The 57,671-nt window shown below is 43.9% G+C and carries 56 protein-coding genes (2 of these 56 cut by a window edge); 46 read left to right on the plus strand and 10 right to left on the minus strand.

Annotation, left to right across the window (positions count from 1 at the left end):
* The 8 genes in view from MHI14_RS07290 to MHI14_RS07325 are tightly spaced (at most 38 nt apart) and all read left to right on the plus strand, a layout consistent with a single transcriptional unit that may run on beyond the window.
* Positions 1 to 78: the 3' end of a DUF6896 domain-containing protein gene (locus MHI14_RS07290; RefSeq protein WP_253502684.1), read on the plus strand. It extends 384 nt beyond the left edge of the window; the window shows 78 of its 462 coding nt (coding positions 385-462); the start codon falls outside the window, past its left edge; its stop codon occupies positions 76 to 78.
* A 38-nt stretch (positions 79 to 116) separates the two neighbouring features.
* Entirely contained in the window at positions 117 to 1,061 is a 945-nt protein-coding gene (locus MHI14_RS07295; RefSeq protein WP_289390137.1) for a GNAT family N-acetyltransferase, read from the plus strand.
* A complete protein-coding gene (locus MHI14_RS07300) occupies positions 1,058 to 1,423 on the plus strand; it encodes a metallophosphoesterase family protein (protein ID WP_341130083.1) in 366 nt (121 codons plus the stop codon). Before MHI14_RS07295 ends, MHI14_RS07300 begins: the two co-directional genes overlap by 4 nt.
* A gap of 11 nt (positions 1,424 to 1,434) precedes the next feature.
* Positions 1,435 to 1,806 carry a metallophosphoesterase family protein gene (locus MHI14_RS07305; protein ID WP_341130084.1) on the plus strand — a complete coding sequence of 124 codons (372 nt, stop codon included), beginning with the start codon at positions 1,435 to 1,437 and terminating at the stop codon, positions 1,804 to 1,806.
* Between the two features lie 34 nt (positions 1,807 to 1,840).
* Positions 1,841 to 1,990 (plus strand): hypothetical protein, encoded by a 150-nt coding sequence (locus MHI14_RS07310; RefSeq protein WP_165980251.1) that lies wholly within the window; start codon positions 1,841 to 1,843, stop codon positions 1,988 to 1,990.
* Between the two features lie 17 nt (positions 1,991 to 2,007).
* Positions 2,008 to 2,466 carry an NUDIX hydrolase gene (locus MHI14_RS07315; protein WP_340913560.1) on the plus strand — a complete coding sequence of 153 codons (459 nt, stop codon included), beginning with the start codon at positions 2,008 to 2,010 and terminating at the stop codon, positions 2,464 to 2,466.
* A 28-nt stretch (positions 2,467 to 2,494) separates the two neighbouring features.
* Complete coding sequence (locus MHI14_RS07320) at positions 2,495 to 3,022, plus strand: DinB family protein (RefSeq protein ID WP_091027836.1); 528 nt, start codon at positions 2,495 to 2,497, stop codon at positions 3,020 to 3,022.
* A 28-nt stretch (positions 3,023 to 3,050) separates the two neighbouring features.
* The gene (locus MHI14_RS07325; RefSeq protein ID WP_256332194.1) at positions 3,051 to 3,470 is read left to right on the plus strand and encodes an NUDIX hydrolase; all 420 of its coding nucleotides are present in this window, start codon (positions 3,051 to 3,053) and stop codon (positions 3,468 to 3,470) included.
* Positions 3,471 to 3,479: 9 nt separating this feature from the next.
* On the opposite strand, the gene MHI14_RS07330 is transcribed toward MHI14_RS07325, so the two are convergent.
* Positions 3,480 to 4,382 carry an ArsR/SmtB family transcription factor gene (locus MHI14_RS07330; protein WP_341130085.1) on the minus strand — a complete coding sequence of 301 codons (903 nt, stop codon included), beginning with the start codon at positions 4,380 to 4,382 and terminating at the stop codon, positions 3,480 to 3,482.
* A 177-nt stretch (positions 4,383 to 4,559) separates the two neighbouring features.
* Here MHI14_RS07330 and MHI14_RS07335 point away from each other — a divergent pair, with 177 nt between their 5' ends.
* The 13 genes from MHI14_RS07335 (at position 4,560) to MHI14_RS07395 (ending at position 14,275) form a co-directional block, all read left to right on the plus strand.
* Entirely contained in the window at positions 4,560 to 6,050 is a 1,491-nt protein-coding gene (locus MHI14_RS07335) for a glycoside hydrolase family 43 protein (RefSeq protein WP_341130086.1), read from the plus strand.
* Positions 6,051 to 6,122: 72 nt separating this feature from the next.
* Positions 6,123 to 6,599, plus strand: a complete 477-nt coding sequence (locus MHI14_RS07340) for a hypothetical protein (protein WP_341130087.1) — start codon at positions 6,123 to 6,125, stop codon at positions 6,597 to 6,599.
* 99 nt (positions 6,600 to 6,698) lie between these two features.
* The gene (locus MHI14_RS07345) at positions 6,699 to 7,244 is read left to right on the plus strand and encodes a GrpB family protein (protein ID WP_341130088.1); all 546 of its coding nucleotides are present in this window, start codon (positions 6,699 to 6,701) and stop codon (positions 7,242 to 7,244) included.
* Positions 7,245 to 7,286: 42 nt separating this feature from the next.
* Positions 7,287 to 7,709 carry a hypothetical protein gene (locus tag MHI14_RS07350; protein WP_341130089.1) on the plus strand — a complete coding sequence of 141 codons (423 nt, stop codon included), beginning with the start codon at positions 7,287 to 7,289 and terminating at the stop codon, positions 7,707 to 7,709.
* Between the two features lie 30 nt (positions 7,710 to 7,739).
* Positions 7,740 to 8,261, plus strand: a complete 522-nt coding sequence (locus MHI14_RS07355) for a cysteine hydrolase family protein (protein ID WP_133385813.1) — start codon at positions 7,740 to 7,742, stop codon at positions 8,259 to 8,261.
* A 47-nt stretch (positions 8,262 to 8,308) separates the two neighbouring features.
* Positions 8,309 to 8,743, plus strand: coding sequence for a hypothetical protein (locus MHI14_RS07360; RefSeq protein WP_341130090.1), 435 nt, complete (start codon positions 8,309 to 8,311; stop codon positions 8,741 to 8,743).
* Between the two features lie 500 nt (positions 8,744 to 9,243).
* Positions 9,244 to 9,780, plus strand: a complete 537-nt coding sequence (locus MHI14_RS07365) for a GNAT family N-acetyltransferase (protein ID WP_341130091.1) — start codon at positions 9,244 to 9,246, stop codon at positions 9,778 to 9,780.
* Between the two features lie 30 nt (positions 9,781 to 9,810).
* Positions 9,811 to 10,290, plus strand: coding sequence for a DinB family protein (locus MHI14_RS07370; protein WP_339310389.1), 480 nt, complete (start codon positions 9,811 to 9,813; stop codon positions 10,288 to 10,290).
* A gap of 36 nt (positions 10,291 to 10,326) precedes the next feature.
* Entirely contained in the window at positions 10,327 to 11,199 is an 873-nt protein-coding gene (locus MHI14_RS07375) for an aminoglycoside phosphotransferase family protein (protein ID WP_341130092.1), read from the plus strand.
* A 133-nt stretch (positions 11,200 to 11,332) separates the two neighbouring features.
* Positions 11,333 to 11,680, plus strand: coding sequence for a hypothetical protein (locus tag MHI14_RS07380; RefSeq protein WP_339310386.1), 348 nt, complete (start codon positions 11,333 to 11,335; stop codon positions 11,678 to 11,680).
* Positions 11,681 to 11,920: 240 nt separating this feature from the next.
* Entirely contained in the window at positions 11,921 to 12,922 is a 1,002-nt protein-coding gene (locus MHI14_RS07385) for an endo-1,4-beta-xylanase (protein ID WP_339310384.1), read from the plus strand.
* 198 nt (positions 12,923 to 13,120) lie between these two features.
* Positions 13,121 to 13,291, plus strand: coding sequence for a hypothetical protein (locus MHI14_RS07390; RefSeq protein ID WP_341130093.1), 171 nt, complete (start codon positions 13,121 to 13,123; stop codon positions 13,289 to 13,291).
* A gap of 165 nt (positions 13,292 to 13,456) precedes the next feature.
* On the plus strand, positions 13,457 to 14,275 hold the full coding sequence (locus tag MHI14_RS07395) for a purine-nucleoside phosphorylase (RefSeq protein ID WP_289390113.1): 819 nt from the start codon (positions 13,457 to 13,459) through the stop codon (positions 14,273 to 14,275).
* Between the two features lie 118 nt (positions 14,276 to 14,393).
* Here the strand turns inward: MHI14_RS07395 and MHI14_RS07400 are convergent, their stop codons facing one another.
* Positions 14,394 to 15,470 carry a LacI family DNA-binding transcriptional regulator gene (locus tag MHI14_RS07400; protein ID WP_124115715.1) on the minus strand — a complete coding sequence of 359 codons (1,077 nt, stop codon included), beginning with the start codon at positions 15,468 to 15,470 and terminating at the stop codon, positions 14,394 to 14,396.
* Between the two features lie 540 nt (positions 15,471 to 16,010).
* Here MHI14_RS07400 and MHI14_RS07405 point away from each other — a divergent pair.
* The 6 genes from MHI14_RS07405 (at position 16,011) to MHI14_RS07430 (ending at position 22,550) form a co-directional block, all read left to right on the plus strand.
* A complete protein-coding gene (locus tag MHI14_RS07405) occupies positions 16,011 to 16,871 on the plus strand; it encodes an ABC transporter permease (RefSeq protein WP_223200008.1) in 861 nt (286 codons plus the stop codon).
* Between the two features lie 16 nt (positions 16,872 to 16,887).
* Entirely contained in the window at positions 16,888 to 17,769 is an 882-nt protein-coding gene (locus MHI14_RS07410; protein ID WP_036617174.1) for a carbohydrate ABC transporter permease, read from the plus strand.
* A gap of 55 nt (positions 17,770 to 17,824) precedes the next feature.
* Positions 17,825 to 19,432: an ABC transporter substrate-binding protein gene (locus tag MHI14_RS07415; RefSeq protein WP_339310377.1), complete on the plus strand. Its 1,608-nt coding sequence runs from the start codon at positions 17,825 to 17,827 to the stop codon at positions 19,430 to 19,432.
* A 25-nt stretch (positions 19,433 to 19,457) separates the two neighbouring features.
* On the plus strand, positions 19,458 to 20,930 hold the full coding sequence (locus MHI14_RS07420; RefSeq protein WP_341130094.1) for a glycoside hydrolase family 32 protein: 1,473 nt from the start codon (positions 19,458 to 19,460) through the stop codon (positions 20,928 to 20,930).
* Positions 20,931 to 20,958: 28 nt separating this feature from the next.
* A complete protein-coding gene (locus tag MHI14_RS07425) occupies positions 20,959 to 21,858 on the plus strand; it encodes an ROK family protein (RefSeq protein WP_339310373.1) in 900 nt (299 codons plus the stop codon).
* A gap of 248 nt (positions 21,859 to 22,106) precedes the next feature.
* Entirely contained in the window at positions 22,107 to 22,550 is a 444-nt protein-coding gene (locus tag MHI14_RS07430) for a GNAT family N-acetyltransferase (protein ID WP_341130095.1), read from the plus strand.
* A gap of 245 nt (positions 22,551 to 22,795) precedes the next feature.
* Here the strand turns inward: MHI14_RS07430 and MHI14_RS07435 are convergent, their stop codons facing one another.
* Positions 22,796 to 24,046 carry an MFS transporter gene (locus MHI14_RS07435; protein WP_091027879.1) on the minus strand — a complete coding sequence of 417 codons (1,251 nt, stop codon included), beginning with the start codon at positions 24,044 to 24,046 and terminating at the stop codon, positions 22,796 to 22,798.
* Positions 24,047 to 24,102: 56 nt separating this feature from the next.
* A complete protein-coding gene (locus tag MHI14_RS07440; protein WP_176872525.1) occupies positions 24,103 to 24,942 on the minus strand; it encodes an ArsR/SmtB family transcription factor in 840 nt (279 codons plus the stop codon).
* 439 nt (positions 24,943 to 25,381) lie between these two features.
* Here MHI14_RS07440 and MHI14_RS07445 point away from each other — a divergent pair, with 439 nt between their 5' ends.
* From MHI14_RS07445 to MHI14_RS07455, 3 genes are all read left to right on the plus strand, one after another.
* Positions 25,382 to 26,614 (plus strand): MFS transporter, encoded by a 1,233-nt coding sequence (locus MHI14_RS07445; RefSeq protein WP_091034755.1) that lies wholly within the window; start codon positions 25,382 to 25,384, stop codon positions 26,612 to 26,614.
* Between the two features lie 71 nt (positions 26,615 to 26,685).
* Positions 26,686 to 28,008 carry an LLM class flavin-dependent oxidoreductase gene (locus tag MHI14_RS07450; protein ID WP_341130096.1) on the plus strand — a complete coding sequence of 441 codons (1,323 nt, stop codon included), beginning with the start codon at positions 26,686 to 26,688 and terminating at the stop codon, positions 28,006 to 28,008.
* A 147-nt stretch (positions 28,009 to 28,155) separates the two neighbouring features.
* Positions 28,156 to 28,983 carry a sugar phosphate isomerase/epimerase family protein gene (locus MHI14_RS07455; RefSeq protein WP_133385802.1) on the plus strand — a complete coding sequence of 276 codons (828 nt, stop codon included), beginning with the start codon at positions 28,156 to 28,158 and terminating at the stop codon, positions 28,981 to 28,983.
* Between the two features lie 68 nt (positions 28,984 to 29,051).
* Here MHI14_RS07455 and MHI14_RS07460 read toward each other — a convergent pair whose 3' ends face one another.
* Positions 29,052 to 29,930, minus strand: a complete 879-nt coding sequence (locus tag MHI14_RS07460) for an SDR family NAD(P)-dependent oxidoreductase (RefSeq protein ID WP_133385801.1) — start codon at positions 29,928 to 29,930, stop codon at positions 29,052 to 29,054.
* 136 nt (positions 29,931 to 30,066) lie between these two features.
* Between MHI14_RS07460 and MHI14_RS07465 the strand changes: the two genes are divergently transcribed.
* A complete protein-coding gene (locus tag MHI14_RS07465) occupies positions 30,067 to 30,528 on the plus strand; it encodes a MarR family winged helix-turn-helix transcriptional regulator (RefSeq protein ID WP_133385800.1) in 462 nt (153 codons plus the stop codon).
* Positions 30,529 to 31,015: 487 nt separating this feature from the next.
* Here the strand turns inward: MHI14_RS07465 and MHI14_RS07470 are convergent, their stop codons facing one another.
* Positions 31,016 to 31,975, minus strand: a complete 960-nt coding sequence (locus MHI14_RS07470; protein ID WP_133385799.1) for a hypothetical protein — start codon at positions 31,973 to 31,975, stop codon at positions 31,016 to 31,018.
* A 262-nt stretch (positions 31,976 to 32,237) separates the two neighbouring features.
* On the opposite strand from MHI14_RS07470, the gene MHI14_RS07475 reads away from it, so the two are divergent.
* The 8 genes from MHI14_RS07475 (at position 32,238) to MHI14_RS07510 (ending at position 40,783) form a co-directional block, all read left to right on the plus strand.
* Positions 32,238 to 33,185, plus strand: coding sequence for a helix-turn-helix transcriptional regulator (locus tag MHI14_RS07475; RefSeq protein WP_091027895.1), 948 nt, complete (start codon positions 32,238 to 32,240; stop codon positions 33,183 to 33,185).
* 67 nt (positions 33,186 to 33,252) lie between these two features.
* Positions 33,253 to 33,756 (plus strand): EVE domain-containing protein, encoded by a 504-nt coding sequence (locus tag MHI14_RS07480; protein ID WP_240768078.1) that lies wholly within the window; start codon positions 33,253 to 33,255, stop codon positions 33,754 to 33,756.
* 358 nt (positions 33,757 to 34,114) lie between these two features.
* Complete coding sequence (locus tag MHI14_RS07485) at positions 34,115 to 34,462, plus strand: hypothetical protein (RefSeq protein ID WP_091027898.1); 348 nt, start codon at positions 34,115 to 34,117, stop codon at positions 34,460 to 34,462.
* Between the two features lie 44 nt (positions 34,463 to 34,506).
* Complete coding sequence (locus MHI14_RS07490; protein WP_091027900.1) at positions 34,507 to 35,247, plus strand: hypothetical protein; 741 nt, start codon at positions 34,507 to 34,509, stop codon at positions 35,245 to 35,247.
* A 400-nt stretch (positions 35,248 to 35,647) separates the two neighbouring features.
* A complete protein-coding gene (locus MHI14_RS07495; protein WP_091027901.1) occupies positions 35,648 to 36,241 on the plus strand; it encodes a YdeI/OmpD-associated family protein in 594 nt (197 codons plus the stop codon).
* Positions 36,242 to 36,457: 216 nt separating this feature from the next.
* Entirely contained in the window at positions 36,458 to 37,297 is an 840-nt protein-coding gene (licT, locus tag MHI14_RS07500; RefSeq protein WP_091027904.1) for a BglG family transcription antiterminator LicT, read from the plus strand.
* A gap of 146 nt (positions 37,298 to 37,443) precedes the next feature.
* Positions 37,444 to 39,312, plus strand: coding sequence for a beta-glucoside-specific PTS transporter subunit IIABC (locus tag MHI14_RS07505; RefSeq protein ID WP_091027905.1), 1,869 nt, complete (start codon positions 37,444 to 37,446; stop codon positions 39,310 to 39,312).
* Positions 39,313 to 39,325: 13 nt separating this feature from the next.
* A complete protein-coding gene (locus tag MHI14_RS07510) occupies positions 39,326 to 40,783 on the plus strand; it encodes a glycoside hydrolase family 1 protein (protein ID WP_091027907.1) in 1,458 nt (485 codons plus the stop codon).
* 225 nt (positions 40,784 to 41,008) lie between these two features.
* Here MHI14_RS07510 and MHI14_RS07515 read toward each other — a convergent pair whose 3' ends face one another.
* Together MHI14_RS07515 and MHI14_RS07520 are read right to left on the minus strand one after the other, a co-directional pair.
* A complete protein-coding gene (locus MHI14_RS07515) occupies positions 41,009 to 42,331 on the minus strand; it encodes an amidohydrolase family protein (RefSeq protein ID WP_339310359.1) in 1,323 nt (440 codons plus the stop codon).
* A 384-nt stretch (positions 42,332 to 42,715) separates the two neighbouring features.
* A complete protein-coding gene (locus MHI14_RS07520) occupies positions 42,716 to 43,327 on the minus strand; it encodes a TetR/AcrR family transcriptional regulator (protein ID WP_090809647.1) in 612 nt (203 codons plus the stop codon).
* A gap of 241 nt (positions 43,328 to 43,568) precedes the next feature.
* Between MHI14_RS07520 and MHI14_RS07525 the strand changes: the two genes are divergently transcribed.
* From MHI14_RS07525 to MHI14_RS07545, 5 genes are all read left to right on the plus strand, one after another.
* Positions 43,569 to 44,522, plus strand: a complete 954-nt coding sequence (locus MHI14_RS07525) for a hypothetical protein (RefSeq protein ID WP_133385797.1) — start codon at positions 43,569 to 43,571, stop codon at positions 44,520 to 44,522.
* Between the two features lie 78 nt (positions 44,523 to 44,600).
* Entirely contained in the window at positions 44,601 to 44,870 is a 270-nt protein-coding gene (locus tag MHI14_RS07530; protein WP_133385796.1) for a hypothetical protein, read from the plus strand.
* Between the two features lie 198 nt (positions 44,871 to 45,068).
* Positions 45,069 to 46,106, plus strand: a complete 1,038-nt coding sequence (locus MHI14_RS07535) for an ROK family protein (protein ID WP_133385795.1) — start codon at positions 45,069 to 45,071, stop codon at positions 46,104 to 46,106.
* A gap of 335 nt (positions 46,107 to 46,441) precedes the next feature.
* A complete protein-coding gene (locus tag MHI14_RS07540; RefSeq protein WP_133386035.1) occupies positions 46,442 to 47,641 on the plus strand; it encodes an MFS transporter in 1,200 nt (399 codons plus the stop codon).
* 308 nt (positions 47,642 to 47,949) lie between these two features.
* Positions 47,950 to 51,738: a DUF4073 domain-containing protein gene (locus MHI14_RS07545; protein WP_339310353.1), complete on the plus strand. Its 3,789-nt coding sequence runs from the start codon at positions 47,950 to 47,952 to the stop codon at positions 51,736 to 51,738.
* Positions 51,739 to 51,918: 180 nt separating this feature from the next.
* Here MHI14_RS07545 and MHI14_RS07550 read toward each other — a convergent pair whose 3' ends face one another.
* A complete protein-coding gene (locus MHI14_RS07550; RefSeq protein WP_133385793.1) occupies positions 51,919 to 52,524 on the minus strand; it encodes a DedA family protein in 606 nt (201 codons plus the stop codon).
* Positions 52,525 to 52,813: 289 nt separating this feature from the next.
* Here MHI14_RS07550 and MHI14_RS07555 point away from each other — a divergent pair, with 289 nt between their 5' ends.
* Entirely contained in the window at positions 52,814 to 55,981 is a 3,168-nt protein-coding gene (locus MHI14_RS07555; protein WP_341130097.1) for a GNAT family N-acetyltransferase, read from the plus strand.
* A complete protein-coding gene (locus MHI14_RS07560; protein WP_341130098.1) occupies positions 55,968 to 56,846 on the plus strand; it encodes an amidohydrolase family protein in 879 nt (292 codons plus the stop codon). The genes MHI14_RS07555 and MHI14_RS07560 overlap by 14 nt, the downstream gene beginning before the upstream one ends.
* A gap of 169 nt (positions 56,847 to 57,015) precedes the next feature.
* Here MHI14_RS07560 and MHI14_RS07565 read toward each other — a convergent pair whose 3' ends face one another.
* Positions 57,016 to 57,671: the 3' portion of a phosphotransferase family protein gene (locus tag MHI14_RS07565; protein ID WP_341130099.1), read on the minus strand. It continues 295 nt past the right edge of the window; the window shows 656 of its 951 coding nt (coding positions 296-951); its start codon lies off the right edge, out of view; the stop codon is at positions 57,016 to 57,018.

A 57,671-nucleotide genomic window follows, 5' to 3' on the forward strand; every position in this document is an offset into this window, starting at 1 on the left:
TTGGATTTCTTCGAACGTATGGAGACACAGCATGTGTTAATTCATGTTCACGGGGTGGCGTATAGAAAGGTTCTTTAATTGCTGTACATGTAATTAGAATTGAGGAGGAATGACGTATGAGTTTAACGGAATGGTCTACAGATATTCTTCAATATGATCTGTCGGATGAATATTCGATTCGCAAAGCTGATTTTGCCGAATGGGGATTATATTGCACGGTTTATTATGATATGCGTTATGTCGGATTTTTCAGGGAAGAAGAGTTCAGTTCTTCCAAGATCAGTGCGTACTGGATTTACAAGGGGGAAAGCAAAATAGGTGGCGTGAGAATGGAGCCTAACCGGATGTATCATTTGTTTTTTATCCCGCCATTCCAGCAGTGCTTTGAGGTATTGAAACTTCTGAAGGATAAATTAATGCAGTGGTCCGATCGCACCAAACGCATTCTGACCTTTGAGATTCTTCCAGACCAAGTTGATCTATACGCAAGAGCTGGATTCTGGCCAGTGGAGTTCAGATGTCGCTGGATGCAGCGGCCTACAGATCATTTTGAGATCGAGTGGGACAGAAGGGTAACCGTGAAGAGTCCAGAGATTATTGAAAGTGAAACCGGCACCAGAAAATATGTGAATGAAGATGAAATTGCTCAATGTGACCTGGAGAGTTTTGCAGGAAGTCTTGAAGCTACACGAAGAAAACATACCACGCTTGCAGATTTTATTCCAAGTGATGATCCTAATTATACCAATGAAATTCTGACTCAAGCCTCCACGCTTGTATACGATAAGGAAACGGGACAGCTTATTGCAAATTGTCGCTTGTGCTTGCAAGATAATCAGGCTGCTGTATATAGCATAGGGGTTCGGCCGGCATATAGAGGAAGAGGGCTTGCTACACTGATGTTACAGAGAGCTTTGAATGCGCTTAAGGGTCAGTATCCTGTCCTACGATTGTATGTGATGCAAGGAAATGATGCCGAGTCCGTATATCTGAATCTGGGATTTATTCCGGGTGTACAGGAGATTCAGACGATGTATATTCCTGAGGAGGAGTCACAATGAAGGTTGCCATCTTAACCGATATTCATGGGAATTTCCCTGCTCTTCAAGCGGTATTAGCTGATATCGATTCCAGAGGAGATGTTGAGCATACATTTTGTTTGGGGGATATGATCGGCATCGGCCCTTACTCCAATGAAGTGATTGAGATGCTGTACAATCGTGAAAATATGATAGCGATTTCGGGGAATCACGAAGAAGCCGTATTGAGCTTACTCCAAAATAAGGGTCCATTAGAAGGACATAAAGGCATAGCTGAGCACCATGAATGGATTGGTCAACATCTAAGTGCAGAATCGATCAAGAGAATACAAGCTCTACCGAAATTCGTTGAAAAAGAGGTGGAAGGACATCGGTTCTTCTAACTCACTATCATATGAGCAACGACAAGTTGGATGTCATCGATAAAGAACCATCTGGAACCAAATTAGACGCGAAGTATCAGGGGACGGCCCATGATTTGGTTTGTTTTGGTCATCATCATATTCTTCATTATTATAGGACAGATCAAAGAGTATATCTGAATCCGGGAGCTTTAGGCTGTAACGATCTTGCCATTGCCAGATATGGGATCGTGGATCTCCAAGAGGGCAAACTGGACGTGAAATTCATTGGTGTTCCATATGACAATAGGGAGTATCTGAAATCGTATGAACGGTTGAACATTCCGGATCGGGCTTTTATTTTGAAGGCATTCCATGGGAATCAGTTGGAAAGAGAGCATATAGACGGCAGTAAACGTTCGTAGCAATGTGCTGCTACTTTGGAAAGGAGAGATGTACATGGGAATGATCATTATGTTGGTGGTGTATCTCTTCCTCGGTATTTATGTTGTGAAAGTTGGAATAGATAACTCAAAAAATAGCCAGCACACCAAAGAAATATTATCAGAGTTAAGGGAGATTAAGGAACTGTTGAAAGAGCGAAGGTAAAGAGGAGGGATGTACCTGTGTCTCGAGCACCATTTCAAATATTAGTTTTTCCTTATACCAGGTTGAAAGATTCAAATGACTATGCATATGCTATCTTTCGAAGATCAAGAGAAGGTTACTGGCAGGGCATAGCTGGGGGAGGGGAAGATGAAGAAAAACCATTAGAAGCAGCCATGAGAGAAGCATTTGAAGAGGCGGGAATCCCCTTAAATAGTCAATACAGGAGCCTTAATTCAAGCTCGACTCACTCCGTGGTAGATGTGGTTGGTTATTTTATGTGGGGACCTGATACATTTGTTATTCCTGAGTATTGCTTTGGAGTAGAACTGGATGAAATGGATCTGTCTATATCCAATGAGCACTCAGAATATAAATGGGTGGCTTATGAAGAAGCTCGTAAAATACTTAAATGGGATAGTAATAGAGTAGCAATCTGGGAATTGAATCAAAGACTGATCAGAGAGTCATCGAAATAGACATGTACTCAAGCGAGGAGGGATGACTTTGATTTACGATTTACAAGGTGAAGCCAATATGGAGCCTATTGTTGGAATGTTATTTTCCGCAGTAAGAGAGAATAGTGAGCGACTTAAATCGATTACTGAGGGGATGTCGCAAGAAGAGGTAGATTACAAAGGGGAACAGAACCAGTTTAATAGTACAGCTCAATTAATACGACATATTACGTTTGTTGATATGAATTGGGTTTATAGAATAAAGGGAGTTGTCCTTCCGCAGCCATTAATAGAGCAATATGGTCCCATGATTGATGAAAATGATAGACTTCCGCTGATTCAAGGTGTCTCACGTGACACACTTATCTCTCAATATGAGGGTGTATTAACCCTTCTGAAAGAAACCTGCACACAAGTAGCAGATGCTGACCTAGATCGAGTAGTTACTTTTGGACATCAGAACGAAAAGCAAGCTACGGTACGTTGGGGATTATGGCATATGGCTGACCATAACCGTTATCATCAAGCTCATATGAATCAGCTAAGAGAGTGGTTTCAGAAACAAAATAATTCCTAATACAAAAAAAGGGGTTGAGACTAAGCGCTTGGAAAACAAAATGGTGAATGTCGTTAAAGGACTAATCGAGAATGAAGGTAGAGTGTTGCTTGTCAAGCGCTCATTAGTGGATGAGGTGGGCGCAGGAAGTTGGGAAACCGTAGGGGGAAAAGTTCACTTTGGAGAAGAGTTGGAAGTGGCCTTGGTCCGTGAAATTAGAGAGGAAGTTGGCATTAAAGTTCAAATAGATGAATTACTGTTTGCCAATACGTTCTTTACCGATCCGCATAGACAGGTCATTCTTCTAATGTATCTGTGCAGAACCAAAGATCATCAAGTGAATCTTTCAGAAGAACATAGCGAGTACATGTGGGCAACCAGATCTGAATTATATCATTACCTACCCTTTGCGATCACTTCAGATCTGGAGAAATATAATGTTTTTGACAAAATTGAGTTAACCGATTAGATGAGAAAGTTAACCTAATACACGAATAACAATATCTTGATCATGATTACCAAAACCGGCACCATAGATCGTTAATCCCCCAACGTTGGGGCTTTCCTCGTCAACTGTGAAGCGTAGCGTCCAGAACGGTTCGATAAGCTTAATATCCGCGAGAGTAATGTCTGACATCCGCTCACCATCCATATAGGTACCGGAGGCATCAATGCGAATGGTCTTTAATAATCCATACTGATTCACATTGCGATGCCACCATTCTGGCGTATATTTGCCGCGTGCTGCTCTGCCAAAGTCGGCAGGGCTTGTCCACGTTCCAAGTGAAATGCCATTGAAGGTGAAGCGAATATCCGAAGGCCAATGATCTCGCAATCCCGGAGCTTCAGACGCCAGTTCCATCGAAATTTCAATAGCATCGGTTGTCTGGTCGGGAAGGACAAAGTTCGGTGTTTTATATTCAACATAGCCCTTCCCAAACCACAGGATAGCGGCGTGTACCCGCTCAGGATCAAGGAAGTAACGCGGATCATCCCATACGCCGATTTCTTTCTCAAGTGTTCCTAGCCCACAGGTAGGGTGGATATCAAAAGCAGTATAGTGTCCTACGGATATTGTCTGCTCTCTGGTTCGTGAAGTTTGGCTTGCGGATGGCAGCTCGATCTCAATCTGATTTTGCTTGAGGTAACATAATTTGTGCGTTCCTCCGTTAATCCGCACTCGTCTGCTCCCAATTAGACCCGCATCCTCCAGTTTGCGAATATGCATCGTGACAATGGAGGGGCTAAGCTCTAATACTGCCGCAAGATCCTTCACATTCATTTCGCGATCTGCAATCATATCCATGATTCTCCATCTGACTTCGCTTGCCAGCGCCTCATATAAAGGAAGGAACTGGGGCTCCCCATTTGCTTTGATCATCTGTACAACTCCCTACCCTCAATCTTCTAAAATCACATATATATTAATTCAGTAAAATTAGTTCCAAGATACAATCCAGATTCATTGCAAGTTTATAGCCAATGGTGTTTAATTTTTTTAGTTGTTACAAAGTTGAATTCTTATATTTATGAATTTTAGCATAAGAGGTGGAGTATAGTGAAATACAATAATCCTGTTGTTAAAGGTTTCTATCCAGATCCTAGTGTAATCAAAGTCAACGATACGTACTATATGGTGTGTAGTTCTTTTCAGTACTTTCCGGGCGTACCGCTCTTTGAGAGCAAGGATTTGCTGAATTGGAAGCAGATTGGTCACTGCCTCACTCGTAAAAGTCAGATTCAGCTGGAGACCGTGAGCAGTTCCGGGGGCGTATTTGCCCCAACGATCAGACACAATAACGGACGTTTTTACATGGTGACAACGAATGATACAACACATCAGAATTTCTATGTTTGGACGGACGATATCTACGGAGAATGGTCTGAGCCTATCTATGTGGATCAAGGCGGGATTGATCCCGATTTGTATTTTGAAGATGGGAAGACCTTGTTTATGAGTAATGGCGTGGATGATGAAGGCGTTGGCGGAATTGTCCAGTGTGAGATTGAGATTGAAACGGGCCGCAAACTTAGCCCAAGTCGGTCGATATGGAATGGGACAGGTGGAAGATATCTGGAAAGCCCGCATCTCTATAAAATGAACGGTTTTTATTACCTGCTTGCAGCTGAGGGTGGTACGGAGTATGGTCACATGGTTACGTATGCTCGGGGCACTTCTTCTTCAGGTCCGTTCGAAGCCTATGAGCACAATCCGGTTCTAACCAATCGCAATCTGGGCGGTTATGAGCTCCAGGGTGTGGGGCATGGTGATCTGGTTCAGGATGATCGGGGAAACTGGTGGCTCTTTCACCTGGGATTCCGTCAGATTGGCAGATGGGCTACGTACCATCATCTGGGCCGAGAAGTATTTCTGACTCCGATTACGTTTGATGAAGACGGTTGGTTTACAGCCGGACATGAAGGCACAACGCTGACGAGTTTTGAGACTAATCGTATCCCGGACACGGTGATCCAGCAGGACAAGAAGCATTATACGTTTGAAAATACAGACTGGAACCTCGACTGGTGTTACCTTCGTCATCCAAATACAGAACACTATCAGCTTGAATCAGACAAGCTTACGCTAACAGGAACTGATGTAACGCTGGACGTTCCAGCATCCCCAACGTTCATTGGGTTACGTCAAAAAGACTTTAATGCCACAATTTCAGTCGATGTCAGTGTGACGAGTGGAGAAGCTGGGATCACGATCTACATGGATGAGAATCATCATTATGAAGTGGCTATTCGTGGGCAGCAGGACGGTTATAAGGTGATCGAGCGTCTAAATATTGGTGATGTCAAATCGATAGAACATGAAGTGAATCTGGGAAATCAACAGCATGCAACCCTGGTCATCCGCTCAAGCCAGGAACGCTACAGCTTCCTGTTTCAAGCAGATGGTGAAGAGATTCTGCTAGGCACGGCACAGACGAGATACCTTTCTTCGGAGGTGGCAGGAGGTTTTACAGGCGTACTCATTGGTTTATACGCGAGCGGGCAAGATGCTTCGGCTGAGTTTACAAATTTCAAGTGTGATTATCATTAAGAAGTTAAGGGGAGGGCCTAAGGGGCCTTCTCTTTTTTATGTAAACAACATGATGCGACCCTTCATGACTATATGGGGGTTTATATTAGTTTTAACAATGATGATGATAGATACTATTGTACGCCAGATGATGCCATCATATTTGGAAGAACAGGGGCAGATGGTGACCATTTTGCTTTTTTCACGTTTAACAGATCCATTAGTGATTTGGAAGAAGCTCCGGTTATCTTTATCCAACCTACGGCGTTTGGTAATCAAGTAACTTTAGTGGCCAGAAACCTTAAGGATTTTGTAGCATTATTTGTTAATCTTAAGGAAGTATATGTTTTGGAGAGATTTCGATTTTATAACAACAAATTAGATTTTATAAACGACTATAACGATAACTATTTGAAAGATATAAGGATGAGAGAGAGTGATTATAATTTAATTATCGATCTGCTAAAAGAGAATATTACAGGCATAGCAGAAATTGATGATGTATACGAATACATGATCGAATCCAGAAAACAAATAGATCTTGGAATAAACAATGAAGATTTTGCATGATCTCTATATGGCGTCACTAAATAATCTACATGTAACAAAAGGTTAAAATAACGTGTTATTTAATTATATAGCTTGATTGAATAACCAAGGAGGAGTTGTATGGAGGATCAATGGAGAATTGCAAAGTATGATCCGGCATGGCGTGATTTGTTTCTCGAAACGGGTTCGAAATTAAGAGAAGCGTTAGGAGAAAAGGCTCTGCGGATCGATCATGTTGGGTCCACTTCAATTGTTGGAATAGATGCCAAACCCATAATAGATATACAAATATCTGTTTCTAATTATGAAAATTTGTTGGACTACAAACATGAGATCGAAACAGTCGGATTTGTATTCAGAGCAGAAAATCCGGATAAAACTAAACGTTACTTTCGTGAAGAGCCCGGAAGCAGAAGGATACATATACACGTTAGACAGGCAGGCAGTTTCTCTGAGCAGATGACCTTGCTGTTCAGAGACTATTTAAGGGAGCATCCAGAAGATTGTTTGAACTATGCGGAAGAAAAGCACAGACTCATGTCATTGTATAAAGATGAGCGTCCCAAATATGTTGAAGGAAAAGGACCGATGGTGTGGAGCATATTACAGAAAGCACATCGTTGGTCTCAAGAAATCGGATGGCAACCGGCAAAATCTGATGCATGAGCACATCCAATGAATAAGAGATAACTGTATTGGAGTGATGAGATGAACATGGGAAGAAAGCTGATGACAACCGTTCTAACCATCATTTGTTTTACTTTGGCTGCAAGTCTCATATCGATGAATGAATCCTACAGTTTTGATTTTTACATTCTTATTTATCCGATATACGCGACTCCCTTGATCCTGTTGATCGGGCTACCTTTATCGATATTGCTGGACTATCTGCTCAGCCAAATACAATTCGTTAATCATGTTTTGTATCTAAGTACGAGGATATTGAGTTATGCCTGTGCTGGAGTTTTGGGCATGTATATTTATTATCTGGTCATGGGCGCAGGAGAAGCAATCTTGGATTTCAAAGAGACGTTAGTTCTGACCTTATTTGGTGTTCTTGCTGCTATTTTATTTGTATTGATTGATATGGTATTGGAAGTTTTGTTAAAGATACGAAGAAGAAAGATTTGAATTAAATTGATTTGTCAGGAGGAAAGCAAAATGACAACACATTGTGCACTTCTAATCATTGACGTACAGGTAGCGATGTTTGATGAAGCAGATCCCGTATATCAGGGGGAACGATTGCTTCAGAAGATCCAGGTGTTAATTGCCAGGGCCCGTGAAGCAGGGCATGCCATCATATATATCCAGCACAGCGAAGGGGCAGGCAGTCCACTGGAACGAGGAACTCCGGGGTGGGCCATTCATCCGTCCATTGCACCTATAGCTGGTGACCTCGTTATTGAAAAGGAGACACCGGATTCGTTTCACAAAACCGATCTACATCTGAAATTGCAAGATAATGGCGTGAAGGAGTTAGTCCTTACAGGAATGCAGACCGAGGTATGTGTAGACACGACTTGCCGCAGAGCGTACAGTCTGGGATACACGGTCAATCTGGTTCAAGATGCACACAGCACATGGAATTCAAAGACGCTTCAAGCAGAGCAGATTATTGCACATCACAATACGGTACTGAGACTGTTTGCCAACGTGGTGGATACGGAGAATGCGCTGTAATGCTAGGAAAACGTAGGCGATTCTGGTTTTTCATAGGTGCGGCAATCATGTTTCTGTATTTTCTAATCACGAGTAACCCTGATCCAAATAAGCCGATTTCGAGAAATCAAGTGATAAGCACAGAGATGAGCATAGTCGTGTACACCAGGACAGGCGACGGTGGAGCACACACTAGGATTGACAATGTTACGTTAAGTAAAGAAGACATTAGCCGTATAGTCGGCTGGCTGAATGGCGCCCCGGAATCAGCCAAAATACCAGTAGATGATGTCACAGGAAGCATTAGTGCAGGAATTGCTTTGAGATTAAAGCATAACGCTGAAATTAAAATTCAATACAATCGGAAACAGATTATTGTATCCACAAAAAGCAGATTTAATAGAGATTCGAAATATATACTTGATCAAAAGGACTTAAGAGACTTTATGGATCAAAAGTTGGAAGGGACGTATTTTGGTGAAGATACCGTTAGTGTTGAATAAGGGGGAGATGTATTGACGATAAACAAAAGAATAATGAATCTATCAGCCTGGCTTGCTGTATTAGCCATCCTATGTATTCCTGGAACTTTACATACTGAAGATGGACCGCTCCGAACAGAGTATGGTTTCCCGCTCCGATTCTTTACGGATTATCATTATGCTAATTCTGAGGGAACAATCTGGTTTATATCTGGCATCTATTTAAATGTACTTCTATATTTGTTCAATGTCCTGTTTATTTATGCAGGTATTCATGTAATCTTATATATAAAAAAGAAATTAACTAAATAAATTTGAACTGAATAGTTGCACGAAACGGAGAGGACAGAAAGGACCTGAAGAAGCGGAGCGTTCGCCTTTATCCCCGGAGTTTCCCATTATAAAATGAATCAAAAAACTCTGGGGATAACAGCGATCGGAAGGTTGTTCTGTCATCGTAGTGGCCAGTGTAAATATTCAATAGTTTAACTTATATAGAATATAAAGATGGAGTGATTACGATGAAACAACTTCCAGTAGAATGGAAGTCAGACAGGCTCATTATTTCGGACGTGAAGGAGTCCGATATTCCTGAACTCGAGTCCATATATGAGACCAGTCGGTACTTGCATCAATGGGATGGACAAGAGCATGATCGGAACTATGTGAAAGAATGTTTTGAAGAAGGCCATCTTCCGCCGGGAGGCAGGCTGGAGAATTATCGAATTCAATCCATTCGCACGAATGAGGATGACCGCTATATTGGTTTGTTAAGTGTATACCATGGGTATCCCTCCGAGGATTCGATCTATCTCGAATTTCTATATATCCAGAGCGAGATCCAGAAGCAGGGTTATGGACAAGAATTAATTCAGGCATTGACTCTGCACTGTTCCGAGCTTGGTTACAAGGAAATTCGAATTAACGTAGCGCTCAAAAATTGGCCTGCATTACGTTTCTGGATCAAATCCGGATTCAATCAGATTAGCGGAATTTATGGTGATCTTGAACATTCGGAGGATACCTTTGCCAATACAGAATTGATCAAATCTCTCTGAAAAATATAGCCGATAAAGGGGAATATACCAATGGAAACATTCTTTCGTTATAACTGGATGGTGCGTGAGCAATGGTATGTGTGGTGTGAAGATGTACCGCTTGAAGAATTGCTTCGGCCTCGCACGGGCGGAGTAGGCAACATATTACAAACGTTATTTCATATCATTGATGTAGAGTGGAGCTGGCTTCAGTTGCTTCAGGGCAAACCGGATGATGCGGAAGATTTTGCAAACTACCAGAATCTTGAGGCGGTAAGGCAATTGGATCGCAAGTTACGTCCTGATGTGGAGGCATTTGTTACAGCCTGGGATTCGAGTATGGAAAAAAGAGCTTTTATCGATCATCGCTCAGCTGGCAAGGCCAGTACAGATTCATGGGGAGAAGTTATGCGACATGTGATCGCCCATGAAATTCACCATATGGGACAGCTGTCGGTATGGGGCAGAGAATTGGGCAAGCAGCCAGTATCCGCCAATGTGATTGGCAAAGGCCTGATTATACCTGAATAACAGGGGAGGCGGTCATAACATGGAAGGAGGAGAACGATGACGATTCAACTTAGCCAGATGAGTTGGATAGAACTGGATGAGCGTGTTCAGCAGATGATTGAACAGCAGTATCAGATCACTCCCTTGTCACCTGGACTGGAAGCGAGTGTGATGAGAATCGAAATGGGTGATCAGCGGTACGTATTGAAAGTCTGGGACAAGGATTCCAAACCGGATATCGCCAAACAATATCGATTATTGTCCAAGCTTTATCAAAGTGGAATTCGTGTTTCCAAACCCTACGGTTGGGGATTAGACGAGCAAGAGAATCAATTGCTGTTAACGAGCTATGATGGGAAGCCGGTTACCCAATTAACACAAACCAAACTGACACATTTGGCTGAGCGATTAATGGAGGTCCATCGTTATTCGGTGAATGAAGTGGGGACTGGAGAAGATGAAGAATACATATTCAGGTACGATTTTGTTCAATACTTTTTTCCTCAAATTGAATTACATGACGATATAAATGATCTTCTGGCAAACTTGATCCAGCAGGTTCAGATCAGACAGGACCGCTTGATTCATGGCGATTATAATCTGGGAAACATTCTTGAGATGGACGACCATTACACCATCATCGATTGGACTAATGGGCAGTACGGTGATCCAAGGTACGATATGGCATGGTCTGTGTTTCTGATCACCATCTATAATGGGGAAAGTTACGGCGAGATGTATCACGCTCAATTTGCACGTTCTGCAAGTTATACGTACACGCTGGAAGAGGAGCAGGTTTTTGGAGCAATAGCTTGCCTGCGCTGGATTCTGTTAAGGCGCGTTGGGGATGTACCCATGGGGCCAGATGTAATGGAAAGGGTTCACAGCATGGTTTTCCATAATCCATATTTGAATGAACACCTGCTGTAATCATAATACGGGGATATAAAATGACGTCAGTATACGATTAAGTAATAGAAAGACCACTTTTTAAATAAAATAAACAGCCAGTCCTAAACTAGCGATCCTCGCATACCTATGATAGTAGAGGAGCGTGATCGATATGGAGCAGAAAGTGCAAACTTACTTTGACCTGAAGCAGCAGCAAAAAAATATTGAGCAGCAGTTGTCTGTACTACGAGATGAGATTGTTGCGTATTGTGCAGAACAAGGGGTGTATGAGACGCAGGTTGGTGGTTACACCGTGAAAACAGTGCTTCAGAACCGGAAGGAATACGATGATCAGAAGCTGTATGCTTCTCTTCCAGACCCGGACATCTGGCGATTGTTGTCCAAGGTAGACAGCCATAAGCTGAAAAGCCTGATTAAGCTAAACATTCTGTCCGAGGAGCAAATTAACCCGGCATGCACCGTGAAACAGGTGACGTTGTTACAGGTGGACAAGCTGTAACGCTTCATATCCTCTTCGTATATGAGTTGAATTAAACGGAACATCGCGATCACATAACACCTTCCAAGAAATCGTTCTGTTGCGATGAGCAGTGGAACAAACGTGGAGGTGTTTTTGTTTTGCGCACAGGGCCCAGGATCATAATTAGTTAAATATGAGGGGGAAGAAGTATAATTTGTTCATTGTAAGCGTATTCAACAAACGATATGATGAATAAAAATGGGCAGGGAGGAATTGTAAATGCCAATAGAAATTCCATCACTACATGCTGCGTACGCTAATACGTTTAAAATAGGTGCTGCTGTACATACCAGAATGTTGCAGTCCGAAGGGGAATTTATCGCCAAACACTTCAATAGCATCACGGCTGAAAATCAGATGAAATTCGAAGAAATTCACCCGGAAGAGGATCGTTATACATTTGAGGCGGCGGATCAAATTGTTGATTTTGCCGTTGCCCAAGGAATTGCGGTTCGCGGACATACTTTGGTCTGGCATAATCAAACATCGAAATGGGTTTTTGAAGATACCTCAGGTGCTCCTGCTTCCAGAGAGCTGTTATTATCTCGCTTGAAGCAACATATCGATACGGTAGTAGGTCGGTATAAGGGGCAAATATATGCATGGGATGTCGTCAATGAAGCTATTGAAGATAAGACCGACCTGTTCATGCGGGACACGAAGTGGTTAGAACTGGTGGGGGAAGATTATTTGCTGCAAGCGTTCAGTATGGCTCATGAAGCTGATCCAAATGCGCTTCTTTTCTATAATGACTACAATGAGACGGATCCGGTCAAACGGGAAAAGATCTACAATCTGGTTCGGTCTTTGCTGGACAAGGGAGCGCCTGTACACGGGATTGGGTTGCAGGGGCATTGGAATATTCATGGTCCTTCGATTGAGGAGATCCGAATGGCTATTGAGCGTTATGCTTCACTGGATGTACAGTTGCATGTTACCGAGCTGGATATGTCCGTGTTTCGTTATGAGGATCGTCGAACGGACCTCATCGCGCCAACTTCGGAGATGGCTGAGCTACAGGAGCGTCGATATGAAGAAATCTTCAATTTGTTCCGTGAGTATAAATCGTCCATTACCTCTGTGACGTTCTGGGGAGTAGCGGACAATTACACCTGGCTGGACCATTTCCCGGTTCGTGGGCGCAAAAATTGGCCCTTTGTTTTTGATCAGCAGTTGCAGCCTAAGGAATCATTTTGGCGTATCATTAACCCTATGTCCTGAACATCAGGGAAGTGGAGAGAATCGGTCACAATGTGGCCGATTTTTTGCTGTAGTCAATATAGATTATACAGTACGTCTATCTCGTGCATGATTGAGGCGTTGATTGGTGTGGATGATAAAAATATGGTATTAAATGGAATTTTGTGATAGGCTTGAAGAAATGGCGAACCAAATTCTTTCCTGAAAAGAGATGAGAAGATGGATTACATCCGAAACTATTTAATTACTTTTGCCGGAAATTTTGCATTTAGTTATTATATCTTTGAAGAAGGTACTTTTGCCAAACCGCTGATGTTTGCTACATTCATGTTGTTGCTGATCATGACAATCGATTACTTGAAAAGTAGAAACAAATATTCATTGGATTAGGGTATGTCCATGTTTTTAAACGATTCTGGAGCATAGGGTCGTTTTTTTATTGTATATAGAACAGCTTCCATTTACATCAAGACCATTGTTCATTACACTTGATGAGTAGCACCTCATTACCTCAGTTTTTGTTAACTCAATTCAGATCATCAGGAGGATATCATTATGCATCAATCCGCACATATTCAGGAAGCAAGAGATTACATATTAAACCGAATCCATACCAAACCAGCCGTAGGCATGATTCTGGGTTCGGGACTGGGAGCGCTCGCGGACGAGATTGAAAATGCGACCGTTATCCCGTATACAGATATTCCGTATTTCGCGCAATCGGAGGCTATCGGTCATGCCAATGAATTGGTTATTGGTGAACTGATGGGCAAAACGGTTGTAGCGATGAAAGGCCGTCTTCATTATTATGAAGGTTTTACATTGGACGAAGTGACTTTCCCCGTTCGGATCATGAAAGCACTGGGTGTCGAGCAATTGCTTATCACCAATGCCTGCGGAGCCATAAACACAAGCTTTGAGCCGGGTCAACTGATGCTCATTACAGATCATATTAACCTGGTAGCCAATAATCCGTTGATGGGGCCGAATAACGCCGAACTGGGGGTTCGTTTCCCAGACGTATCACAGGTATACAACCGCGAACTGCGCAGTATTGCCCTTAAGGTTGCAGAAGAGCAGAATGTTGGCTTGCAGCAAGGTGTCTATGCATGGTGGAGTGGCCCGGCATATGAGACACCAGCGGAGATTCGCATGATTCGTACGATGGGTGCGGATGCAGTGGGGATGTCCACGGTACCTGAAGCCATTGTTGCCATTCATGGCGGTATGAAGGTACTAGGCATTTCCTGTCTGACCAACATGGCCTGTGGTATTCTGGATCAGCCATTAAGTCATGATGAAGTTATTGAAGTGGCTGCGCAAGTGAAAACAACCTTTATTGGTTTGGTAAAAGGCATCTTGAAAGAGATCTAATCGCGAGATGATTTCTATCTAGGCCGCGATGGATAGGATAGAGCTTTCATCCAACCAAATCGAAACCACAAAAAACCGTATGCTTCACGAGTTGTTACTCGTGAGACATACGGTTATTTTATTTTGCAGAACTATGAACCATCTGAGAATGATCGGCCATGATTGCTGGTGTGGACTCCCTGATGATGGGTTTGGTCACAATGTGTGAGACCTGATACGGCTGTGTTGGGCTATTAATCCGGGATAACAGCATCTCCGCAGTCTTAATGCCCATCTCATTGCTATAAATATGAACCGTTGTTAATGCAGGCTCAATAATTCGAGATTGGGGTGCATTATCGAATCCGCATATCGCAATATCCTGTGGAACAGCGACATTTCTATCTTTTAACGCCCTGATCAGATCAACTGCTATAAAGTCATTAGCGCATACGTAAGCGGAAGGTAGGGATGCCAGCTCTGCCACTCGCTGGTTCAACCACCCTGGCTTGGAGAAACACAGGCGATCATTATCTAGGATGCAATGGGACAGGTCGACTTGCAACCCCGCTTCCAGCATAGCACGGTGATATCCAACCCATCGTTCATTAAAGCTCTTGCAGTGATTGTAATCTCCGACGAATCCAATACTTGTGTAGCCGCTCTCAATTAATTTTGTGGTTAACTGATAGATGCTATGTTCATTCTCCATGAGTAGCAAATCTGCTTGGAATTCGGGATAACATATGTTGGAAGCGCAATCGATAAAGATGGTGGGAATGCCCAGATCGGTAATCAGCTTTGTATATTCCAGATCAAATAATTCAATGCAAATAATGCCGTCTACTTTGGCTATATCAAAATTGTTGGGAAGTGTAAGTGTATCTTGATCGTCTTCACGCACGATATGGATCGAGAGATTGTATCCCTCCGCACTGATTCTTTTCTCCAAACCGCTGATTAACAATGAACCAAAGTGAGATGTATTAGGCAGGTTTTCAGTTAACAGGGCGATATTGCCCGGAGGCTTGGTTAGAACATGCTCATTGTCCATATAGGCAAACTGTTTATATTTAAGTTCAATTGCTTTTTTAATTACACGATTTCGGGTCTCATCCGGGATGTTTCCGCTATCATTTAATGCTTTGGAAGCCGTATTCCTGGAGATCCCCAAAGCATCAGCGATGTCTTGTATCGTGACTTTTTCCTTTGCCATCTAATGCTTCACCTCTAATCATCAATAGTCATCCATATTCTTCTCTAAGTCAAATGTATAATAGAACGGGACAAATAGCAATCTCTGTTTTACAAATGCACAATTGTGTTTACATTTAGATGAGCGAATTCTATTTTCATAATTGTTCCAGAAGTTTCGTTAATTAGTGTAACAATGATGATCTATTACAGTAATAGTATAGAAATATCTATGCTGGTATTAACGATTCAGTGCTATATATATGCAAATTTAATCCTCTTTAGTTACATTGATGCAAAGATAAAATGATCAAATGCACAAATGTTTTTTTACAAAACGTATTGACTAAATCCGTTGAAACCTGATAAATTGTAAATTATTAAATAGGCAATTGTAAATATTGAAAGCCCTTACTGAAAACAATTGTCAACTTTTAGAATGAACGGGGGTATCGTGTTGGATAACATAGCTGACAGCAAAAAGGGCGAGGGAAGGGTACTGAAAGTGAGGACGACAAGCAGTCATAGGTTGCAGCAGCTCAAAAAAAATTACTTTTTATATATGTTGCTTGCACCAGCCTTAATTTTGACTCTTATCTTCAAGTACATTCCGATGTACGGAGCCATCATTGCGTTTAAGGATTTCAGTCCGATCAAAGGTATCATGGGTAGTGATTGGGTAGGACTGAAGCATTTCGAGAAATTTATAGCTTCACCCAATTTCGATATCATTTTAATGAATACGCTTAAACTCAGCTTTTTGGGATTGATATTCAGTTTCCCGGTGCCCATTTTACTGGCACTCATGCTGAATCAGGTACGCAAAGCTGGCATCAAGAAAAATATTCAATTGTTTCTGTACGCACCCAATTTCATCTCGGTTGTTGTGGTTGTGGGTATGCTGTTCATCTTCCTCTCACCGACAGGGCCAATTAATCAATTAGCCACATGGATTACAGGTCAGCCGATCATGTTCATGTCTGAACCGGAATATTTCCGCTGGATCTACATTTTGTCCGATATCTGGACCGGAGCCGGCTGGGCTTCCATCATATACGTTGCGGCTTTGGCCAATGTTGATCCGGAGCTTCATAATGCGGCTAATCTGGATGGAGCCAATCTCCTTCAGCGTATTCGCCACATTGACCTTCCAACGATTCGTCCGATTATGGCCATCGTCTTTATCCTTGCAGCTGGCGGGATTATGTCCATTGGATTTGAGAAGGCCTATCTGATGCAGACGTCCATGAACCTGCCGTCCTCCGAGATTATTGCCACATATGTCTACAAGGTGGGGTTACAGTCTGGAGATTACGCTTATTCTGCGGCAGTTGGATTGTTCAACTCGGTGATCAATGTGATTTTGCTGGTGACGGTGAATCTGATTGTGAAGAAATTGAATGAAGGCGAAGGCCTCTATTAGGAAAGGAGTATTATCCATGGTTGTTAAACACACGGGAATGGATCGATTGATCCTCACACTCAATGCCATCTTTCTCACTTGTGCTGTACTGGTTGTGGTTGTTCCCCTGATTTATATTGTTATCGCCTCATTCATGGACCCCACGGTGCTACTGAATCGTGGACTGTCCTTTAATGTATCGGACTGGAGTCTGGACGGTTATCAGATGATTTTGTCCAATCCAGCCATGATTCGGGGGTTTGCAAATGCGGTACTGTACTCGGTTTCCTTTGCGCTGATCACCGTGACCGTATCCATATTTGCAGGTTATGCATTGTCGGATGATAGGCTCGCGGGACGTGGATTTTTCATGATTATCTTTATCATTACAATGTTCTTCGGCGGGGGATTGATCCCTACCTATCTACTCATACGTAATCTCGGCATGCTCGATACGGTGTGGGCAATCATCATCCCTGGAGCCGTTAACGTCTGGAACATCATTCTCTCCAGAACCTTTTTCAAAGGAGTCCCTCGAGAACTGAAAGAAGCTGCAAACGTGGATGGCGCCTCTGAGATGAAGATTTTCTTCCAGATCGTCATTCCGTTGTCGAAACCGATCATTTTTGTACTTGCACTTTATGCGTTCGTTGGGCAATGGAATTCCTATTTTGATGCAATGATCTATCTCGATAATCCGAACCTGCATCCGTTACAGCTCGTTCTGCGTTCCATTCTGATTCAGAATCAGGCTGCACCGGGCATGATCAGTGATCAGCTTGCGATGGCAGAACTGAAACGGCTCTCCGAGATGATTAAATACTCAGCGATTGTCATTTCGAGTCTGCCACTCATCATCATGTACCCGTTCTTCCAGAAGTATTTCGAAAAAGGTGTCATGGTCGGTTCCCTCAAATAGTGAACAGCCTGCGATACAGTAAGTTGATCCAATCCAACTCATGGAGGTCATTATTATGAAAAAAGTGAACAAGTCCAGAAAAGCCGTTACAACGGCATCCATTTCCATGTTATCTGCAATGCTCTTTCTAACCGCCTGTGGCGGGGGTGGAGGCGGCGCGGCTAGTGAGGCGCAATCCCCTGATGGCAAGGTGACATTGAATTTTATAACACAGAGCTCTCCGCTGGCTCCCGCTGATCCAAACGACAAGCTGATTAACAAGCGACTCGAAGAGAAAACCAATGTGCATATCAACTGGAAGAACTATACGAGTGATGTGTTTGCAGAAAAAAGAAATCTGGCGGTGGCCAGCGGTGATTTGCCGGATGCCATTTTTGATGCAGGTTACGGGGACTATGATCTCCTGAAACTGGCGAAGGACGGGGCAATCATTCCACTTGAGGACATGATTGAACAATATATGCCCAATCTGCAAAAGGTGCTGGAGGAAGCTCCCGAATACAAGAGCATGATCACGGCTCCAGACGGACATATCTATTCATTCCCATGGATTGAAGAACTCGGAAGTGGCAAACAACGGATTCAGGCAGTGGATAACTTGCCCTGGATTAATGTGGAATGGTTGAACAAGCTTGGACTGAAGATGCCAACAACAACCGAAGAACTGAAAGAAGTATTGATCGCCTTCAAAACCCAAGATCCTAACGGCAACGGTAAGGCAGACGAAATTCCGTTATCTTTCATTAACAAACCGGGCGGAGAAGATCTGACATTTCTCTTTGCGGCATTTGGACTCGGAGAGAACTGGGATCATACCGTGGTAACCAATGATGGGAAAGTGGTCTTCACGGCAGCTGATGAAGGTTACAAGGAAGCGGTTAAATACATTCATGAGTTGGTTCAGGAAGGTCTCGTGGATGTTGAATCGTACCAGCAGGATTGGAACACGTATCTTGCGAAAGGCAAGGACAACAAGTACGGCATGTACTTCACTTGGGATAAGGCTAACATTACAGGCATGAATGATACGTATGATGTTCTGCCTCCGGTTGCCGGCCCTAACGGAGAGGTCAATGTTACAAGAACAAACGGAATAGGGCTTGATCGTGGTCGCATGGTCATTACCAGCAGCAATAAAAACCTGGAATCCACAGCGAAGTGGGTAGACCAATTGTACGATCCGCTCCAATCCGTGCAGAACAACTGGGGTACCTATGGAGATGAGAGTCAGCAAAATATTTTTGAATTCGATGAAGCCAAAGGGATGCTGAAGCATCTTCCGCTGGAAGGCTCTGCACCTGTGGAGCTCAGACAAAAAACCAGTATCGCAGGACCATTGGCCATTCTCGACAGTTATTATGACAAATACACAACCAAACCGGAAGATGCGGCTTGGCGGATGGAACTTCTTGACAAGGTTATGGTTCCGCATATGAAAGCGGAGAACGTATATCCAAGTGTGTTCTTCTCCATTGATGAACTGGATCGATTGTCCACGATCGAGACCGATCTCTTCGCCTACGTGTTACGTCTGCGTACAGAATGGTATCAGAACGGGAAAATAGATCAGGAATGGGATGCTTACTTGAAAGAGCTGGATCGCCTTGGATTGCAAGAATGGCTACAGATTAAACAAGCGGGATATGACCGTAATAACAAATAAAGAAAAGTACGGAGGAGAAACCATAATGTCGACAATTCTTAAACAAGATTACAGAAATGAATACCACTTTTCACCGAAAGAGAAGTGGATGAACGACCCAAACGGCATGGTGTTTTTCAATGGGGAGTATCACTTGTTTTACCAGTATCATCCATTTGGTACTACATGGGGGCCGATGCATTGGGGTCACGCGGTAACCCGAGATCTCGTCACTTGGGAGGAACTTCCTGTAGCTCTGGCACCGGATGAACATGGCATGATTTTCTCCGGCAGTGCGGTGGTGGACTGGAACAATACTTCTGGATTTTTCGAAGATGAGCCGGGGTTGGTAGCCATTTTTACACATCATCTGGAAGTACCAAATGATCATCCTGTTCAGCGTCAGAGTCTGGCGTATAGCAAAGACAACGGCAGAACCTGGACTAAATACGAGGGCAATCCGGTATTAAAGCATGAGTCCTTTGTTGATTTCCGTGACCCCAAAGTGTTCTGGCATGAGCAGACCAAGGAATGGATTATGATTATCGCTTGTGGTCAAACGGTATGTCTGTACCGATCTCCCAATCTGAAGGATTGGACGCTAGGAAGTGAATTTGGCGAAGGGATCGGTTCACACGATGGCGTGTGGGAATGCCCGGACTTGTTCCCGCTTGCAGTGGATGGAGATTCAGGGCAGGTGAAATGGGTGATGCTCGTTAGCATCGGTGCAGATCCTGCTTTTAAAGAAGGATCCAGAACACAATATTTTACCGGAGATTTTGATGGAAGAACATTTGTCCCAGATGAGGCATCCCATACGATTCGCTGGATTGATCATGGCCGGGATAACTATGCGGGAGTTAGTTGGTCTGACATTCCGGCTGAAGATGGCAGACGCCTGTTTATGGGGTGGATGAGCAACTGGATGTATGCCAATCAGACGCCAACCAATGATTATCGTGGAGCAATGACCATTGCACGGGAGCTGTCTCTGGAGACAAGAGCCGGAGAAGTAATACTGATTCAACGTCCTGCACGTGAACTTAAGCAAGCCCGTACGCCATTATTGTCCCTACAGGATGCTTCGATTCAGCAAGTGAGTGAGCAGTTGAACGCTTTGCAACTAGTGAACTATGAGATCCATGCAGAGTGGACTCCAAATCAGTCGTTCCATTTTGCCTTAAGAAGCGGAGCTGACAACGAAACTCTCGTTGGCGTAGACGCCAACCGAGGGGAAGTGTATATCGATCGTAGTGGATCGGGTATCGGCGATTTTCATGAACATTTCCTGAGCCGTCATACAGCTGAGTTAAAGGCACCGAGTGCGAATCAAAGTTTGCGTATCTTTGTAGATCATTCATCTGTGGAGGTATTTGCAAATGATGGTCAGGCGGTTATTACGGATCTGATCTATCCGGATGTGGATTCCAAGGGCATCTCTGCTCATGCCGAAAATACTGATCTGGTCTTCTCTTCACTTCATATCTATGAGATATCACCAACCAAGGCTAAAGGTTAATTGTAATGAAGGAAAGGAGTCCAGAACGATGCGTATTGGAGCCATAGAAGCGGGTGGAACAAAGTTTGTATGTGGTGTAGGTAATGAGCATGGACAGATTGAAGATCGGATCAGCTTTCCAACAGAACATCCGGAGACCACTCTTGCCAAGGTGATCGACTATTTCAGGGATAAAGATGTGGAAGCAATGGGGGTTGGCTCCTTTGGTCCGATTGATCTGCAACCGGATAGTCCCACCTATGGTTATATTACGACCACACCTAAGCCTGGGTGGGGAAACTGTAATGTGATTGGAACCTTGAAGCATGAATTTCCGGTTCCTTTTGGATGGGATACGGATGTGAATGCTGCCGCGCTCGGTGAAGTGACGTGGGGAGCGGCGCAAGGGCTGGACAACTGTGTATATTACACGATTGGTACAGGCGTTGGTGTTGGACTTGTGGCAGGGGGCCAACGAGTCCATGGATTGTTACATCCCGAGGGTGGACATATTCGCACAAGACGCCATCCAGACGATCACTTTGCCGGATTATGCCCGTATCATGGCGATTGTCTGGAGGGTATGGCTGCAGGACCAGCCATTGAAGCCCGTTGGCAGATCCCTGGCAGTGAATTGCCGGCAGATCATCCGGCGTGGGAGATCGAATCCTTTTACATTGCGGAGTCGATTACAACGGCCATCCTGCTTCATTCGCCGCAGAAAATTATCTTGGGCGGTGGTGTGATGCAGCAAGATCATCTGTTTCCTATGATCCGGGAGCAGGTTGTACGGAATCTGAATGGTTATGTGAATGCTGCCCCAATCACGCAACATATCGACCAATATATTGTCCAGCCTGGATTGGGCCAGCATGCAGGTCTGTGTGGTGCGCTCGCATTGGGTCTGGAAGCATTGCAGCATGCAGCACAAGCGTCACATGCTTCGTAGTTTTCTTAAATAATCTTCATCCCAGAAGGGACGGTTGCGGATTCGCTTATTTGTATAAGCAAGACTGCACCGTCCTTTTTGGGCTTTTTTATTTTTTGCGGAGATAAATAGTTTGGAAAATATATTACGTTCTAAAATCCGCTGTTGCTCATGTGAGCTGCCAAAGGTATGATTTTTAGTGTCCTATCCCTATCGTGGGATAAGACATTCAAAAACTAACGTGTCTCCACTGGAAAGGAATTCAACAAATGAACCCAATAACAATGCGTCAAGCTGTACAGGCAGACCAAGAGCAACTCGCTGATTTGCGAGCGTTGGTACTCTACGATGATCTAACCAGACTGGGAAGGTACGATGATGTGAAAGTACGTGAACGTTTCCGGAATACATTCAATCCTGTCCAGACACAGATTATTGAAGTGGAGGGTTCAATGGTAGGTTGTGTAGCGTTGAAGCCCAAGTCTGAGGCATATCTATTGGAACATTTCTACATACATCCCGATTATCAGGGCCAGAGAATAGGAACTCAGATATTGAACATGCTGCTGGAACAGGATGAAGTTCAGGGGAAAAGGGTTATTTTAAATGTTTTGCAGGGAAGTCCTGCTCGGCGATTGTATGAACGATTTGGATTTATATTGGACAGTGAAGATGAGGTCGATGTATTTATGTCGGTCCAATTGAAGGAATAGTATGATCGCGATATGTAATCAAGTTCACTTCATATTTACACGATAATGGAGAGTATAGAAAAAAATCTTAAGAAGCGAAGAGTTGGCTTTTATCTCACAATTACCACCTATGTCGGGATACCAGTCCCGCATGTTTGGGAAGTGGGGGACAGATGTGGTATCATGGCATGTTTGAGGTAAACTGCTATCGTTGTCACACGTCAAAAGCGTCGTTCCAATAAAAAGGGACGGCGCTTTTAGTGTTGTTAACTGCTTGTAATACGAACTTTATTGGATGGCTTATGTAGTAGAGTATCGAGATCGCCATTCAAATTTTTCAGGTTCGGGAGAAATAAAGCAGCTATCGAACAGATGAAAGGAAGAAGACCTAAAGACAGAAATAGGAAGGGAAGGCCATAGACTTCTGCAACCGCTGCACCTGCAAAAGCACCTACGGGCTGTAATCCTCCACCAATCAGGAATCGGATCGAATTAACCCGGCCTTGTAGACAACTGGGCACAAGCGTACCATGTAACGAAGAGCTTAGAGAACCGAAGAAAGGTCCGGCTGCTCCTGCAGCACATAAGGCAATAAGTGCAAATGGGTAACTCGGAAATAGTCCCAATAAAGCGTTGAAAAGCCCAATCACAGCTAAGCTGCACAGCATGACCGTGCGTCTTCTCTTGATTTCACCCATCCACGAGATAATAGTTAGTCCTGCTAGTGTGCCAAATGCCGAAGCCGTGGTCAGAGTGCCCATGGCGGCGGCATCCCGGTGCAGCACTTCGCGGACAAAAGGAATCATCATGGTCCAGATGGCTACAGAGGACATATTGCTGATCGAAACCATTACCATAATCGATAGCATGGCTGGGAATCGCCGATAAAAAGTGAAGCCCTCTCCAATATCTTGGATATAAGCTTTAAGAGAAAAAGATGTTTGTGCTACTGGTTTCTGCATTGTGGGCAGATAGAGCAGTGCCGTGATGGCTGCAATGTAGCAAATAGCGTTGATGCCTAATGTTGGTAACGCTCCAGCTGCAGCCGTTAGAGCTCCGGCAAAGGCTGGTCCCAGCAAAGCAGCGGCATTTCGACAACCATCAATCACTGCGAATGCCCGCAGCAGTTTGTGTTTGCCAGCTACGCCCGGTACAACAGCCATGGCCGTTGGCATGAAGAGGGCGGAGCAGGCCCCGCTGAGTGCTGCGGCGAGAAATAGGTGCCAAAGTTGTAATTGGCCCGCGATACCCATACTTAGCGGCAACAAAAGAGCCAACAGTCGTACTGTAGCCAGTCCGGCCATGAACCGTCCACGATGCAGTCGGTCGGACAGCGGTGATCCAAGTAGCCGGAAGGCTACCTCGGGAATGCTGAAACTTAGTGCCATAGCACCCATGGCTAACTTAGAGGCAGTTAATTCATAAACAAGCCATTCCATGGCCAAAAGACCAAACACATCACCGAGAGAGCTAAGAGTAACAGTAGCCAATAAACCGTAATAACTTCGCTTCAGCATTAAGGTTCCTCCGTATGATAGAATAGTGCAATTTGTGGAGATGGAGATGCTTGAACTCAACCTTCAATGTAAGCTCCAATCTGCCGTGGAAGGTTGTTTAGAGCTTCCAAGCGCAGGCTATATTCGGTGTTTTTGTAATCATAATGCACGATAATCAGCCCGGCTGCTCGCAAGGCTATTAGATGGTAATGCACCGTGCTCTTGGACAGTCCAACCTCACGGACAATTTCAGTGAAGGTCATCTGTTTACCAGCCAGTAGTCTTAAGATGAACAGTCTGGTTTCATCGGACAGTGCCCGGGTTAGACGCAGTAACCCAGGGTCTGGTCGTCCCGGTTCTGTTGGAAGAATATCGCAAGAATAATTAGTGAAGATCATCTCGTCAAAGATCACTGAGGTGACAAATGGACGTGCATGATATTGAGGGATGAGGATTATTTTTTTTAGCGTATGGTTGGGATATATCCTCATGCCCTGTGTAGCTTGTTCATAGACTTCTTGGTCATTCGTCCCGTTCAGACTGGAACGTCTCGATTCAGCTTCCAAAAAGAGTCCCTCAATAATTGCCGGATCGATGTGCCCAAAATACTGAGTATCCCATTCTCGTAGCACTTCGGATGTCCGATTGCGCAATTCGGGCAGATTGGAGGGGACAGATAACTTAAAGCGAGCGGCGATGTCATACAATTGTCCTGAGGACAACTCTTCAAGCCAATTCAAAAAGCCATTCACCGAACGTTCCCCTGAACAGCTCCATATATATGGCGCAAGGCTGAAATTGTCTGTGGCTTTCATCGTATCTCGCATTTGTTGAAGTTTGGCTGGTGAGAATCGATCCTGTACATCACGAACCCATCGTTTCCCGGCATCCAGGTTAGTATGATTTTGTTTACTCATAAAAGCGCTCAGGGTGCTTACACATTCATAAATTGGCGCAAAATCAACTTCTACTGTGTAGTTCATAAGAGTTTAGTTCCTTTCTGGATTAGTTCTATATTTATAAAACAAGTAATTAATTTTATATTATACGAACTTATTTGTTGTTTCAACATAAATTTTCCATGTTCGTACCAAACATCCTGATTCCACAAAAAATGTTTCACCAGAAGGAAAGCGAAAAACGTACCACTTATACAAGAGGATTTTTGTCTACACCGATGATGTGAAAATGCGTGAGTGTAAACGAAAACCCATACGAAATAAAGGTATAGACCCATTCATTTAATTCTTGAATGGGTCTATTGAACTTTTCTATTATACTTTCCGATGACGTTACCCTAATATGGATAATAACCTACTTTTTATATAGGAATTATATAGTATGGAGAATGCCAAGATGCCACAATGGAAGAGAAATCTGTATATTCTGTGGTTCGGCCTGTTTTTCAATCATATGGCGTACTCGCTATCCGTTCCGTTCTTTCCTATATTCCTGCAAAATGATCTCGGTATCCAGAGTGGCTTGGAAGCTTGGTCGGGTATCTCCATCTCCATCAGCTTTCTGATCAGCGGATTATGCGCACCCTTCTGGGGATCACTGGCTGATAAATATGGCAGCAAACTGATGCTGGTCCGTTCCGGAGTGGGGCTAGGCATTGCACATCTGGCTAACTTCTTTGTGTATGATCCGTATACGTTTATCGCGGTGAGGGTCTTTCAGGGACTCATGGCTGGTTTTCATCCCGCCTCGATTACACTGATCGGCACCAATACTCCGGAGAAACAGGTGGGTTATGCACTTGGCGTGATCTCTACGGCCAGCGCTGCGGGCGGAATTCTTGGTCCTCTTGCCGGTGGTGTATTGAGTCACTGGATCGGACTGCGGGGATGTTTCATTGCATCCGCTGTAATTACATTGCTCGCGGCTCTGATGGTCCTCGGTGTTAAGGAGTCACGACAAACTCGTACGATCGTTCCAACGAAGATCATAGGGGATTTGAAAAGAGCGGCTTCCACGCCGGGTTTGATGCGAATCTACGGTTTGATTCTCTTAGTCTCGACCTCCGTGCTCATCATCGAACCGGTGCTGACGCTCTATGTGGTCCAGATTGGCGGAGATATTGGCAGTGCAACACTCAGTGCAGGAATTGTCTTCTCGGCGATTGGTGTGGCAACCGTCATTATGGGGCCGCGATGGGGGAAGATTGGTGGAAGGATCGGATACGAGAAAACCCTGTTTATCGGTCTGATCGGCGGTGGGATTGGCAGTCTGCTGCAAATGACAGCAACGAATCTGATTTATTTTGGCAGCCTGCGATTTGTTTATGGTTTGTTCTTTGCGGCAGTCTATCCGGCGCTTAATGCCCTGATCATCAAATATGCTGATCACGATTTTCGTGGGAGGGCTGTCAGTCTGAGTCAGACGGCGAGTCAGTTCGGTATTGTGCTTGGACCGTTAATTGGTGGTTTTCTCGGTGGATGGATCGGCATTCCGTTTATTTTTCTATTTACAGGGATTGTATTGCTTGGAGCGGCTTGGGCAGTCCGGGTAAGTGATGTGAAACAGGCGGATAAACCGGGATTAGGCATGGCAACAGCAGAAGTTAGCGGAAACAGCATAAAGAAATGATGAAACGACTCTCAGAGATAAAAGGATACTCGAACTGAATGGTCATCACCACAACATAGGGAGGAATATATATGTCGCAACGACAATTGAAGTTGGGAGCCAAACTGAACGGAGTGGGTAACAGCATTTCCTTTTGGCGTCACCCGGATATTCCAATTAACGCGAGCGTTAGTCTGGAATTCTACAAGAAGCAGGTGCGTATCGCGGAAAAAGGGAAGTTTGATCTGCTCTTTATTGCAGATGGCCTCTTCATTAACGAGAAGTCCAATCCACATTTTCTCAATCGCTTCGAACCTCTCACGCTTCTGTCCGCACTCGCTGGGGCAACTTCCCATATCGGGCTGGTTGCTACATTGTCTACTTCCTATAGTGAGCCCTTCACGGTTGCGCGGCAATTTGCCTCGTTAGATCAATTAAGCGGTGGGAGAGCCGGATGGAATGTGGTTACTTCACCTCTTGAAGGATCGGCACTTAATTTTGGCAAAGGCGAACATCCGAACCATGCGCTGCGCTACGAGATTGCGGAAGAACATCTGAATGTGGTCAAAGGACTTTGGGATTCCTGGGAGGACGATGCCTTTATCGGAGACAAGGAACAGGGCGTATTTTTCGATCCTGCTAAGCTACATACGCTAAATCACAAGGGAGCGCACTTCTCGGTACAGGGTCCGCTTAATGTGGGGCGTTCGAAGCAGGGGCATCCGGTGATTTTTCAGGCGGGCTCATCTGAATCTGGTAAAGATCTGGCCGCCCGATCGGCAGATGCCGTCTACACGGGACATGAGACGTTGGAGGAAGCAAAGGAGTTCTACCGCGATGTGAAAGCAAGAGCGGTGGCTTATGGACGCAAGGCAGAGGATATCCTGATCTTCCCGGGCATCGGCCCCATTGTGGGTAGAACAGCGGAAGAGGCTGAGCAGAAATATCAGGAAATTGCCGAACTGGTGAGTATTGATCAGGCGTTGAACTATCTGGGTAGGTACTTCGATCATTATGACTTCTCCCAGTACGCACTGGACGAACCTTTCCCCGAGATTGGGGAGATTGGCAGCAACAGCTTCCGCAGTACAACAGACAAGATCAAGCAGCAGGCACGAGAACAAGGGCTGACTCTGCGCCAAGTAGCATTGCTGGCATCTACCCCACGTACATCGTTCATTGGTACACCAGATCAGATCGCAGATCGGATTCAGGAATGGTTTGAAGGCGAAGCGGCAGACGGATTCAATGTTCGTACCGTGGTACCAAATGGCTTGGAAGATTTCGTGGAGCTGGTTGTTCCGGTTCTGCAAGAACGAGGGCTGTTCCGTACGGAGTATGAACATGAGACGCTAAGGGAGAATCTGGGTCTTGAAATTCCGCGTAACCGGTATACGTTAGAGAGTGTAAGATAGAAAAGATAGAGCGGTAATGACGTTAATATAACGTTGTTGCGGCTCTTTTTTAATGGTTTCTTTTTCGGAGAGTACTGCTATTATAAAATGATAAAAGAAAATGATATACAAGCTGCAATTCCAGACGAGTCACAGGAGGAGATTGGGATGATTAGAGGGTTAACGAATGCGGGACTGGGCAACATCGAGTCTGATGAACAATATATCACAGATGCGGCCAAGCACGGATTCGGATCTGTAGATTTGAATCCGCTCTCATTGATTGAAACGTATGGCAAGGAACGGGCGCAACATCTGCTGGAAAGCAATCAGGTGATCATCGGTTCATCGGGTCTGACGGTAGAGTGGCGGACGACAGATGAACAATTTCGTGAGGGGTTGCAATCTTTGGTCGCTATGGCAGAAGCTTCTGCTTCACTGAATTGTTACAGCTGCTGCACGTATATTTTACCCTCGACGGATCAGCCAGCAGCGCAATTTATGGCGGCAGCTACGAAACGCTTGAGACTCTGCGCAGATATCTTGGATGCTTACGGGATTAAGTTAGGGCTGGAGTTTGTTGGCTGCCATCATTTGCGGACGCAATGGAAGAATCCGTTTATCTGGCGTGTGGAAGATACGCTGGACTGGATCGAGACGATCCATGCGTCTAACGTAGGTTTACTGGTGGATTCCTATCACTGGCATACGAATGGTCTACCGATGGAAGATCTGTTGAAGTTGAAGAAAGAGCAGATTGTTCATGTGCATATCAACGATGCTTATGATTTGCCGATCGAGGAATTACTGGATTATGAGCGTTTGTACCCCGGCGAAGGGGTCATTGATCTGGGCGGATTTCTGAGAAATCTGCAGGCGATTGGCTACAATGGTGTGGTGGCTCAGGAAGTACTGGCCCCGGCATCGAATCTTGGTTCAAGTGAGTTGTTCGCCAAGTCAAAAGCTGGATTCGATAAGGTGTTTGCGACAATATAAGCTACTGAAAAAAGGAGGACTGTTCCAGCCATGTTAAGGGCTATGGAACAGCCCTTTTCTGCTTTCTATTAATCCAACAAACCACGTTCTTTCAGTAATTGTGTCGTAACCACCCACAGTCTGTTTTGCATGGCCTCATCTCCGCCAGGATGTATAGGAACAATAGATGCTCCAGTTCCCACATTGAAATATCCTCCTGATACCTCGCCATACTTCGAATCCACAGCCAACCGAGTTATGATATCCGCACCCCGGCGCGGGTCGCCAATGTGCAAAAAGGTTAAAATGCGTTCAAGCACACTTGCAAACCATAGCTCTCGTCCAAGACCCGTAACATTAAAGCCAGGATTCAAGGCATTTACACAAATCCCGGTTCCGCGCCATTGTCTGGCAAGTTCGCCAGTAAACATGATATTGAGCAGTTTGGTTTTGCCATAGATTGGAGAGGAACCGCGTGCAGTAAAAGGAGTGATATCCGTTAAGTCATCTGGCAATACCAATGTGCCGTGATTCCGCGAAGCTTCAGATGCAACATTGACGACACGGGCATGCCCCGACTGAATCAGGGAAGATTGCAAGGTGTGCGTTAACAGCCAAGGTGCCAAATAGTTGACGGCAATCATCTCGGCATATCCTTCGGACGTGACTCGCTGTTCAAAAGCATGAAGTCCGGCATTATTCAAAAGTACGTCTATACGCGGATAAGCGGCTGCAATCTCAAGCCCCACACGTTTTACATCACTTAGTAAGGACAAGTCTCCATAGAAAAATTCGATTTTGGCAGAAGGCATGATCTCCTTGATTTTGTACCTGGTAGCCTCGGCACGTTCCTTGCTTCGGGCTGTGAGTATAAGATGTGCCCCACGTTTGGCGAGTTCCATGGCTGCAAGCTGCCCTAAACCGCTTGTTGCTCCGGTAATGACAATAATGGGATGTTTAGTTTTCATAAGAAGATCTCCTTTTGACACGAATAGATTCGGAATTATATAATGGACATAAATCAACTATAAATATTAATTGATATTTGTCAACTATATTTCGAGAAGTCTACTTTCATGTATCTGGGAGAGGGAGTTAACAATAATGAGTAAAAATCCAGTCAAAACCAAAGATAGAACAGCCCTGGAGCTAGCGCTGGGTGAGCAGATTCATGCACTGATCAGTGCTTCGCATGCGCTTAACGTTCGGTCTGCCGAGCGTTTTGATGCGAACCTGCAACCTGCCGCTTTTCAACTGGTACGGTGGCTCTACTCCTATGGCCCAACAAGCGCCGCGGCTTTGGCAGAAGCGAATGCAATGGACCGCAGCTCGGTCAGCCGATTAATCAAACAACTCGAAAAGTCAGGATATGTTAGCAAAGAGCAAGACCCCAACGATCGGCGCGGGGTGTTACTGTCTCTTACGGAACTGGGTCAACAATCGACGGTTGGTGCGCTCAAGGAGAAGGAGTCAGCTTTTTATGGTCGTATATCCAGATGGGATGATAAGGAACTGGAGCGTTTCACCGCCATGCTCAGGCAGTTTAACGGTTTGGAAGAAAAGTGAGATGAACAATAGTGTGGATTGTATTTGATACCTGAACCATAGGACATGTCACCATTGAGCGAGGTAGACTACAAATTCATAGCAAAAGCGAACATCTGGTGATGTCTGCTCGTGAAGTTCCCAGATCATTTTATAGTTTCCAGGGAAGCTGCGGGATTTTATATCGGAAACCCTGATGGTTTTCTTTTCTCACATATATCCAAGGTGGTGGGACAGGGGTGCCTAGTGCTTTATACAAGACCGTTCCTTCATCGCTTGCGGAATATTCTTCGATACTACTTTGGATATCCTCCCAATGAACCTTACCTTGGTAAGACAGTGTCTGCCCTTGAACGATAACATGAGGTGCACCTGAAATGATTCTCTGCGTTATGTTGAGAACTCCAACCTTTCCTGAGGACAACATCATCAATTCGCTCATGAAAAGTATGATAATCAAAATGACTATGCTCACAATCCATCGCTTTTTGCTCATTTGTGACCTCCACTACCTAGGGATCATTCCCTCATAGTTAATGTCTTTTAATGACATAATCTCGTCAGAGATGGTATTGATTTTGACTGAGTAGGGCTTAATAGCTTGCAGGAATTCATTAATGGTCTTCTTACGATCTTTATGAAATACGCCAGATGTTATGTGATTCTCCTTTAATACGTTATCGTTCATTATGACTTGTTTAGAATAACTAACTGAATTACTATAATCGATTAGATGCGTAATCCCCGTGAATTTGCCATTAGTTAATGTACCTTTGGAGAATTCGGATGGTTTAATCCCAATATATTTTTCAGAAGAACCGTGTTTCTTTTTATAATCGATAATCGTGTCAAAAAAGTCCTTATCCCCGGTTAACTTTTCGTTGAAATAATCATTTTTGAGAGCAATCGTAGTTGTGTGATCAGTATATCCTAGTGAGACAGTATCTGAAGAGTGAATTGCGTAATATCCTTGAGTCATCTTGCCCTGATTGAATGTTCCATTGTTAATGGTGTTGATGTATCTGTCAAGTATAGGGTAAACCTTACCATCAGAAGTAAGATACTGTACTTCTAACCATTGCGTAATTTCTTTTCCTTTACCATGATATGTATCATTAATCCATGATCCGGTGTAGGTTTTTGTAGTGAATTCACCTGTTCCATGGCCCATATTAGATTCATTGTAATCCTCAAAGGGGACACCTCCACCTTCAACTAATGTATATGTATATTTGCCTTTTCCTTGCCGCTTACCACTCACCCAATCTCCAGAGTAAACTTCGGTTTCTCCCCATCTTGCGGTTCCTTTACCATGAGGTTTCCCGTTTAAAACTTCACCATAGTACGTCGCTCCATCTGACAATTTTAAGTTTACTTTCTTCGATGCTGCTTCTGTTGGAGTAGCGCTTGATAATAGTCCAATGATAATGGTGATCGTTAATCCAAAACCTAGATAGAATCTTTTCAAAAGTGTGCAACTCCTTCAATGTATATGGATCTTTGCGTTGTTAGACATCTTCAACATTATCGGTATATGTATCGTATTTTTCCAGTTTAAATATAAAGTGGAGATAGGTCGGATCTTACAAACAACACACTACCCAGTCCACAAAAGATTTTCTTCGGGTGGCATGTAAGACGTTCCATAGCTTTAATTCACGAAACGAAAAGACACGTTACTGTGATAGAATGATTTAGGTTGGGATGATGAAACGGTGGGGGCTTAGAAAATGAACAAAACTGAGCGACAGCTTGCGATTACGCTTGAATTGCAGCGAAGAAAGATGTTAAGAGCAGAAGATTTAGCTGCTCAATTGGAGACGAGTGTACGTACGATATATCGAGATATTCAGGCATTAAGTGAGGCTGGTGTTCCGATCATGGGTGCTCCGGGTCAGGGGTATTCCCTCATGGAAGGATATTTTCTGCCCCCGGTAAGCTTCACCGCAGAAGAAGCCGTATCCCTGCTAATGGGAGCTGATTTTATCGAACAGAGAATGGATACAGAATACGCGATGGAGGCTAAGTCGGCTCAACGAAAAATTGAAGCGATCTTACCAGAATCCGTTCGTAATGAATCAACACGTGTTCGGGAAACGATGCGACTGCTTCATACGGTTGAACCTTTAACCCGAGCACGGGTGAAAACATACCTTAACCAGATACGTAATGCCATTCTGGATCAACGTAAAATCAGCTTTATGTATCTGAAAAAAATGCCAGGAACGGATGGGAATCGGTATAACATGCGTGAGGTTTCACCCTATGGCCTCTCACTGGTTCAGGAGAATTGGATGTTAATTGCACGTTGTGATATGCGACAAGACATCCGTCATTTTCGTTTGTCACGCATGACTGAACTTTCCGTGCTGGAGGATCAATTCCTTTTGCCGCCGGATTTTGATCTAAACAGTTATCGACCTCCTGACGACCGTAACGAACACATATTAATCAGGGCTAAACCTGAAATCGCTGACAAAATTATGGAGGCCCTTCATTTTTATATGGATGCATTTGAGGATCAAGAGGAAGGTGTGATTTTTCATTTTCGTGTCCGCTACCCGGAGGAAATCTTGCATTATTTACTTGGTTGGGGTGGAGATATCGAGGTCTTGGAGCCGGAGTCTTTACGCTTTCGAATGCAGGAAGTAGCCAAAAACATCTTAAAACACTACTGACATACACCTGTCAGTAGTGTTTTTTTATATTTTGATATATCACAGATTAAGAGGAGTGGGTTGAAGGATGAGAAGTACAACGGAAGTATTGAAATCATTGGAAATGACAGACAGAAGATATTGGATTGGCGTTGTGTCTGCTTCTCATGTAAATGTAGCCGTAGAGGGAGGGTTTGCGCAGCTATGCCATGGCAAGTCAGCAATGTTGCGACAGATGTCCGCGGGTGATTGGATGATATACTACTCTCCACGTACAGACATATCAACTGGCAAGCCACTTCAGGCTTTTACCGCTATTGGTCAGATTATCGACGACAGGGTCTACCAATATCAGATGTCGGAATCATTTGTACCCTTTCGCCGAGATCTCCGTTATCTTCTGTGTCGAGAAGTAAAGATCGCAACGTTGTTAGATCAGCTCAGTTTTACACGGGGAAATCGCAATTGGGGGTTTCCGTTTCGTAATGGTCACTTTGAAATTGGGGCTGAAGACTTCAGGATGATAGCTTCCTCCATGTTGGAAAATGAGGCACAGTCACTACTGGATATTAGCTTAAGCCATAAATGTTAACCAAACCAAAAGGCCCATAGATTGTCTATGGGCCTTTTTGCTTTATGGATAATCATAAAAAGCTCTGACGATCATTACGGATGTGTGAGACATCCATGAGTAACCGTTGTGTACATGTTATGGATAGTCGGTTTGACATCAACAGACCAATAGTGAGCGTAGGATAACTTAAGAATGCATGACGAGCCGCTAATTATGCGGCATTTTTTTGATTTTCAATTGAAGAACCATAACTCTGAAGGTGATCCTAAAACCATAGTCAGATTTTTGTGGTAATTATCTGCATAAAAACATATTATTTATATATTATTACAAAATGTAACAATGCGGCACTGCAACCGCTGGGGGATTTGAATGGATGCGGAATTATTATCCTAGTTCCAGTATTGGATATTATGCTAATGCAGCGTTAGGTTGGGCTGCCTGGTACAATACTACGGGTGGGCTTACGACTTTCAATTATTATCACACTTCGGTTGCCAAAACAAGTAGAGCGACTCCAATGTATTCTAGCTCTTGTAATAATTTGTCTGGTGTAATGAAAGGGCTTCAGTCTGACTATTATATGCAATTTTTTGATGCTGAATTGATGGCTTCTACATATAATCCAAATGCGTGGAGGTTGCAGGATCACCAAGCAGGATCTAACTCAACAGGATATTTTGATAGTGGATATGTAAATGGCTGGAACTTAAAAGCAGAATAAAGCGTTAAGAATATATACTGACTAAATTAGAGGAGGGCCAACCTGTGAAGAAAAAAACATTGGTTTCACTACTCACCATACCACTGGTAGCTGCATCTGTGAGTGGCTACATGTACTTGAATGAACCGTCTATAGTTAGTGCTCAAAGCGATGTTGAAAGCGCAGCACTTAAGGCGACCCAGGGTAAGATTGATTACATTAAAGAATCGTTTGAAGACGGATCATATATCGTTCGCTACCGGGACCGTGTAAATTTGACAGAAATCACTGAGGAATACCGTGATAACCAGCTTCATAATAAATTGATTATTGAAGATGGCGGTAAGAAAATCACTTCGTATGGTCGAGATTTCGAGAAAGGGAAATTGGTTGGGAATACCTGGACCATGCCGGACAACATAGCTGCTGAAAATGAGAAGTTGCTCCAGATCTCGTTGTTGGAGAATGCTAAAGAAGAATTACAGAGTCAGGATTGGACAGTACTGGAAACTGCGGGCACAAAATCCCGTTCTGCTACTGAGAGTAACGAGCAAAAAGCTGTCTCGGAGGATAACCTCCACAAGGAAGTTGTAACCATTGATGTAAATACGGGTTTACCGACGAAACGTGTGATTTATCAGAAAGACAAAAACGGTGAAATTGTAACTAGCTCAACCAAGACAGAAGAGTACAAGTACCTGGATTCCATGCCGATGAAGATCCAGAGCTTTGCTCCGGAAGAATCCGTTGAGATTAAAGAAATACCGGCGCCTGTAATTGAAGATAAGGTGCTTGAAGGTTCATAAGACTTTCAGTCTATTTAATTGTACATAGCCGAAATTAATTGGACTGGTTTTCATCAGAAAGTTGCGGGTACGTCTTCTTAAATCACTTTTTTCCTTCTCCATCTCCTATGCATCGATTTCAATGAGGGGCTGTTCAGCTCATCTCAGCCGCTGTATCTCTAATGACGTTTGGGCATTGGATCAGTCTTCTGATAAGCCTTCTCCCCAGAAAAACAAAGTTGCCTTACAACTTTCAATATTAAGGAAGATTGCGTCTAACTTTCTGAAGTGTTTTGATACCATTAAGGTTTAAATTCAAGTGGAAAAGTCAATAAAGGCTCTGTAAGCAACGCTGTACAATCCACCGAAAACCAGTACAATTGAACCTATAAGAACATGAGATAAAGAGAGGTATTTCTCCATGACCGATACAAGTGGGAATCGCAAAGTTGACGGCTATCTTAAGAAACTCAAAACGTGGCAGGAAGAGTCCACGAAGCTGAGAGAGATTATTCGGGATTTTGACCTGCCAGAGGATATGAAATGGATGCACCCTTGTTATATGCTCGATGGGAAGAACATTGTGCTAATCCATGGATTCAAAGAGTACGTGGCGATCCTGTTCTTCAAAGGTGCTCTGCTGAAGGATACACACGGCATTTTGGTCCAGCAAACGGAGAATGTACAGGCAGAACGCCAGCTTCGCTTCACCAGTCTGAAGCAGATTGTAGAGCAGGAGGCTATGATCAAAGCCTATATCCAGCAAGCGATTGAAGTGGAACAGGCGGGATTGCAGGTGGAAATGAAAAAAACTGCCGAATATAGCGTTCCTGAGGAACTTCAACAGCAATTCGATGAGAATCTTGCTTTCCGAGTTGCATTTGAAGCACTGACACCCGGACGGCAGCGAGCATATCTCTATTATTTCTCACAACCGAAGCAATCCAAGACAAAAGTGTCACGAATCGAGAAGTACATGCAGCCGATCCTGGAGGGGAAAGGGTTGAATGATTAATTCTAGTTATAAAGGTTTCTCCAATTGACAAATATAACGTCTTCCACTAAGATAATCGTACAAGTAAATAATGAATATAATCAGGATTGTTACTGATCAGCAGGCAAGACCGATTGATATGCAAACATGTATAGGCTATATACGATGTGGGCATTATTAATGGTCTTTTTTTTGTTGCTAAATCTTGTTAACGTTTCATTATAAAAGGAGATTCGTATGAAAATCACGCGAATTATTAATAATAATGTCGTCTCTGCGGTCAATGAACGACAACAGGAGATGATGCTTCTGGGAAGTGGCATTGGCTTTCAGAAGAAAAAGGGAGACCTCGTGGAGACAAGTAAGATTGAGAAGGAATTTTTCCTGAAATCCAAAAATGTAACAGGTAAATTATATGCCTTGCTCGCCCAGATTCCCATGGAGTATATTCGGGTGTCCGACAGCATTATTCAACATGCCAAGCAGTCCTTAAACAAGGAACTCAATGAAAATATATATCTAACGTTAACGGACCATATAAATTTTGCTGTGGCACGTTACAAGCAGGGTATGAATTTCAATAATGCTTTGTTGTCTGAAATTAAAGCGTTTTATTCCAATGAATTTCGCGTGGCTATGAAAGCCCGGGATATGATTAATGAGGAATTTAATATTACACTGCCTGAAGATGAGGCAGGCTTTATTGCCCTTCATATTGTCAATGCAGAACTTGGATCTGAAATGGAAGAAACCATGAAGATTACACAGTTGATTCATAAAGTCTTGAATATTATTCGATATCAGTTTAATATACATTTTAATGAAAGCTCACTCCATTATTCCAGACTAGTCACACATTTGAAGTTTTTCGCCTATCGCTTGTTTAATCATACGGTTGTGAAAAGCGGTGACAGCGACTTTCTCCATATCATTAAAGAAAAGTATGCGAATGAATATCAATGCAGTCTCCGGATTGCACAGCTGATTCGAGTCGATTATGGAAAAGAATTAACGGAAGATGAATTGGTGTATTTAACGGTTCATATCAAAAGGGTCATTGATGAAGAGAAGGACTGATTCATCAGCCACTATAATGAGTAAACTAGGATTGTTACTGGTGAGGCAGGCAAGACCTAGAGTTCCATCGTGTATAGAGCTTATCTATATTCGATAGAATTCTAGGTCTTTTTTTATACCTAAAAACGTTTGAGGGGGAGCAGTACATGAAACATGAAAGCACAGCCGCCGAGATTTTAAAACTGGTCGGTGGAGAGAAAAATGTAGATAGTGTAACACACTGTGCTACAAGATTGAGATTTAATCTGAAAGATGAGAAGGTTGCGAACAATGAAGCATTAAAAAATGTACAAGGTGTGGTGGGTGTTGCCAGCAGTGGTGGGCAATATCAGGTCATTATCGGTAATGAGGTAAACAATGTGTATAAAGCTTTGACGAAGCTGGGGAACTTTACAACCAATGACGATGCTCCTACTGTGAAAAAGGGAAAACTGACTACGCTTCTGGACACGATCTCCGGAATATTCACACCGATTCTGCCAGCCATGATTGGTTGTGCGATGATCAAAGCTGTTCTTCTTATATTGAAAACATTTGATCTCGTTGATCTGGATGGGCAATTCAATACAATTATGACCTTTATCGGTGATGCAGCGTATTACTTCTTGCCGATGCTGCTTGCCTGGAGTGCGGCTGTTAAGCTTAAAGCTAATGTGGGTTTTGCATTAACCATTGCTGGTGTTCTGTTGCATCCTTCATTAGGGGCGTTGATGTCTGTAGGTGAGCCTGTTGCGTTTTTAGGACTGCCTGTCACTCCGGCGACGTACACTTCGTCAGTTATTCCAATTATTTTAGCGGTATGGGTCTTGTCGTATGTTGAACGCTTTGCCGAGAAGTATTCTCCATCGGTTATCAAATCCATTCTTAAACCATTGATCGTGATTCTTATTATGGCTCCACTAACGCTGATTGTACTGGGTCCAATCGGTGCCATCGCGGGTAACTACCTGGCGTCAGGCGTTTCTTTTGTTAATACACATGCAGGTTGGTTAGTATCTGGTATTATCGGCGGGGCATTCCCGTTCTTGATTATGACAGGTATGCATTATAGTTTGGGACCTGTTGTGCTCACTGCTTATGCTCAGACGAAAACCGATAGTATTGTTGGTCCAGGTATGCTTGTACACAATATTTCTCAAGGTGCAGCTGCGCTTGCGGTCGCTCTCCGAACTAAAAATAAAGCATTTAAACAAGTTGCATATTCTACAAGTGTAACTGCCCTGCTCGGAATTACCGAACCCGCTTTGTTTGGTGTAAATCTACGCTTGAAAAGACCGCTGATCGCTGTAATCGTTGGTGGCGCTGTAGCGGGTATATATGTTGGATTGTTCGGTGTAGCTCGATCGGCTCTAGGTATTGCAGGTATAGCTACCCTGCCGGCATTTATCACGGATCATCCATGGAACCTGGTTCATGCGGCAATTGGTTGTGTGATTGCATTTGTAGTTACATTCATCATGACTCTGATCTTGGGATTTGAAGATGTACCTGAGGATGGAAAGAATCAAGCAACACAAGAAAAATCATCTGCTACGAACGGTCGTACGCCAGTTGCCGGTGTTTCTGAACATGTCCTCACTGCTCCGTTGACTGGTAAAGTTCTGGAGTTATCCACGATTAAGGACGAAGCTTTTGCAACGGGCGCTATGGGAAAAGGGATCGCTATTGAACCTACGGTTGGAAAACTTGTAGCACCAGCAGATGGTGTGGTATCCGCGGTTTTCCCTACGTCCCATGCCATCGGTATTAGTTCAAATGATGGTGCGGAGATTCTCATTCACATCGGGATGAATACGGTGAAGTTGAAAGGCGAGCATTTTAAGGTTCACGTCAAAGAAGGCGATACTGTAAAAGCTGGAGATCTGCTCATTGAGTTTGATACAGATGCCATAGCGGCTAAAGGTTATGATCTGACTACACCGATCATTGTTACGAATTCGGATGATTTTGTAGATGTCATCACAACGGACAAAGCATCCATTACAATCGGTGAAAATCTCATCAAGATTATTTAAGGAGGACTTGTTTATGTCTAACAAAAATGGTTTCCCCGAATCTTTCATGTGGGGCGGTGCAACAGCGGCGAATCAATACGAAGGTGCCTGGAACCTTGATGGTAAAAAAGCGAGTACAGCCGATATGATGACGGGCGGAACCCATACGGTTCCCCGTCGGATTACGATAACGACTGAAGAGGGGGTTCATTACCCTTCTCATGAAGCAGTAGATTTTTATCATCATTACAAGGAAGACATTCGTTTGTTTGCAGAGATGGGTTTCCGTTGTTACAGAATGTCCATTGCATGGTCCAGAATTTTCCCTAACGGAGACGATGCAGCGCCGAATGAAGCAGGACTTCAATTTTACGACAATGTGTTCAATGAATTGAAAAAGTATAATATCGAACCCATCGTTACAATTTCCCATTATGAAGCACCGTTTGCTTTAACTAAGAAATTCAATGCTTGGGCTTCCAGAGAAATGATCGATTGTTATGTGAAATATTGCGACACAATCTTTAATCGTTACAAAGACGTGGTGAAGTACTGGATCACCTTTAACGAGATTAATAGCCTGATTGTTCCGGCAGGTGCTTACCTGGCAGGAGGACTTCTGGTTGATAAAAAAGGCGGCGTATTTAACAATACAGCAGTGGATAGCACGCAGATGAGATTTCAAGCGTTGCACCATCAATTCGTCGCGAGTGCCAAAGCTGTCAAGCTTGCACATGAGATTAATCCAGACTTCAAACTTGGTTGTATGATTAATTATAGTCATGGTTATGGAAGCACATGTAAACCGGAAGATATGTTAAAGGCTCTGAGAATGGATCAGATCAACAATATGATGAGCAGTGACGTACAAGTTAGAGGGGAATACCCTGACTTTGCGAAGAGATATTTTGAAGAGAACAATATTCAGATTGAGATGGCAGCAGAAGACGAAGCGGTGTTAAAGCAGGGCTGTGTTGATTTCTATAGCTTTAGCTACTATAAATCTCACGTGGTGGGTACCCGTCCAGAGGGTGATGAGACCCAAGGGAACGTCTTTGGTGGATACAAAAATCCATATCTGAAAGCTACGGACTGGGGATGGCAGATTGATCCGGTTGGACTTCGGTACGTGCTGAACCACGTATACGATCGTTATCGCATCCCGATGATGGTTGTAGAGAATGGTCTGGGTGCAGTGGATGTCGTTGAAGAGGATGGCACCATTAACGATACGTACCGAATTGAGTTTTTGCGCGCTCACATTGAACAAATGAGAGAAGCTGTCCGTGATGGCGTTAACCTGATCGGTTATACAGCTTGGGGTTGCATCGACATCGTTAGTGCATCCACTGGTGAGATGGGAAAACGCTACGGATTTATCTATGTAGATAAGGATAACGAGGGTAAAGGTACCCTGAAAAGAAGCAAAAAGAAAAGTTTCCACTGGTATAAAAAGGTGATCGCATCCAACGGGGCAAGTTTGGAGTTGTAAGTTAAGAAAAAGTAGAATTTATCAGAAGCTTACCATTGAATGGATAAGCCAACGGTTAAGATAAAAAGATAAAAAGATAATTTCATAAACTTAGGAGGCAGTCGAGGTATCATCGACTGCCTTTATTTATTGGATAGGGCGAAGGAGTTCAAAGTAGTTCAACCAAAAAGGTTAAGTATTATGCCTAGCATGAATTCACAACTAATTTGGATCTCGATCTCGGACTCACCAAACTGAGTTTAGAACATCGTCGACTTCTCTGATTCTTGTGACAGATGGTGTTTGAATTAGATTTCCTTTGACCATGACCATTGCGATGTCTGACAAGGCCTCGATATGTTCCAGCGGATTTTGCTCCATGATAATCAGATCGGCATGTTTTCCGATATCCACCGTCCCTGTAACATCGTCAACACCGAGGATCTTCGCATTAGTTCGAGTCACCATGTCGATGACCTGTTTGTTGTTCAGGTTGGCCTGTCTCATGTAGTGATCCATTTCTCTCCACATATTATAGTGAGTCACGTAAGGCATGGCGGCATCGGTACCGATCCCGATGGTGATGTCGTTTTCGATCGCTTGTTTTACACCTTTGAGCATGGAATCGTAGACCAGTTTGGAATTCTCTTTTACCGTTGCACTTACCTTTGTTACGCTGGTATCCAGTGAAGCGGATGGATAGGCGGCTTGCAGGGTGGGGATGAGTGCAGTGTAGCCATTTAGGGTATTGGGATTATTTTTGTACAAACGAATGATTTCGTCGTCCATCTCCGAACCGTGCTCGATGGTATCGACGCCACCTTGTAAAGCTATTCTTACGCCTTCCGTGCTTTCCACATGAGCTGCCACCCGCAGGCCAATCTTATGCGCTTCATCGCAGATCGCCGCAACTTCCTCCACAGTCATCTGTAAACGTCCAGCTTCGCCCACCATTTTCGCATCCGTCACGCCACCCGTCACACAGATTTTGATCAGATCCACGCCGTGTTTCACATTGATGCGCACATTCTTTCTGGCTTGCCACGGAGAGTCGCCCACCAGAGCCAGGAATGGAGCACCATGTCCGCCCGTGACACTCAGGAAAAATCCGGATACTAGCAAATTGGGACCGACAAAGTCACCGTTGTTAATCTCATCCCGCAGCTGGACGTCCGTATAAAAGAATTCGCCCACACTGCGCATCGTTGTCACACCCGCATGGAGTGCGGTCAGCGCGTTGCGTTTCATGCGTTTTTTCAATATGTGTCTGCCGAATTTCGTGTTCAGGATTCGATCATAGGCAAACTGCAACAAACCTTCACTGACCGAGAGACTGAACGGTTTACCATCTGCAAAGAGGTGTACGTGGGCGTTGATCAGTCCTGGCATTACGTATTTCCCTGAGAGGTCGATTGTTGTGTAGTGACTAGGGATATGCAAATCATGATCTCGGCCGATATCCTGAATGAGACCTTGCTCATTGATGAGAATGGTCATGTTATTTTGCAGATTGCGGCTTGAGTCGCCGTGGATCAGATGGACGTTTTTCAATGCGTAAGCGGTGTTCATGTTGTGTTCCTCCTTAGAATGGTGGGTGAGGCTATATAAGTTGAATAATGGGTATGTACACTTATCACTCCGATGACAGAACAACCTTCGGATCGCTGTTATCCCCAGATTTTTTTGATACTCTCTTATTAGGGGAAATCCGGTGATAAATACGAACGCTTCGCTTCCTCTGGTTATTTCTGTCCTCTCCGTTATCGTGTAAATGTAGGTTCAACTTAAATAGTTTGGTAAATGGTAACATTCAACTTAAAAATGAATAAATAATTCATTTTTGGGTCAAAAAAATAAAGTGACTTAATGTTTGATATTTTTTGCGTGCAAACCAAGTGAAGATGATCTGATCTGCACGCTTTGGCTATCCGGTATAAATAATGAGATGGAGCGTTATTCGTTGAGGCTCTTCATGCCGTATAGTCTGTATACATACAACGCTTCGAAAATTTGCTTCCGGCTGTCCTCACTCATATCCCGCTTCAATAGATCCAGGTTCATGTCGATCACGTTGTGTGCGAGGATGTTCAGTAAGATCAAGTTCTCCTCGGTGCCAATCTCATATCGTTTATATTGATTCTTAAGATACGCCTTCTTGGTTTCGATCATCAGCTCAACAAGCTCATTCTTAGCGTTGGTGTAGATCGTTCCTTTATTCTTTTCGAAGATGATCACAATCTGATTCCGGTATTTACGTAATACATCCACTTGTTCCTGCAACAGTGCCGATTTTCGCTCGCTATCGGTTTCCTCGAATAAGGTCTGGTTATCAAAGTGAATCGTCTCCACCAGCACATTTTTCAGATAATCCACCAGATCCGGCGGGACAACGGCGTAGAAGAGTTCTTTCTTGTTCTTAAAATAAGTATAGATATTGCCCACGGAAATATTAATCTCATCCGCGATATCGCTCATCTTGGCATCCACATAGCCCTTTTCAAAAAAGACCTTGAGCGCCGCGTATTCAATCTCTTTCCTGACTTCGTCTTTCTTGGCTTGCACCATAGGGAACGACTCCTTAATAGTGAATGGTTGGTTCGTTATTAGGATAGACCTTTTTGAGGGGGGTGTCAAATGGGATAGTGTTAAAAAATTAAATGAATATTGATGGTTTTGTGTTAATTAATGGAATATTTAATCATATTTAACTCTGATATCAATTGATATGTTATATAATAAACAATATAGGAGGTTAAGAAAAAAATTAGGAACAAGTGGAATTAAATGTTGAGAAGGGATGGTATTCATGGAGGCTTTCTACAATCCAGTTATTGCTTTTTCAGGTTTTTTAGGTACAGTTGTATTTTATGTCTTTACTACATATTTAAAAATGACTAAGAATCCATTGCGTTTCTTTGTGTCACTTGAGGAAATATTTTATATGGGAAGTACAATGAAATTTTTTAGATTTGTATACATATGGACTTTAATAGTAATAAGTGCTGGAATCTACGCTGTACTAATGTCTTCTTCTCTTTATAAATGGATGAGCAATGAAATTGTATTTGTTTTTAGTAACGTAGGCTATGCACTTTTTTATTTATTTTTCTTTCTAGCAATTATTCAAATTTTATCATTAAAAAAAATGCAGAGTGCTATTACTTCTTGGGCATATAATAAAAAGAGTACACTAAAAAGAAGAAAGTGGTTAATACTTGGCTTAATGATTTTCATTTTGATATATTTAGTCCACTATTCATTATTATATGGTTGGGTGATAAATAAGATTCTAAGTATGCAAGGGAATGCTCTAGGTGGAAATGTAGATGATCCACTCAGTGTGCTGTTACTAATTAGAGATTTTGACCCTTCCACTATTAGTGCCTCAGTGATGATTACAGTTTTATACTTTTTTTTGCTTTTGCGAACAAAAAATTTATTTAGATATATCGGGCACTCGCAAATTTCTGCAAACTTCATACTAAAGGATGGAACAGCCTTTAAAAATAAACAGATAATTCATACAGATATAGATAAAAGTTACTTAGTTGCAGATTCATCTAATGTTTTTGAGTTGAATAAAGATTTAATTCCTAAAGATAATATTAATTTTATAAGTCACAATTACTTTTATTCTAGCTTAGGAAAGATAAGCGAACTTCAAGATTCGAAAAAATTACAGATAGACATGCTAAATTCTGAGGAAAGCTCACTAGTGAATTCACTTCTTAAGAGTAATAAAAAATTTAATATAAAATAACATTGTATCTATTACGCAACGACGTACCACATCCTCTCTTTGGATGTGATACCCTCTCCTTAACAAAGGAGTGGTGACATGACAAGTACCAACAGCGAGGACCTGTCTTTGCAATACTCGCAACTAGTCCAACAGGAAGACGATTACGTCGACCAACTGGTCACATGTAACAAACTCATCCTAGATGCTATGGACATCATCGCGAAGCAGGCAGGTATGCTAGACATGGATACCGTGAAACAAGCAGCATATCACCTTCATTCCATGGAACAGGACTTAAACCGAAAGTTATTTAAAGTCCGACTGGAGAAGAGCATCTTGGCAAATCAAATGAGCCAGTCTACATAAAACCACTTTAACTAAAGGACAGTGCAGGGTCACACAAGATGATCTTGAACTGTCCTTGTGCCTTTTTATCCAAACTTTTTTACTCTCAATTAAGCATTGACTTTCCTCACAAATCCCCCTACACTTCAATTATTAAAATACTTTTAAAAACATTCATTGAATGGTTCGAAATGAACGAAAGGAGGCATATAACTAACGATGTTACCTACATCACACAATACCCAACAGGTGAAGCGCATTAACGTTGAACTGGTGAAGAATACACTCCGATCCATGGGCGTAGGCACGAAAGCTTCCATTGCGAACCTGACCAAACTCAGCGTAGCGACGTGCGGCACGATCCTGAACGAATTACTGCAAACGGGTGAAATTATCGATCTGGGTCCAGACGAATCGAGCGGGGGAAGACCTGCGAGTCGGTATCAGTTTAATGCGGATTACGCCAGCGTACTTTGCCTGATTATTCGAACAGAGGGCGGCATTCACTCAATCACACATACATATGCCAATCTGAACGGAGAGATGGCGGACGAACAGACGCTCATTTTGGAAGAGATTAATGTAAAGGTGGTAGAGGATCTAATTGCAAATCTGATCGAAAAACACCACAATGTGCAGGCGATTGGGATCGGCATACCTGGTGTGGCACACAACGGCGTGATTGGAATTTGCGATGTACCGGAGCTGATGTATCAGCCGCTCGGGCCAAGGCTTAAGGAGCAATATGAAGACGTGGAAGTGGTCATTGGCAACGATATGAACTTGACGGTCTACGGTCTGTACAACCAGCAGCAATTTGAGGAAGAGAAGAACTTTGCGGTGGTAACTTTTCCGGAGAATCATTTTCCGGGTGCAGGCTTTATCATTGATGGTCGTCCGCTGACCGGGAATACGCAATTTGGGGGCGAGGTGTCCTTCTTACCATTTGGCGTATCACGGGAAGAGCAGTTGCACATGTTGAAAACGGTGGAAGGGTTGCAGGAACTGGTCGTACAGACGCTGGTATCCATCATCGCGATCATTAACCCGGCAGCGATTGTCGTTACGGGAGATACAATGGACCCGGCTATGAGAGATGACCTGTTACAGGGCTGTCTGGATCACCTGATCCCACTGGAGCATATGCCGGAGTTGATCATACAAAGAGACACTCGGCGCGAATATGTTACCGGGCTAGTAGCTGTTACGCTGGAGAGCCTGACCTACCGCATTCAAGTAATTGAGAAGCAATGGTAAAGGAACTGAACGTTGATCAGAAGGATGATCTTTCATCTGATCGAATAAAATTGTAGTAATCCTTTTATATAAGATGAACTATTTCATTAAACAGGTAACGGAGAGGACAGAAAAAACCTGGAGAAGCGAAGCGGTCGCCTTTATCACCGGATTTTCCCTTTGGAGAAGGGAATTCAAAAAATCTGGGGATAACAGCGATTGGAAGGTTATTCTGTCATTGGAGTGTCCAGTTTATGACCCTTGTTTCAACTTATATAGACACACTGGAGGAACTTATTTTGAATCAGCAAGCAGGTACGCAAGGCAACAAACGAAAGTTCAACAAGCTGTACGCCATGCAACTGGCAACGATCTTTCTAGGATTTATCGTATTTGGTATATCAGAAAATATTAAGGGGCCGGCCATTCCGCGCATTCAATTCGACTTCAATCTGGATGAGAAACAGCTCGGGACGTTATTGTCCCTGAATGCACTGGGGTACCTGATCGCCTGCTCCTTCACGGCTATTCTGGTTCGCAAATGGGGCATCAAGGCGGTTAGCATCATATCGTTTGCATCGATGATCCTCTCGGGTGTGTTCATTTATGTGTCTCATACCTATCCACTCTTTGCTTCATCGTACTTCTTCATGTACATCGGTAACGGCATGCTGGAGATTGCTTTGGCGATTCTGGGTGCGCGTATCTTTGTGAAAAACACAGGTACGATGATGAACCTGTCCCATTTCTTCTATGGACTGAGTTCAACGGTAGCGCCTTTGCTGGCGACGGGTGTCATGTCCTTGAAGGTGTTTGGACACGAGCTGGACTGGCGCGGTATGTATCTGGTGATGTTGTCACTCTGTCTGCTGCCGATCATTGCGGCGCTGCGCAGCAAATTCCCGGGGGATGATCTTCCTCATGAGGATCGGACTTCACTGAAGACGTTAACACGTGATCCTGCCCTTTGGCTGATGGTGCTCATTCTTTCTTTTGGCGTGGTATCGGAGCTGGCGGTTGGGGGTTGGCTGGTTAATTTCTTGGAAAAAGCCTACACGTGGGACACGGTCAAAGCCTCCGGGTTATTATCTGGGTTCTTCCTCACGTTCTCGCTGGGACGACTGCTGCTTGGGCCATTAACGGACCGGATCGGATTTGTATTGTCACTGATTGTGTTCTCGGCTTTCTCGGGAGTATGTACGTTCGTGGCGCTTGCAGGGGGAGAGCGTCTTGCGATTTTCTTTGCAATATCTGGCGCGGGAATAGCGATGATCTATCCTACTGTGATGGCGTTTATCGCACGCAGATATCCAAACGGCAGTGACACCGCGATTACGTTCACGGTTACCTTGATGGGGGTTGGTAGTGTTATTGGTAACTATGTGATTGGTTGGGTCATTGAAGGCGTGAAGAATATGTACGGTTCATCGACTCAGTTAGGGCTGCTGCGCGGACTTCAGGCGGGATATGGATTCATTGGTTTATGTGCGGTGATCTGTGCGGCATCAGGCGTAGTGTTGTATGTGTATTTGAAAAGACGACAGGAATTGATTTAGATTGTATGATAATTGAAGTTTCTTTGATAACTCTTTCTCATCCAATTATGGAGTGGGAAGGAGTTTTTTTTTATGCTTCATGACAGATTTTCATGTGTAGACAGGGAACAACGGAGTAATTGCTACGATATATAACTTGGGTTCAACTATTCGTCAAATGATACAAAATAGTGCTATTTTCCTTAATGATCAGAATATTCTGGTAATTAATTATTGTTATAAGCTAAATTACATATTATGATGTATAGGTCTTTTGATTCAATATTATACAAAAATCAGGAGAAAAGACTTAATCATTAGGAGGCAATATGGATATTTCGAAAAAACTGGGTGTAGCAGCTATGGCAACGATAGCTCTTACGCTAAGCACGGCAATTCACTCCAACGTGTCGGCAGCATCCGATCCGTTCAAAGATGTTGCACAGGCATCGCCTTGGGCAAAGGGACTTATTCAAGAAGCTCAAGAGAAGATGTTCATGAATGGAGATCGTGAGGGTTATTTCCACCCCTTACAGGAGGTAACTCGTCAAGAAGCGGCAGTCGCGCTTGCCAAATTAATGGGCCTTCAACTAAGTAACAATGTGGTTTCTTCATTTACAGATGTTGCTCCTGATTCATGGAGTGAAAGTGCGATTAATGCGGTACAAAAAGCAGGATGGATGAATGGAGATCGTAATGGAACATTTCGTCCTAAAGCAGTAATTACACGAGAAGAATTAGCTTCCATTTTGGCCAGAGCTACACAAGTAGATGCAGTGGCAGTTCAAGAAGATGAGCTTCCAGCTATTAAGGATAGTCAGAAAATATCCGCTTGGGCTAAAAACTCAGTTTCATCCGTTGTTTCATCAGGTTTGATGACAGGAAGTAATGGAAGCTTTCATCCACAGAAACCAGTACTTCGGCAGGAATTGGCAGCTATTTTAGTAAGAATGGATTCTAAGACTACAAGCAATAAACTTCAAACGATCAAGAAAATAGAAAATGGAATGGTGACGATTGGAAATACCAACTATAGTGTGACGGAAGCATTAAAACCACTTTTCTCGGAAAATAATGTAGCTGCACTTGCTAACGCGGAAGTTCGTGTTGAAACCGTAGATGATCGTATCACCAAGGTATTTGAACTAAAACTCCTTACGCCAGGTCAGGGAGCAGAATCGGGTAAAAAAGAGTTCTCAGGTAATACCATACTAGATGGCGGACAAGCAGTCATTGAAGGCAATGTAAAAGTTGCAGCTGACTACATAACGATTAAGAATATCAACATTAGCGGCGATTTGGAAATTACGAAGGAACTCGAAAATGACTTTTACGCAGAGAAGATTACGGTAAAAGGTACAACATACGTTAAGGGCGGAGACGATAATACGGTCGTATTCGACCATTCGTCACTCCAAGGAATGAATATTACCAAGGAAGATGTTCGGGTAGAAGCAGTAAACAAAACGGTCGTTAAAGAAGTCCATATTGAGTCGAAGCTCTCCGGATTGTGGGGGGATGAATCCATTACATATGAGAGTGTAACTGTAGGAGAAGGTGTTCAAAATGCTTCTTTGTATGCCCACATCCAGAACTTGGAGATCAATACAGGTAATAAAGAAACAACAATTTCTGGAACAGGTCATATCGAATCGGTGACCATTAAAGGTTCTGGCACAATTGCGCTACAAGGTACCGGCGTAATAGGGTCCGTAACGATTACAGATAGTGCCAGCCAAGTGTCACTCCCAGCTAACGGTTCCATTCAACGTCTAGTGCTTCCAGACGGAATAGCACCAGAGAGAGTGATTGCAAACTACGATAAAGTAAAAACACAGATCGCTACGATTAACGGAGCATCGAATCCAGCTTACGTACTCCCAAGTTCAGGAGGCGGTAATTCTTCCAATAGCGGAGGTAATGCGGGGAACTCCGGAGGAGGAACGCCCTCTAATCCGGGTACAACACCAACACCAACGAATCCGAACCCAATAGCATGGTATCCGTACACTTACAAGAGTTATCAAAACCGCACAGAAACTTCGGCTGATGGTTTGATGACCACGAACAAAACGGGTACGGTCTATTACATGGCTGTTCGTTCAGGTGATAATGTACGTCCTACAACTGAACAAGTGAAGAGTGGAATACTTCCTAATAACCTGCCTTCAACACATGGTGCGTTTTCTATAACCGCTAACCAACCTGTAACCTATAAAATTGAAGGCCTGGAACCGACCAAAGCATACAGCATGTATGCCATTTTCAAAAATGGAGAAACGGGTCAGGAAACGCAGCCAATGTTTATCCATTCCGTTATGAATTATATTGCGAACGACATTAGTGTACTTCCTTATGAGAATTCAAACTTAAGTCAGATTAGAATTCAGTTCACTGGTGTACTCACTCCTCCGGCCACAAGTACAACCAATCCGTCTGCCATCATTAAGGATGGTCATCTGCGAAACTATGGCTACGGATTTATTGAGATTAATTCAATAGAATGGGATCTAACCATTCCCGAAATGCCTATTATGAATCTAAATTTTGACCCTGTAACATTGGGAGACGGGACATCCTATCGGTTGGATTGGACCTATGTAAAAAATGCTTTAACGATTAAAAATACAGATGGAAATGGTTCCCGTTCGTTCGGCGGACATGGAAGTTACTCAGGTCCGGAAGTTGTTTCATTAATCACGAAGCAATTATTCATAGAAACGGGCAACATGATCGATCCTTTAAAGGGAGAAGCAGTCATGCGCATTCTTGGAGTGTATCCTTCTCCGTTGAAAGAGGAACTGGAATTGGTTGAATTCAATGGACAACATTATCAGAAAGCTCTGGCAGAAAAAGCAGGCCAATATACGACATTCAGTGATGTCAAACAGATTATTCATGCTACAAACCAGCAATATCCTGCTCCATCCAGCACTGAAGCCAGTGTGATCCGTAATATCAATAGTGCAGCAACCGTTTCTATTATGGAATCTTACCTGAAGAGATATGCATCCACATTAAATATTGATGCAACGGCATACAGCAATATGAATCAGGCTGCTCGAGCAGAAGTTGCCCAAACAATTATTAATAATCGAAGACTTCTGCCTGATAACAAATTCACGAGCCTTGAAGAAATTCGTACTACTTATGAACTTGCATACGTCAAGGCTGCTTCTATACCGATGAGCATTTCTTTTGTGGATACCGATACGGCTGCAGGCTTTATTGGGGGAGATATTAGATGGACTACAGGTACAGATGATAATTCAGTCATTTCTTATGAGATACTCTGGGGAGATGCTGGGCTAAGTCTTTCGAGCATTGCAACAATCGACAAGGATGAAGAGAATAGTTATACCTTACCACAAGGAACGGCTATTCCTTACGGATCGACTCAACTACTTGTACGAGCCGTGCTTCAAGATGGATCTCAAACAGCTCCAATATCCATTGCGATCAAAGATACATTGCCTTCGGCTCCTGAGGAACCAGCAATTAAAATCAATGATGAAAGAAATATACTGATTGATGCGAATTCAAGCATGGAGTTTTCGGTGGACGAAGCTCAATCTTGGATTTCATATAATGATGTAGATCCGCCGATTTTCCCTGGTGATGTATTTGTAAGAGTGCGTGTTAAAGCTGATTCAGCGAATCAAGTTCCAGCAGGGAACTGGTTAACAGTTAGTTTTGTAGATAATGTAAAAATGTATGTTGGTCATAATGATGCCAGTAATACGTTCTATACAGACCACATGACCTCAGCAATGGAGTATTCTGTGAATGACGGGGAAACGTGGACAACGTACAACGAAGAAAATCCACAACAATTTCCTGGGGATCTAACTGTTCTCGTTCGCGAGAGAGGCGGTCAATACTTGGAGGCTGCACCAGCTAAAAGCTTCACATTTACATCGGAAGTTCAGGTTTGGAAGTCAAATAATTCAATTATGGCTTCTTCATCGATACTTGAATACTCCAAGAATAATGGAGAATGGATTCCATTAATCAGCGAACAAACTGTTCCTTTCCAAACAGGAGATTCGGTTCGAGTCCGGGAAGCAGCACAATATCCTTTTCCGGCTGGCGAAGCAACGACATATAATTTCGAATAAATAGAAATATCAAAGGGAGAATCTCTAAACGATTCTACACCCAACAATCACAATAAAGCCCCGCTGATTTTTTAAATCAGCGGGGCTTTACATAACATATAAATTAGATGAGTTTTTTCATAAGACTATTTCAAAGAATCAACATCAATCTGCGCATCTCATTTCCTTACTTAAACAAGCCTATGACTTGTTCAAAGCCGTTCTTCTTTTCCAACGTTTCAACAGCACATACAATCCAAAAGCACCTAAGAAAACCACCGCTGCCGGCACGATATAAGGCTTAACAATCTCGTCCACGTGCTCCCATTGAGAGCCTAATTTGAAGCCTAAGTAGATGTACAGTGAGGTGATCGGAAGCATGGCCAAGAATGTAAAGATACTGAACTTAAACACATTCATCTTCGCCATACCACAAGGGATGGAGATCACGGTCCGAATGCCGGGTACAAAACGTCCATAGAAAGCTACCCCACTGCCATATTTCTCGAAGAACGTATCGGAAGCATCCAGATGGTGGGGGCGGATCAAGAAATACTTGCCGTATTTTTCGACCATCGGTCTGCCGCCGTATCGTCCCAACGCATACAACGTCAGAGGTCCAAACGTTCCGCCTACGGTACCAGCAAGTATAGCCAGCCAAAGCTTCATATCCCCAAGATACACCCAATATCCAGCCATAGGCAGCACAAGTTCAGCAGGTACAAATTCAAACGACAAGGCAATGACCAGACCTGCGTATGACAAATCTTTAAAAAAGAGTATAAATTGCGTGATCCATTCTGTCATGCTTTCCCTCCATGAATCTATCTTTTTTATATATAAAAAGAAACACTCCTGTACAAAGAGTAACAATAGCGAATAGAGCTTGTCAAAGTTCACATGAAAGGCCATTTCAGGACACACTGCGGCAATATGTTTACCCGTACATAAGGGTTGTATGGATTTGTGAGCACTTCATACAGAACTGGATACCGAAGCAATGATATATTCCTCTGAAAATGCTTCCAATTATAGTATGATAAGACTATCACTAGCTTCTTCACCATCCTGTACATAAAGAGAAGGAGATCAGAACATGACCGTAACTTCGATTATTGACCAGATCCATATTATTGAATACGATCCCTCTTACGCTGCCGCACTCGCGGATATGTGGAACCGTAGTAACGAAAGCTGGGGAGGTGGCACCAATCTTAGAACAGAGGAAACAGTTCGCCGCGAGATGGAGAGTTCGTCCAATCTTTATGCATTTCTAGCTGTTCATGAGAAAGAGGTTGTTGGTTTCTGCAGTTTTGCTCATTACCGCTATGACGAGAGAGCACTATATGTACCGCTGCTTAACGTACGTCCTGACTATCACGGTTATAAGGTTGGACGCAATCTGATCTTGAATGCTGTGCGCAAGACCGTGGAGGCCGGATGGCCTCGCCTGGATCTGTTCACGTGGGCAGGGAATACGAAGGCTGTACCGATGTACAAGAAATGCGGATTCTTCTGGGAGAAAAAAGATGATAATGTGCATCTGATGAATTTCATCCCTACCATCTTGCAGACCGAAGCACTCGCTCCTTATTTCGAGGATTTAGATTGGTATGCAGACAGCACGCGTGAACTTGTGATCGAGCCGGATGGCCGACGGGAGCGTGGTTTTGATTTCTTTGACTACACGTGGAAAAAGGGAGATGTCTCCCTGCGGGCTGAATTTGAAAAGTCGGGTCGCGGGCTGACTGCTCTCGAAACACCGGATTACGAAATCTCAACAGAAGTCGATGATCATGATCTGGTATTCGGTTCCAGCTATAAGGTTTGCTATCGCATTAAGAACAATTCAACTTCCGAACTGGCGATTGAGATCAAGGGTGAGGATAACAAAAACATTCGATTTTCGCTGGACGTTGCACGAGCAGTCGCTCCGGGAGAAACCATCATCGTGGAAGGTGAGTTTCACCTTGATCCAATTACAGAGGAACAGAATAACAATAAGACCCATCCCGTGGTTGCCAGCACATGGTTGATCGGAGGGAAGAAAGCGGAGTTTCGATTGGGCATTGCCCCGAAATTCCCGGCCAAGATCAAGACCATCTTGCCTGTGAAGGAGCTCTATCCAGGCATCCCGGCGGAGTTGGTTCTGAACGTGGAAAATAATGTGGATGCCGAAACGGAGTTCAGCTTTGACCTGCCAGAGGATGAATTCCTTGAATGGGAGGAGCGTTCGGTGCGCTTTACGGTTCCTGCCAAAGGTAAGATGTCTGTGCCGGTGCCTTTCACCTTGCGTTCATATGGTCTCTATTTCCAAGAAGTAGAAGTGACGGCTGTCCCAGTGGGGAACCATGCGATCTCTTTTACAAGCAAAATTTCCGTACTGATGAAGGGAATCGAAGGGAAATATGGTGGGCAGATTGAGGATCAATGGGTGGCTGTGAATGGTGCATTCTCCCTTCATATGAGCAAACAAGATAATAACATGTGGATTGAATATCCCGGTTCCCGTCATTCGTTCTGGTGGACTTATCCGAAGCTGGGTAAGCCGTTTGCCGAAGAGTTATCCAAGAAACATGCAAAAGAAGTGAATATCTATCCCGAAGGTGAACGTCAGGTTTTTGAAGCACTGTATGACTCGGAGGATTTCCCAGGCTTGCAGATTAAATCCGTGGTCAAGCTGTCTGCGAATGGAATCGCCGAATTCCACCACGAGGTTGAAAATACACGGGACACGGCCTGGGAAGAAGACCTATTTCTAATGAATAACTTCGGTTTCTACGGAAACCAGCTAATTCTACCGTACCAAGGCCGTTTTGTGGATATGGGCGATTCTTACGCTGGCGATCCGAGTCATTGGGACAGTTCGCAGATTACGGAAAACTGGCTGTTTTGCAAGGAAGAGTATGGCGCGTGCGGCATCTATTGGGACCCTTCTCTGAAGCTGCTTCGTCCGGAATACACGCTGGGATTGCAGCATGAGCTTGGACGTATTGCAGCAGGAGGCGTTGTGCGGACCAAGACAACTGTATATGCCCTGAACACGTTTGCCAAATGGTCGGATTTCCGTGCGTTTGCAAGGAAGCAGCGTAACCCGATCATTCCGCTGCTGGACAGTCATCTGGATCTGACACTGAGTGAGGGGAATCCGTTTGCCCCAGACGTGCTGCAAGCAACGTTGACTGAACATAAACTGGTTTCGCTTGCGGGCAAGCTGGAGCTGTATGTACAGCAGGGTGGCAAACCGGAGGTTATGGCCAATGTGAAGGAATTCAATCCGGAGCAGAATCTAAACTCTGCCAAGCTGACATTTTCACCAGACGAAGCGGACCGAGACCAGCACGTGAGTGGTTGGAAAGTTCGTGGGCTATATCGGGGCGAAGATCGGATTCAAGAGCGAACGGCCCTTTGGTTCCCGCAGAGCGGAACAGAGGTTAAGCAGATAATTGAAGAAGGTTCATCTGGACCAGTGTACACCGTAGACAATGGAGTATTGTCGATCTCCGTTGCCCCTGACTTCGGGAGTGTAGTACACTCTCTGAAAGTTGCAGGAGAAGAATGGCTGGACAGCTCGTACCCTGAACCGGCTCCACGCTCGTGGTGGAATCCGTGGTACGGCGGGCTGGGTGTGGGGATTCCAGGCATGAATGGTTTCAGCCGCCAGTTGGAACAGAGAGCCGCTTTCTGGACAGAGCACAAGGACCAATACGGCAACGTCTGGAAAGGCATAAAGCTGACCACCCGAATTGAAAAGCATGAAGCGAATCGGGGAATCACGATCCACCAGCATTATCTGATGCTGCCCGGTGTTCCTGTGCTCTGCACGCTGCTTGAAGTGACCAACGAAAGCGGCCTGACGCTGACAAATTACTCGCTTGCGGAGGAACGTTTCCTCCAGCCTTCATCTGTCTTTGCGGAAGGTTGGATTGAGCAACCGGGTAAAGATCGATTCCCGCTAGGCAAGGTGGATGTGGGCCTGCCACTTGAAGACCTTTTGCGAGTCGGATCGGTTTCGCGTGAAAACATGCTGCATGCGGTCCATCGTTACCCGAATCAGAGTGCATGGGCTTTTGCTAATAATCAGGTGACGGGTCTGCACGTGAATCATCATCTGACACTCCATCACGGGGAAACGGTCTGGACGGAGCCGACATATCTGGTTCTGGGACCAATTCCACTGAGTTCAGCGGATGTGCATGACCTTCTCAAACTGAATTTTGCAACTTCTACCGATGAAAAGGAGGCTTCACATGCCGATCATTGATATTCACATTCATCTGTCAGACATCGACAGCTTTCACCAAACAGCGATTGATCTATCCAAAGTGGATTATTCTGCCGCTGGTCTGAAAGCGGAGTTTGATGAAAACGACGTCATTATGGGTATCGGAATGGGGGTTACGGAGCAGACGAAGGGAGCGTTCCCGGATTCCAGTTCTCCTAACCCGATGGGACTTGACCTGGAAGAGAAGGTTCCGTCATTCCTCATGGAATGTGTGGGGATCAATCCCAATGCGCTAGATGGTAAACACGCGCAGGACGAGCTTGACCGGATTGAAGCTAGACTTCAATCCCCTGAGGTAGCCGGAATCAAACTTTATGCCGGATACTATCATCACTATGTATATGACAAAATCTATACTCCGGTCTATGAACTCGCAGCCAAGTACAACTTGCCTGTCGTGATTCATACGGGCGACACGTACTCCATGAATGGATTGCTCAAATATTCGCATCCGTTGACGGTGGATGAATTAGCCTTGCAGCAGCGCGGTGTGAACTTCATGATCTGTCATCTGGGTGATCCCTGGGTGATGGATGCAGCTGAAGTGGTAGCGAAGAATCCTAACGTGTATGCGGATTTATCTGGTCTTGTGGTGGGGGATCGGCCTCATTTTGAACGGTTCATGAACGAGCCTTTATTCATGGATCATTTCCGCCGGGCTTTGGTCTATTCGGATCATTACGAGAAAATGCTGTTTGGTACCGACTGGCCGCTTGCGCCAATCGATCTGTATGCCGAATTTGTCCGCCGACTTGTACCGGAACAGCATCATGATAAGGTTTTCTATGAGAATGCCTTTGGGCTGTTTCCACGTATTGGACAGCGGATTGCCGATCTGGGTTAGAACCTAAGTGCCTAATTATTAATATCTGAGGGGATGTAGACCATGCATGTCATGGAAGCATGCGATGGTTATATTGGATCCCTGTGATGTAAGCTCCTGCCACTTTTATGGCAGGAGCTTTTTTGTCCAGGAAAACAGTGAATTCGTCTTACTAATGTGGTATGAGGGATCAGGCGAACAAAGGTTGAGTCACCATTTTCATATACTTTTTTAAGTCGTCTTTTGCATGTGGGTACTGTTCCCAAACCCCAAGGTTCCAACTCATATAACGGATGCCGAGATATCGGGATGCCAGGGAGAAGTACTTTTCGAATTGATGTTGTGGAATATCGTATCCGTGAGAACTTAGGGCCTCCCGATAGATCTCAACTTGTTTCAGATGTGTACAGCGTAGAGGGATATCAAAGAACAGGGAGCCATACCTTGCTTCCTCCCAATCGATAAAATATACATCTTCATTGTTGTATACCAATACATTGCCAGGATTCAGATCATTATGAATTAACGTATGTGTGTGTTTGTCCTGGATAAGTATTTCAAGATCATCTACGATGTTACTTGCTACAGCTTCAATTTCCGAAATGAGCGGTGATCCAAATTCTTCAATGAATGATGGACTTTCTATGGCGTTTTTCCACGAAGGTCTCCAACGGTTTTCCATCATTTCGATGATATGAGATCGATCCACATTAGATATCCAGGGCAGTTCTTTTTTCAATCCCATGTTCGTTCCGTGTATGTAAGCCAATGCTCGTAATTCTTTATGCTGAAGCAGATCCATATCCAGATGACTATAATCGGTTTGGTAGTCCACATCCTGAATGC

This window comes from Paenibacillus sp. FSL K6-2393, from assembly GCF_038002545.1.
Lineage (GTDB): Bacteria > Bacillota > Bacilli > Paenibacillales > Paenibacillaceae > Paenibacillus.

Excerpts from the sequence above, each read along its gene's own strand:
- MHI14_RS07400 (WP_124115715.1), bottom strand. The coding sequence starts at position 15,470 with ATGGCAAAGGAAAAAGTCACGATACAAGACATCGCTGATGCTTTGGGG.
- MHI14_RS07555 (WP_341130097.1), top strand. The coding sequence starts at position 52,814 with ATGACCGTAACTTCGATTATTGACCAGATCCATATTATTGAATACGAT.
- MHI14_RS07475 (WP_091027895.1), top strand. The coding sequence starts at position 32,238 with ATGAACAAAACTGAGCGACAGCTTGCGATTACGCTTGAATTGCAGCGA.
- MHI14_RS07310 (WP_165980251.1), top strand. The coding sequence starts at position 1,841 with ATGGGAATGATCATTATGTTGGTGGTGTATCTCTTCCTCGGTATTTAT.
- MHI14_RS07465 (WP_133385800.1), top strand. The coding sequence starts at position 30,067 with ATGAGTAAAAATCCAGTCAAAACCAAAGATAGAACAGCCCTGGAGCTA.
- MHI14_RS07360 (WP_341130090.1), top strand. The coding sequence starts at position 8,309 with ATGTTTCTGTATTTTCTAATCACGAGTAACCCTGATCCAAATAAGCCG.
- MHI14_RS07305 (WP_341130084.1), top strand. The coding sequence starts at position 1,435 with ATGAGCAACGACAAGTTGGATGTCATCGATAAAGAACCATCTGGAACC.
- MHI14_RS07510 (WP_091027907.1), top strand. The coding sequence starts at position 39,326 with ATGTCTAACAAAAATGGTTTCCCCGAATCTTTCATGTGGGGCGGTGCA.
- MHI14_RS07375 (WP_341130092.1), top strand. The coding sequence starts at position 10,327 with ATGACGATTCAACTTAGCCAGATGAGTTGGATAGAACTGGATGAGCGT.
- MHI14_RS07530 (WP_133385796.1), top strand. The coding sequence starts at position 44,601 with ATGACAAGTACCAACAGCGAGGACCTGTCTTTGCAATACTCGCAACTA.
- MHI14_RS07420 (WP_341130094.1), top strand. The coding sequence starts at position 19,458 with ATGTCGACAATTCTTAAACAAGATTACAGAAATGAATACCACTTTTCA.
- MHI14_RS07370 (WP_339310389.1), top strand. The coding sequence starts at position 9,811 with ATGGAAACATTCTTTCGTTATAACTGGATGGTGCGTGAGCAATGGTAT.
- MHI14_RS07395 (WP_289390113.1), top strand. The coding sequence starts at position 13,457 with ATGCATCAATCCGCACATATTCAGGAAGCAAGAGATTACATATTAAAC.
- MHI14_RS07435 (WP_091027879.1), bottom strand. The coding sequence starts at position 24,046 with ATGCTGAAGCGAAGTTATTACGGTTTATTGGCTACTGTTACTCTTAGC.
- MHI14_RS07455 (WP_133385802.1), top strand. The coding sequence starts at position 28,156 with ATGATTAGAGGGTTAACGAATGCGGGACTGGGCAACATCGAGTCTGAT.
- MHI14_RS07560 (WP_341130098.1), top strand. The coding sequence starts at position 55,968 with ATGCCGATCATTGATATTCACATTCATCTGTCAGACATCGACAGCTTT.
- MHI14_RS07365 (WP_341130091.1), top strand. The coding sequence starts at position 9,244 with ATGAAACAACTTCCAGTAGAATGGAAGTCAGACAGGCTCATTATTTCG.
- MHI14_RS07485 (WP_091027898.1), top strand. The coding sequence starts at position 34,115 with ATGCGGAATTATTATCCTAGTTCCAGTATTGGATATTATGCTAATGCA.
- MHI14_RS07460 (WP_133385801.1), bottom strand. The coding sequence starts at position 29,930 with ATGAAAACTAAACATCCCATTATTGTCATTACCGGAGCAACAAGCGGT.
- MHI14_RS07545 (WP_339310353.1), top strand. The coding sequence starts at position 47,950 with ATGGATATTTCGAAAAAACTGGGTGTAGCAGCTATGGCAACGATAGCT.
- licT (WP_091027904.1), top strand. The coding sequence starts at position 36,458 with ATGAAAATCACGCGAATTATTAATAATAATGTCGTCTCTGCGGTCAAT.
- MHI14_RS07390 (WP_341130093.1), top strand. The coding sequence starts at position 13,121 with ATGGATTACATCCGAAACTATTTAATTACTTTTGCCGGAAATTTTGCA.
- MHI14_RS07495 (WP_091027901.1), top strand. The coding sequence starts at position 35,648 with ATGACCGATACAAGTGGGAATCGCAAAGTTGACGGCTATCTTAAGAAA.
- MHI14_RS07350 (WP_341130089.1), top strand. The coding sequence starts at position 7,287 with ATGAACATGGGAAGAAAGCTGATGACAACCGTTCTAACCATCATTTGT.
- MHI14_RS07340 (WP_341130087.1), top strand. The coding sequence starts at position 6,123 with ATGGGGGTTTATATTAGTTTTAACAATGATGATGATAGATACTATTGT.
- MHI14_RS07505 (WP_091027905.1), top strand. The coding sequence starts at position 37,444 with ATGAAACATGAAAGCACAGCCGCCGAGATTTTAAAACTGGTCGGTGGA.
- MHI14_RS07550 (WP_133385793.1), bottom strand. The coding sequence starts at position 52,524 with ATGACAGAATGGATCACGCAATTTATACTCTTTTTTAAAGATTTGTCA.
- MHI14_RS07525 (WP_133385797.1), top strand. The coding sequence starts at position 43,569 with ATGGAGGCTTTCTACAATCCAGTTATTGCTTTTTCAGGTTTTTTAGGT.
- MHI14_RS07385 (WP_339310384.1), top strand. The coding sequence starts at position 11,921 with ATGCCAATAGAAATTCCATCACTACATGCTGCGTACGCTAATACGTTT.
- MHI14_RS07405 (WP_223200008.1), top strand. The coding sequence starts at position 16,011 with ATGTTGCTTGCACCAGCCTTAATTTTGACTCTTATCTTCAAGTACATT.
- MHI14_RS07540 (WP_133386035.1), top strand. The coding sequence starts at position 46,442 with ATGCAACTGGCAACGATCTTTCTAGGATTTATCGTATTTGGTATATCA.
- MHI14_RS07295 (WP_289390137.1), top strand. The coding sequence starts at position 117 with ATGAGTTTAACGGAATGGTCTACAGATATTCTTCAATATGATCTGTCG.
- MHI14_RS07425 (WP_339310373.1), top strand. The coding sequence starts at position 20,959 with ATGCGTATTGGAGCCATAGAAGCGGGTGGAACAAAGTTTGTATGTGGT.
- MHI14_RS07430 (WP_341130095.1), top strand. The coding sequence starts at position 22,107 with ATGAACCCAATAACAATGCGTCAAGCTGTACAGGCAGACCAAGAGCAA.
- MHI14_RS07445 (WP_091034755.1), top strand. The coding sequence starts at position 25,382 with ATGCCACAATGGAAGAGAAATCTGTATATTCTGTGGTTCGGCCTGTTT.
- MHI14_RS07515 (WP_339310359.1), bottom strand. The coding sequence starts at position 42,331 with ATGAACACCGCTTACGCATTGAAAAACGTCCATCTGATCCACGGCGAC.
- MHI14_RS07520 (WP_090809647.1), bottom strand. The coding sequence starts at position 43,327 with ATGGTGCAAGCCAAGAAAGACGAAGTCAGGAAAGAGATTGAATACGCG.
- MHI14_RS07415 (WP_339310377.1), top strand. The coding sequence starts at position 17,825 with ATGAAAAAAGTGAACAAGTCCAGAAAAGCCGTTACAACGGCATCCATT.
- MHI14_RS07345 (WP_341130088.1), top strand. The coding sequence starts at position 6,699 with ATGGAGGATCAATGGAGAATTGCAAAGTATGATCCGGCATGGCGTGAT.
- MHI14_RS07450 (WP_341130096.1), top strand. The coding sequence starts at position 26,686 with ATGTCGCAACGACAATTGAAGTTGGGAGCCAAACTGAACGGAGTGGGT.
- MHI14_RS07535 (WP_133385795.1), top strand. The coding sequence starts at position 45,069 with ATGTTACCTACATCACACAATACCCAACAGGTGAAGCGCATTAACGTT.
- MHI14_RS07355 (WP_133385813.1), top strand. The coding sequence starts at position 7,740 with ATGACAACACATTGTGCACTTCTAATCATTGACGTACAGGTAGCGATG.
- MHI14_RS07300 (WP_341130083.1), top strand. The coding sequence starts at position 1,058 with ATGAAGGTTGCCATCTTAACCGATATTCATGGGAATTTCCCTGCTCTT.
- MHI14_RS07440 (WP_176872525.1), bottom strand. The coding sequence starts at position 24,942 with ATGAGTAAACAAAATCATACTAACCTGGATGCCGGGAAACGATGGGTT.
- MHI14_RS07480 (WP_240768078.1), top strand. The coding sequence starts at position 33,253 with ATGAGAAGTACAACGGAAGTATTGAAATCATTGGAAATGACAGACAGA.
- MHI14_RS07330 (WP_341130085.1), bottom strand. The coding sequence starts at position 4,382 with ATGATCAAAGCAAATGGGGAGCCCCAGTTCCTTCCTTTATATGAGGCG.
- MHI14_RS07380 (WP_339310386.1), top strand. The coding sequence starts at position 11,333 with ATGGAGCAGAAAGTGCAAACTTACTTTGACCTGAAGCAGCAGCAAAAA.
- MHI14_RS07410 (WP_036617174.1), top strand. The coding sequence starts at position 16,888 with ATGGTTGTTAAACACACGGGAATGGATCGATTGATCCTCACACTCAAT.